General features: G+C 66.3%; 58 protein-coding genes and 1 tRNA gene (1 of these 59 running past the window's edge). 20 read left to right on the plus strand and 39 right to left on the minus strand.

The genetic code is table 11. The features are described from left to right. Positions 1 to 96: 96 nt before the first annotated feature. Positions 97 to 1,215 carry a CaiB/BaiF CoA transferase family protein gene (locus tag B5X82_RS09500; protein WP_079647927.1) on the plus strand — a complete coding sequence of 373 codons (1,119 nt, stop codon included), beginning with the start codon at positions 97 to 99 and terminating at the stop codon, positions 1,213 to 1,215. Positions 1,216 to 1,281: 66 nt separating this feature from the next. Here the strand turns inward: B5X82_RS09500 and B5X82_RS09505 are convergent, their stop codons facing one another. From B5X82_RS09505 to B5X82_RS09515, 3 genes are all read right to left on the minus strand, one after another. Then, positions 1,282 to 2,250: a ferredoxin reductase domain-containing protein gene (locus B5X82_RS09505; RefSeq protein ID WP_079647928.1), complete on the minus strand. Its 969-nt coding sequence runs from the start codon at positions 2,248 to 2,250 to the stop codon at positions 1,282 to 1,284. Between the two features lie 294 nt (positions 2,251 to 2,544). Beyond that, positions 2,545 to 7,206 carry an NAD-glutamate dehydrogenase gene (locus B5X82_RS09510; protein WP_079647929.1) on the minus strand — a complete coding sequence of 1,554 codons (4,662 nt, stop codon included), beginning with the start codon at positions 7,204 to 7,206 and terminating at the stop codon, positions 2,545 to 2,547. A gap of 221 nt (positions 7,207 to 7,427) precedes the next feature. After that, positions 7,428 to 8,651: a PAS domain-containing protein gene (locus B5X82_RS09515; RefSeq protein ID WP_079647930.1), complete on the minus strand. Its 1,224-nt coding sequence runs from the start codon at positions 8,649 to 8,651 to the stop codon at positions 7,428 to 7,430. Positions 8,652 to 8,819: 168 nt separating this feature from the next. Between B5X82_RS09515 and B5X82_RS09520 the strand changes: the two genes are divergently transcribed. After that, a tRNA-Thr gene (locus B5X82_RS09520) sits at positions 8,820 to 8,895 on the plus strand. Between the two features lie 28 nt (positions 8,896 to 8,923). Here the strand turns inward: B5X82_RS09520 and B5X82_RS09525 are convergent. Beyond that, on the minus strand, positions 8,924 to 9,778 hold the full coding sequence (locus tag B5X82_RS09525) for a hypothetical protein (protein WP_079647931.1): 855 nt from the start codon (positions 9,776 to 9,778) through the stop codon (positions 8,924 to 8,926). 102 nt (positions 9,779 to 9,880) lie between these two features. Between B5X82_RS09525 and B5X82_RS09530 the strand changes: the two genes are divergently transcribed. After that, positions 9,881 to 11,191 carry an SLC13 family permease gene (locus tag B5X82_RS09530; protein ID WP_079647932.1) on the plus strand — a complete coding sequence of 437 codons (1,311 nt, stop codon included), beginning with the start codon at positions 9,881 to 9,883 and terminating at the stop codon, positions 11,189 to 11,191. Between the two features lie 27 nt (positions 11,192 to 11,218). Here B5X82_RS09530 and B5X82_RS09535 read toward each other — a convergent pair whose 3' ends face one another. From B5X82_RS09535 to B5X82_RS09550, 4 genes are all read right to left on the minus strand, one after another. Continuing rightward, the gene (locus tag B5X82_RS09535) at positions 11,219 to 11,455 is read right to left on the minus strand and encodes a ribbon-helix-helix domain-containing protein (protein WP_079647933.1); all 237 of its coding nucleotides are present in this window, start codon (positions 11,453 to 11,455) and stop codon (positions 11,219 to 11,221) included. 29 nt (positions 11,456 to 11,484) lie between these two features. Beyond that, the gene (gene phbB, locus B5X82_RS09540; protein WP_079647934.1) at positions 11,485 to 12,207 is read right to left on the minus strand and encodes an acetoacetyl-CoA reductase; all 723 of its coding nucleotides are present in this window, start codon (positions 12,205 to 12,207) and stop codon (positions 11,485 to 11,487) included. 106 nt (positions 12,208 to 12,313) lie between these two features. Then, positions 12,314 to 13,324, minus strand: coding sequence for a ferrochelatase (hemH, locus tag B5X82_RS09545; protein ID WP_079647935.1), 1,011 nt, complete (start codon positions 13,322 to 13,324; stop codon positions 12,314 to 12,316). Beyond that, positions 13,321 to 15,627, minus strand: coding sequence for a xanthine dehydrogenase family protein molybdopterin-binding subunit (locus tag B5X82_RS09550; RefSeq protein ID WP_079647936.1), 2,307 nt, complete (start codon positions 15,625 to 15,627; stop codon positions 13,321 to 13,323). Before B5X82_RS09550 ends, hemH begins: the two co-directional genes overlap by 4 nt. 81 nt (positions 15,628 to 15,708) lie before the next feature. Here B5X82_RS09550 and B5X82_RS09555 point away from each other — a divergent pair, with 81 nt between their 5' ends. From B5X82_RS09555 to B5X82_RS09570, 4 genes are all read left to right on the plus strand, one after another. Continuing rightward, complete coding sequence (locus B5X82_RS09555; protein WP_079647937.1) at positions 15,709 to 16,839, plus strand: COX15/CtaA family protein; 1,131 nt, start codon at positions 15,709 to 15,711, stop codon at positions 16,837 to 16,839. Positions 16,840 to 16,968: 129 nt separating this feature from the next. Continuing rightward, entirely contained in the window at positions 16,969 to 17,448 is a 480-nt protein-coding gene (rplM, locus tag B5X82_RS09560; RefSeq protein WP_037520767.1) for a 50S ribosomal protein L13, read from the plus strand. After that, entirely contained in the window at positions 17,448 to 18,002 is a 555-nt protein-coding gene (rpsI, locus tag B5X82_RS09565) for a 30S ribosomal protein S9 (protein ID WP_079647938.1), read from the plus strand. Before rplM ends, rpsI begins: the two co-directional genes overlap by 1 nt. Before the next feature lie 176 nt (positions 18,003 to 18,178). After that, positions 18,179 to 18,439: a hypothetical protein gene (locus tag B5X82_RS09570; RefSeq protein ID WP_079647939.1), complete on the plus strand. Its 261-nt coding sequence runs from the start codon at positions 18,179 to 18,181 to the stop codon at positions 18,437 to 18,439. 40 nt (positions 18,440 to 18,479) lie between these two features. Here B5X82_RS09570 and B5X82_RS09575 read toward each other — a convergent pair whose 3' ends face one another. After that, positions 18,480 to 18,872, minus strand: a complete 393-nt coding sequence (locus tag B5X82_RS09575; protein ID WP_079647940.1) for a hypothetical protein — start codon at positions 18,870 to 18,872, stop codon at positions 18,480 to 18,482. A 167-nt stretch (positions 18,873 to 19,039) separates the two neighbouring features. Here B5X82_RS09575 and B5X82_RS09580 point away from each other — a divergent pair, with 167 nt between their 5' ends. Genes B5X82_RS09580 through B5X82_RS09595 form a run of 4 tightly spaced genes read left to right on the plus strand, consistent with a single transcriptional unit; the run spans position 19,040 to position 21,911 of the window. Then, positions 19,040 to 19,372 (plus strand): hypothetical protein, encoded by a 333-nt coding sequence (locus B5X82_RS09580; RefSeq protein WP_079647941.1) that lies wholly within the window; start codon positions 19,040 to 19,042, stop codon positions 19,370 to 19,372. A 13-nt stretch (positions 19,373 to 19,385) separates the two neighbouring features. Next, positions 19,386 to 20,351: a hypothetical protein gene (locus B5X82_RS09585; protein WP_139385074.1), complete on the plus strand. Its 966-nt coding sequence runs from the start codon at positions 19,386 to 19,388 to the stop codon at positions 20,349 to 20,351. Further along, positions 20,351 to 21,280 carry a S41 family peptidase gene (locus B5X82_RS09590; RefSeq protein WP_079647943.1) on the plus strand — a complete coding sequence of 310 codons (930 nt, stop codon included), beginning with the start codon at positions 20,351 to 20,353 and terminating at the stop codon, positions 21,278 to 21,280. The genes B5X82_RS09585 and B5X82_RS09590 overlap by 1 nt, the downstream gene beginning before the upstream one ends. 31 nt (positions 21,281 to 21,311) lie before the next feature. Beyond that, positions 21,312 to 21,911 carry a TIGR02466 family protein gene (locus B5X82_RS09595; RefSeq protein ID WP_079647944.1) on the plus strand — a complete coding sequence of 200 codons (600 nt, stop codon included), beginning with the start codon at positions 21,312 to 21,314 and terminating at the stop codon, positions 21,909 to 21,911. Positions 21,912 to 22,024: 113 nt separating this feature from the next. Here the strand turns inward: B5X82_RS09595 and B5X82_RS09600 are convergent, their stop codons facing one another. From B5X82_RS09600 to B5X82_RS09615, 4 genes are all read right to left on the minus strand, one after another. Then, positions 22,025 to 22,810: a VOC family protein gene (locus tag B5X82_RS09600; protein ID WP_079647945.1), complete on the minus strand. Its 786-nt coding sequence runs from the start codon at positions 22,808 to 22,810 to the stop codon at positions 22,025 to 22,027. 14 nt (positions 22,811 to 22,824) lie between these two features. Then, complete coding sequence (locus tag B5X82_RS09605; protein WP_079647946.1) at positions 22,825 to 23,295, minus strand: VOC family protein; 471 nt, start codon at positions 23,293 to 23,295, stop codon at positions 22,825 to 22,827. A 128-nt stretch (positions 23,296 to 23,423) separates the two neighbouring features. Further along, the gene (locus tag B5X82_RS09610) at positions 23,424 to 23,960 is read right to left on the minus strand and encodes a GNAT family N-acetyltransferase (RefSeq protein ID WP_079647947.1); all 537 of its coding nucleotides are present in this window, start codon (positions 23,958 to 23,960) and stop codon (positions 23,424 to 23,426) included. Further along, the gene (locus B5X82_RS09615; protein ID WP_079647948.1) at positions 23,957 to 24,439 is read right to left on the minus strand and encodes an SH3 domain-containing protein; all 483 of its coding nucleotides are present in this window, start codon (positions 24,437 to 24,439) and stop codon (positions 23,957 to 23,959) included. The genes B5X82_RS09610 and B5X82_RS09615 overlap by 4 nt, the downstream gene beginning before the upstream one ends. A gap of 117 nt (positions 24,440 to 24,556) precedes the next feature. On the opposite strand from B5X82_RS09615, the gene B5X82_RS09620 reads away from it, so the two are divergent. Beyond that, a complete protein-coding gene (locus tag B5X82_RS09620) occupies positions 24,557 to 25,555 on the plus strand; it encodes a 2-hydroxyacid dehydrogenase (RefSeq protein WP_079647949.1) in 999 nt (332 codons plus the stop codon). Positions 25,556 to 25,689: 134 nt separating this feature from the next. Beyond that, entirely contained in the window at positions 25,690 to 25,980 is a 291-nt protein-coding gene (locus B5X82_RS09625) for a hypothetical protein (RefSeq protein WP_012050756.1), read from the plus strand. Between the two features lie 95 nt (positions 25,981 to 26,075). On the opposite strand, the gene B5X82_RS09630 is transcribed toward B5X82_RS09625, so the two are convergent. Continuing rightward, the gene (locus tag B5X82_RS09630; RefSeq protein WP_377266609.1) at positions 26,076 to 26,903 is read right to left on the minus strand and encodes an ABC transporter permease; all 828 of its coding nucleotides are present in this window, start codon (positions 26,901 to 26,903) and stop codon (positions 26,076 to 26,078) included. A gap of 79 nt (positions 26,904 to 26,982) precedes the next feature. On the opposite strand from B5X82_RS09630, the gene B5X82_RS09635 reads away from it, so the two are divergent. The 3 genes from B5X82_RS09635 to parE all read left to right on the plus strand — a co-directional run bounded on the left by B5X82_RS09635 (position 26,983) and on the right by parE (position 30,033). Next, positions 26,983 to 27,642 carry a GcrA family cell cycle regulator gene (locus B5X82_RS09635; protein WP_079647951.1) on the plus strand — a complete coding sequence of 220 codons (660 nt, stop codon included), beginning with the start codon at positions 26,983 to 26,985 and terminating at the stop codon, positions 27,640 to 27,642. Positions 27,643 to 27,673: 31 nt separating this feature from the next. Continuing rightward, positions 27,674 to 27,979 carry an I78 family peptidase inhibitor gene (locus B5X82_RS09640; protein WP_079647952.1) on the plus strand — a complete coding sequence of 102 codons (306 nt, stop codon included), beginning with the start codon at positions 27,674 to 27,676 and terminating at the stop codon, positions 27,977 to 27,979. A gap of 71 nt (positions 27,980 to 28,050) precedes the next feature. Then, on the plus strand, positions 28,051 to 30,033 hold the full coding sequence (gene parE, locus B5X82_RS09645) for a DNA topoisomerase IV subunit B (protein ID WP_079647953.1): 1,983 nt from the start codon (positions 28,051 to 28,053) through the stop codon (positions 30,031 to 30,033). 167 nt (positions 30,034 to 30,200) lie between these two features. Here parE and folP read toward each other — a convergent pair whose 3' ends face one another. Continuing rightward, positions 30,201 to 31,316: a dihydropteroate synthase gene (gene folP, locus B5X82_RS09650; RefSeq protein ID WP_079647954.1), complete on the minus strand. Its 1,116-nt coding sequence runs from the start codon at positions 31,314 to 31,316 to the stop codon at positions 30,201 to 30,203. A 40-nt stretch (positions 31,317 to 31,356) separates the two neighbouring features. Continuing rightward, on the minus strand, positions 31,357 to 32,505 hold the full coding sequence (locus B5X82_RS09655; RefSeq protein ID WP_079647955.1) for a site-specific DNA-methyltransferase: 1,149 nt from the start codon (positions 32,503 to 32,505) through the stop codon (positions 31,357 to 31,359). A 273-nt stretch (positions 32,506 to 32,778) separates the two neighbouring features. Between B5X82_RS09655 and B5X82_RS09660 the strand changes: the two genes are divergently transcribed. Beyond that, positions 32,779 to 33,099 carry a hypothetical protein gene (locus tag B5X82_RS09660; protein WP_079648376.1) on the plus strand — a complete coding sequence of 107 codons (321 nt, stop codon included), beginning with the start codon at positions 32,779 to 32,781 and terminating at the stop codon, positions 33,097 to 33,099. Between the two features lie 3 nt (positions 33,100 to 33,102). Here the strand turns inward: B5X82_RS09660 and B5X82_RS09665 are convergent, their stop codons facing one another. Together B5X82_RS09665 and B5X82_RS09670 are read right to left on the minus strand one after the other, a co-directional pair. After that, positions 33,103 to 33,711: a ribonuclease HII gene (locus B5X82_RS09665; RefSeq protein WP_079647956.1), complete on the minus strand. Its 609-nt coding sequence runs from the start codon at positions 33,709 to 33,711 to the stop codon at positions 33,103 to 33,105. A gap of 44 nt (positions 33,712 to 33,755) precedes the next feature. Then, positions 33,756 to 34,751, minus strand: coding sequence for an L-histidine N(alpha)-methyltransferase (locus B5X82_RS09670; protein WP_079647957.1), 996 nt, complete (start codon positions 34,749 to 34,751; stop codon positions 33,756 to 33,758). Between the two features lie 479 nt (positions 34,752 to 35,230). Between B5X82_RS09670 and B5X82_RS09675 the strand changes: the two genes are divergently transcribed. Then, entirely contained in the window at positions 35,231 to 36,730 is a 1,500-nt protein-coding gene (locus tag B5X82_RS09675; RefSeq protein ID WP_079647958.1) for a recombinase family protein, read from the plus strand. Between the two features lie 24 nt (positions 36,731 to 36,754). On the opposite strand, the gene B5X82_RS09680 is transcribed toward B5X82_RS09675, so the two are convergent. Continuing rightward, on the minus strand, positions 36,755 to 37,225 hold the full coding sequence (locus tag B5X82_RS09680) for a thermonuclease family protein (protein WP_217699574.1): 471 nt from the start codon (positions 37,223 to 37,225) through the stop codon (positions 36,755 to 36,757). Positions 37,226 to 37,552: 327 nt separating this feature from the next. Beyond that, on the minus strand, positions 37,553 to 38,209 hold the full coding sequence (locus B5X82_RS09690; protein ID WP_079647960.1) for a hypothetical protein: 657 nt from the start codon (positions 38,207 to 38,209) through the stop codon (positions 37,553 to 37,555). Between the two features lie 183 nt (positions 38,210 to 38,392). On the opposite strand from B5X82_RS09690, the gene B5X82_RS09695 reads away from it, so the two are divergent. Further along, positions 38,393 to 38,761: a DUF2513 domain-containing protein gene (locus B5X82_RS09695; protein ID WP_079647961.1), complete on the plus strand. Its 369-nt coding sequence runs from the start codon at positions 38,393 to 38,395 to the stop codon at positions 38,759 to 38,761. Positions 38,762 to 39,000: 239 nt separating this feature from the next. Continuing rightward, a complete protein-coding gene (locus B5X82_RS09700) occupies positions 39,001 to 39,300 on the plus strand; it encodes a type II toxin-antitoxin system HicB family antitoxin (RefSeq protein ID WP_079647962.1) in 300 nt (99 codons plus the stop codon). Between the two features lie 127 nt (positions 39,301 to 39,427). Here B5X82_RS09700 and B5X82_RS09705 read toward each other — a convergent pair whose 3' ends face one another. The 19 genes from B5X82_RS09705 to B5X82_RS09795 all read right to left on the minus strand — a co-directional run. Next, entirely contained in the window at positions 39,428 to 39,613 is a 186-nt protein-coding gene (locus B5X82_RS09705; protein WP_079647963.1) for a hypothetical protein, read from the minus strand. Further along, a complete protein-coding gene (locus B5X82_RS09710) occupies positions 39,610 to 39,870 on the minus strand; it encodes a hypothetical protein (protein ID WP_079647964.1) in 261 nt (86 codons plus the stop codon). The genes B5X82_RS09705 and B5X82_RS09710 overlap by 4 nt, the downstream gene beginning before the upstream one ends. Next, on the minus strand, positions 39,867 to 40,103 hold the full coding sequence (locus B5X82_RS09715; protein WP_079647965.1) for a hypothetical protein: 237 nt from the start codon (positions 40,101 to 40,103) through the stop codon (positions 39,867 to 39,869). The genes B5X82_RS09710 and B5X82_RS09715 overlap by 4 nt, the downstream gene beginning before the upstream one ends. Beyond that, positions 40,100 to 40,528: an N-acetylmuramoyl-L-alanine amidase gene (locus B5X82_RS09720; protein WP_079647966.1), complete on the minus strand. Its 429-nt coding sequence runs from the start codon at positions 40,526 to 40,528 to the stop codon at positions 40,100 to 40,102. Before B5X82_RS09720 ends, B5X82_RS09715 begins: the two co-directional genes overlap by 4 nt. Beyond that, entirely contained in the window at positions 40,525 to 40,860 is a 336-nt protein-coding gene (locus B5X82_RS09725) for a hypothetical protein (RefSeq protein WP_139385075.1), read from the minus strand. The genes B5X82_RS09720 and B5X82_RS09725 overlap by 4 nt, the downstream gene beginning before the upstream one ends. Positions 40,861 to 40,868: 8 nt before the next feature. After that, positions 40,869 to 42,812: a hypothetical protein gene (locus B5X82_RS09730; protein WP_079647968.1), complete on the minus strand. Its 1,944-nt coding sequence runs from the start codon at positions 42,810 to 42,812 to the stop codon at positions 40,869 to 40,871. A gap of 222 nt (positions 42,813 to 43,034) precedes the next feature. Then, complete coding sequence (locus B5X82_RS09735; RefSeq protein WP_079647969.1) at positions 43,035 to 44,684, minus strand: hypothetical protein; 1,650 nt, start codon at positions 44,682 to 44,684, stop codon at positions 43,035 to 43,037. Next, positions 44,684 to 46,267 (minus strand): D-Ala-D-Ala carboxypeptidase family metallohydrolase, encoded by a 1,584-nt coding sequence (locus B5X82_RS09740; RefSeq protein ID WP_079647970.1) that lies wholly within the window; start codon positions 46,265 to 46,267, stop codon positions 44,684 to 44,686. The genes B5X82_RS09735 and B5X82_RS09740 overlap by 1 nt, the downstream gene beginning before the upstream one ends. Further along, positions 46,267 to 47,025 carry a hypothetical protein gene (locus tag B5X82_RS09745; RefSeq protein WP_079647971.1) on the minus strand — a complete coding sequence of 253 codons (759 nt, stop codon included), beginning with the start codon at positions 47,023 to 47,025 and terminating at the stop codon, positions 46,267 to 46,269. The genes B5X82_RS09740 and B5X82_RS09745 overlap by 1 nt, the downstream gene beginning before the upstream one ends. A 1-nt stretch (position 47,026) precedes the next feature. Next, positions 47,027 to 47,422, minus strand: a complete 396-nt coding sequence (locus B5X82_RS09750) for a hypothetical protein (RefSeq protein ID WP_139385076.1) — start codon at positions 47,420 to 47,422, stop codon at positions 47,027 to 47,029. Between the two features lie 57 nt (positions 47,423 to 47,479). After that, positions 47,480 to 47,956 carry a hypothetical protein gene (locus tag B5X82_RS09755; protein WP_079647973.1) on the minus strand — a complete coding sequence of 159 codons (477 nt, stop codon included), beginning with the start codon at positions 47,954 to 47,956 and terminating at the stop codon, positions 47,480 to 47,482. Beyond that, the gene (locus B5X82_RS09760; RefSeq protein ID WP_079647974.1) at positions 47,956 to 49,290 is read right to left on the minus strand and encodes a hypothetical protein; all 1,335 of its coding nucleotides are present in this window, start codon (positions 49,288 to 49,290) and stop codon (positions 47,956 to 47,958) included. Before B5X82_RS09760 ends, B5X82_RS09755 begins: the two co-directional genes overlap by 1 nt. Then, entirely contained in the window at positions 49,290 to 49,538 is a 249-nt protein-coding gene (locus tag B5X82_RS09765; RefSeq protein WP_079647975.1) for a hypothetical protein, read from the minus strand. Before B5X82_RS09765 ends, B5X82_RS09760 begins: the two co-directional genes overlap by 1 nt. A 100-nt stretch (positions 49,539 to 49,638) precedes the next feature. Further along, a complete protein-coding gene (locus B5X82_RS09770; protein WP_079647976.1) occupies positions 49,639 to 49,926 on the minus strand; it encodes a hypothetical protein in 288 nt (95 codons plus the stop codon). Next, positions 49,926 to 50,246 (minus strand): hypothetical protein, encoded by a 321-nt coding sequence (locus B5X82_RS09775; RefSeq protein ID WP_079647977.1) that lies wholly within the window; start codon positions 50,244 to 50,246, stop codon positions 49,926 to 49,928. The genes B5X82_RS09770 and B5X82_RS09775 overlap by 1 nt, the downstream gene beginning before the upstream one ends. Beyond that, entirely contained in the window at positions 50,246 to 50,704 is a 459-nt protein-coding gene (locus B5X82_RS09780) for a hypothetical protein (RefSeq protein ID WP_079647978.1), read from the minus strand. The genes B5X82_RS09775 and B5X82_RS09780 overlap by 1 nt, the downstream gene beginning before the upstream one ends. A 12-nt stretch (positions 50,705 to 50,716) precedes the next feature. Beyond that, a complete protein-coding gene (locus tag B5X82_RS09785; protein ID WP_079647979.1) occupies positions 50,717 to 51,841 on the minus strand; it encodes a phage capsid family protein in 1,125 nt (374 codons plus the stop codon). A 6-nt stretch (positions 51,842 to 51,847) separates the two neighbouring features. Then, positions 51,848 to 52,588, minus strand: a complete 741-nt coding sequence (locus B5X82_RS09790; protein WP_079647980.1) for a hypothetical protein — start codon at positions 52,586 to 52,588, stop codon at positions 51,848 to 51,850. A gap of 162 nt (positions 52,589 to 52,750) precedes the next feature. Next, on the minus strand, positions 52,751 to 53,849 hold the 3' portion of the coding sequence (locus B5X82_RS09795; RefSeq protein ID WP_079647981.1) for a portal protein. The gene runs 860 nt beyond the window's last position; 1,099 of the gene's 1,959 nt are visible here — the last part of the coding sequence; the start codon falls outside the window, past its right edge; it ends in the stop codon at positions 52,751 to 52,753.

The following is a 53,849-nucleotide window of genomic DNA, read 5'->3' on the forward strand; positions in this document are numbered from 1 at the left end:
CATGATGAACCTGGAGACCGTCAACACCTATGAGGGCGCGCATGACGTCCACGCGCTGATCCTCGGCCGCGCCATCACCGGCATCGCCGCCTTCTGATGACTGCGCCGCCGCTGGCCGGCCTCAAGGTCGTGGAGCTCGCGCGCATCCTGGCCGGTCCCTGGGCCGGCCAGGTGCTGGCGGACCTCGGCGCCGAAGTGATCAAGGTCGAGAGCCCCGCCGGGGACGATACGCGCGGATGGGGCCCACCGTTCATCGACCGCGCCGACGGCAGCCGCGACGCCGCCTATTTCCACGCCGCCAACCGGGGCAAGCGCAGCGAGGCGGTCGACTTCGCGACCGAGCAGGGCCAAAGGCGCGTGCGCGAGCTCGTCGCCGACGCCGATGTGGTCATCGAGAATTTCAAGGTCGGCGGCCTCGCCAAATATGGGCTGGACCATGCCAGCCTCGCGGCGATCAATCCGCGTCTCGTCTATTGCTCGATCACGGGCTTCGGCCAGGACGGGCCCTATGCCGCCCGCGCGGGATACGACTTCATCATCCAGGGCATGGGCGGGATCATGGACTTGACCGGCGAGCCCGACGGCGCGCCGCAGAAGATCGGCGTGGCCTATGCCGACATATTGACCGGCCTCTACGCGGTGATCGGCATCCAGGCGGCGCTGGCCGAGCGCGAGCGCAGCGGCCTGGGGCAGCATGTCGACATGGCGCTGCTCGACGTCATGGTCGGGACGCTGGCCAACCAGGCGATGAACTATCTCGCCTCCGGCGTCGCGCCGACGCGGCTCGGCAACGCCCATCCCAACATTGTGCCCTATCAGGCCTATCCGACGCAGGACGACTGGTTCATCCTGGCGACCGGCAACGACCGGCAATATGAGCGCTTCTGCGACGTCGTCGGCATCGCGCCGGGGGACGACTTCAAGACCAATCCGCAGCGCCTTGCCCGGCGCGACGCGTTGAGCGCGATCATCGCCGACGCCACGCGCCGATGGCCGCGCGCCGACCTGCTCGCCGCGCTGGAGCGGGTCGGCGTGCCGGCCGGCCCGATCAACGACGTCGCCCAGGCGCTCGCCGATCCACAGGTCGTCCATCGCGGCATGGTCGTCGACATGGTCGACGAGGACGGCGGCCATGTGCCCGGCATGCGGCTACCGATCCGTTTCTCGCGCTCCCCCCTCGCCGCCCCCCGGCCCGCGCCGAAGCGGCCCGACTGACGGCGCCCATCCCGGCCGCTCGCCGCGAAGGTCCGTCGGTCGGACCTGTTTTCCGGCTTGCCGAAATCAGTAGACCGAGCGCCGATAGAGCCCGGCCTCGGCCATCGCCTCGAGCACGCCGGTGCCGAGCAGGTCGCCGAGCGTCGCGTGGACGTCGTCGTCCATTCGCTTGCTGCCGCAGACATAGATGGCGCCGCCGGCCAGCACCCAATCGAGGATCGGCGCCTTGGCGTCGCGGATCTGGTTGGTGACGAGGCGCTGCTCGCCGGTCTCGCCGGGAAAGACGAGGTCGCAGCGTTCGAGATGCCCGGTCGACACCCACTCGGCGATCTCGGCCGCGAGCACCTCGTCGTCGGCGCTGTTGCGATCGCCGAAGATCAGCCAGTTGCGGGTGCCCGCGGGCCGCGCCTTGATATGGGCGTGCAGCCCGGCCAGCCCGGTCGCATTGCCGACCAGGATCAGCGGCACATGATCGGGCGGCGGCACGAAGGCCGGATCGTCGCGGACCAGCAGCGCGATGCGCTGTCCGGTCTCGACCTCCTCGCACAGCCAGCGCGAGCGGCGCCCCTCCGCCGGGGCGCTGGCAGGCACCCGCCGGACGACGAGGTGGATCGCGCCTTCGGCTGGCAGTGATCCGATCATATAGTCGCCGGCCGTCGCCGTCGGCCGGCCGCCGGGATCCAGCACATCCTGTGCAGGGCCGCAATAGACATGGGCGACGGCGCCGGCCCGCCATTCGGGCAGGTCGTCTTCCGGTTCGAGCCGCAGCCGGTAAAGCGGGCCGCCGGCCGAATCGGGATTGGCGACCGCCCGCGATATCAGACGCCAAGCCGCATAAGGCAGCCGTTCGACCTCGACCGGATCGGCGACCGGTGGCGCGGGCGTCCGCGCCCGCCGGGAGACGGGGGCCGGCCGGAGATCGGGCGCCTCCAGTTCCTCGCCACGGGTACGCCGCGCCAGGATGAACACGAGCAGCACGAACATCAGCGCGGCGAAGGCCGCGAGGATCAGCATCAGATGATTGAAGCCGCTCACCGGCGCGATCGTCCGAATGGAGGCAGAACCGCCACGAAGGGCCGGCAAGCGATAGCGGAACGGACGGCCCGGTTCCGCGGGATGGTCGGTCGCATCGGCCGCTGCTTCCCCTCAGCCGTTGGCGAAGGAAAGCAACGGATAGAGATCAACCGGTTCGGCTGCCGCACACTGTCATTCCCCTACGGCCCGATGATAGGCCGGGTCATCCCCCGCTGACAAGGTCATAGCGCGGCTTTCGCCGATTTCTCCATTCCTTTCTGTGGCGTAGCGATCCCCTCAGGGACCGCCGCCCGCTCACCGCATCAGCAGCGAGCGGGCCTGTGCGGCGATCTGCGCCAGCATCGCCGCGGTCGGCGCCGCCGCCGATCGGGCGCGGCCGACCGTCTGACGGAACTGCTCGGCGCGGTCGCGGTGGGTCTCCAGCCAGGCGGTGACCGCCTCGCCGGGGCCCTTGCCGCCATGTCGTGCCAGGAAGTCGAGGCGAACCTGGCCGAATTCGCGGGTGAGCCCCGCGATCAGCAGCCGCTCCCATGCGTCCGCGCTGCGGAAGCGCGCCGCGGCCGCCTTGGCCCAGTCAAGGCCGAGCGCTTCGCCCAGCACCACATAGGCACGGGTGACATCGACCTCGTCAGCGGATAGCTCGCTGGCGAGCGCGGCGGTGCCGATCGCGCCGTCGATCTCGGCGATCTCGACGACCGCGTCGATCAATGCCGGATCGGCGCCCTCGGCGGTGATCCGCTGGCGAAGCTGGTCCGACTGCTGGCGCGCCTCGCTGCGGATCAGGTCGGCCCGGGCGGCGTCGAGCCGGGCGAGGCCGGGCTTGAGCATCGTCACCATCGTGCCGATGTCGGTCTCCGCCGCGATGCAGCGCAGCAGATCGGCCACATGGCCGCGCGCGATCTCGGCCAGCGCGGCGAGCAGCGTCAGGCGCGCCTGCTCGCCGATCGCGGTCTGTTCGATGCGCGTGAACAACGCTTCGAGCCCGAACAGCGCGTCGACCGTGAAATAGGCGGTCGCCACCTGTGCCAGCGAGCAGCCTTCCTCCTCGGCCATCTCGAACGGCGCAACCAGGCCCAGCCGGTTGATCACCCGGTTCGACATCTTGGTCGCCAATATCTGCGGACGCAGGCGGTGCGCCTCGATCGCGTCGGCGAAGCCCTTCTGCATCGCCGGCGGGAAGGCCGCGAGCAGCAGCGGGGTGAGCATCGGATCGCCGGTGCGGTCGCTGTTCTCGATCGCGTCCTGAAGCGCCAGCTTGCCATGCGACAGCACCACCGCCAACTCGGGCCGGGTGAGGCCGAGATGCTCCTGGGCGCGGCGCAGCAGCATGTCGTTGCTGTCGAAGCCGTCGACCGCACGGTTGATACGGCCATTCTCCTCCAGGATCTCGATGACGCGGAGTTGCGCGGGCAGCGCCTCGGACCCGCCGCGCTCGGCCAGCGACAGCGCCAGCGTCTGCAGGCGGTTGTCCTCCAGCACGATATGGGCGACATCGTCGGTCATCTTGACGAGCAGCGCGTTGCGCTTGTCGAACTCCAGCCGGCCTTCGAGCATCTCGCGGTTGAGCGCGATCTTGATGTTGACCTCGTTGTCCGAGCAGTCGACACCGGCCGAATTGTCGATGAAGTCGGCGTTGATCCGCCCGCCCTTCATCGCGAAGGCGATGCGGCCCGCCTGGGTCACGCCCAGATTGGCGCCTTCACCGATCACCCGGGCGCGAACCTCCTCGCCGTCGACGCGGTGCGCCTCGTTCGAGCGGTCGCCGACCTCGGCGTTGGTCTCCGACTTCGCCTTCACATAGGTGCCGATCCCGCCGAACCACAGCAGATCGACCGGGCTCTTGAGGATCGCCGCGATCAGCGCAGACGGATCGAGCACCTCATCGGCGATGCCGAGCGCCTCGCGCACCTGCGGAGAGATCGGAATCTCCTTCTGGTCGCGCGGAAAGACGCCGCCGCCCTTCGAGATCAGCTTTGCGTCATAGTCGGCCCAGCTCGACCGGGGTAGGACGAACAGGCGGTTGCGTTCCTCCCAGCTCTTCGCCGCGTCGGGGTCGGGATCGAGGAAGATGTGGCGATGGTCGAATGCCGCGATGAGGCGGATCGACTTCGACAGCAGCATGCCGTTGCCGAACACGTCGCCCGACATGTCGCCGCAGCCGACGACGCGGACCGGATCGGTCTGCACGTCGACGCCCATCTCGGCGAAATGGCGCTGGACCGAAACCCAGGCACCGCGCGCGGTGATGCCCATCGCCTTGTGGTCATAGCCATGGCTGCCGCCGCTCGCGAAGGCGTCGCCCAGCCAGAAGCCGCGCTCCACCGCGATCGCGTTGGCGACGTCGGAGAAGGTCGCCGTGCCCTTGTCGGCGGCGACGACGAAATAGGGATCGTCGCCGTCGCGGATCGCCACCTTCGGCGGATGGACGACCTTGCCCTCGACGATGTTGTCGGTGACCGACAGCAGCGAGCGGATGAACACGCGATAGCTTTCGGTGCCCTCCGCCAGCCAGGCGTCGCGATCGGACGGCGAAGGCAACTGCTTCGGATAGAAGCCGCCCTTGGCGCCGGTCGGCACGATCACCGCATTCTTGACGACCTGCGCCTTCATCAGGCCGAGGATCTCGGTACGGAAGTCGTCGCGCCGGTCGGACCAGCGCAGGCCGCCGCGCGCGATCGGCCCGCCGCGCAGGTGGATGCCCTCGACGCGCGGGCTGTAGACCCAGATCTCCCGCCACGGCACCGGCGCGGGAAGGCCGGGCACGCCGCTCGAATCGATCTTGAAGGCGAGCGCCTCCTTCGCGGCCGGCGAGAAGGCGTTGGTGCGCAGGGTCGCGCGGACGACCGCGCGGAAGCGGCGCAGCATGCGATCGTCATCGATCGCCGTCACCTTCTTCAGGCCGGTCTCGATCTCGGCATGAAGGCGCTCGGCCTCGGCCGCGTCGCCGCGGGTCGGGTGATGGAGCGCGCGGAAATAGGCGATGATGCCGCGCGCGACATCGGGCGCCTTCTTCAGCGCCTCGACCGCGGTGGCCAGGCCATAGGCGAAGCCGGTCTGGCGCAGGTAGCGGAACCAGGCGCGGAACAGCAGCGCCTCGTCCGGCGACAGGCCGACCGTGACGATCAGCTCGTTGAACAGGTCGTTCTCGGCGCGCCCTTCGAGCGTCGCCGCGATCGATTCCTCGGCAACGGCGCTGTGCTCGATCAACCGGTTGGCGGTATCGGCGTCGGGCAGGTCGAGCTTGAACTCGTGGATATAGCCGATCGCGCCGCCGTCGAGCGGGGTCGGAATCTCCTCGATCACCCGGAAGCCGAAATTCTCGAGCACCGGTACCGCTTCGGACAGCGGGATCAGCGCGCCGCGCCGATAGATCTTCAGCCGCAGGCGATGATCGGGATCATGCTCCTCGCGATAGAGGCGGCAGCCACGCGCCGCACTGCCGCCCAACGCGTTGAGCCGCAATATGTCGGTCGCAGCTTCGGCCGGGGTGGAATGGGTGCGATAGGCGATCGGGAACGCGGCGGCATAGTCGAGCGTCAGCCGCACCGCACGGTTGCCGGCGTCCATCTCGGCAAGCTGCGCCTCGACGGCCGGCTCCCAGCCGCGCAGCATCTCGCTCAGCCGTCGGTCGAGCGGCTCGCTGTCGGGCACGGCGCCGCCGGCCGGCAGATCGAGCATGTAGCGGATCTGGGCGATGTCGCCCTCGCCGAGCTGGAGCGACCAGTTGGAGAGGGTGGCGCCCGACGCCTGGGCCAGCATGTCGCCGATCGCGACGCGGCGGCCGGTGGTCAGCAGCTCGCGCGGCAGCCAGACGATCGCGACCAGATGCTCGCCCAGCGTGGTCCGGACCAGCTCAAGCCGTGGACGCGGGCGATCGACCAGCGACATCGCCGTCAGCACCACCTTCTCGAGCGAGTCGATCGGCAGCGCCAGGACGAGGTCGGGCGGCAGCTCCGACAGCGCATGATGCAATGCCTTCCCGGCATGGCCCTTCGGATCGAAACCGAGCCGTTCCTCGATCGCGGCGAGGCGGCTGCGCAGCACGGGAATGTCCTCGGCCGGGGTGCGCAGCGCGGCGCTGGTCCACAGGCCGGCATGGATCGACAGGCCGGTGACGTCCTTGCCCTGCCGCACCGGGGTGACGATCAGGTCGAGCGGCGCGCGGCGATGAACGGTCGAGCGGCAGTCGGACTTGAGCAGCAACGGCGCGGCGCCGCCCTTCTCGAACCAGGCGATCGCCGCCTTCGCGGTGGAATCACGCCACAGCTTGCGGCTGCCGACGCGCAGGATGCCGAGCCGGTCGCGCGGCTCGCCCTTCACCATGGCGACGTGATGGCCGAGCAAAGTGAGGTTCTGGTCGAGCAGCCAGCGCAGCAGCGCCGCGCCTTCGCCGTCGGGCAGCCCCTCGGCATCGTCGCGCATCGCGATCTGCATCGCCTGCCAGTCGCGTACGGCGGCGCGGACGTCCTCGAGCACGGCGTCGATCGCCTGGGCGAGCGCCTGCCTCTCGCGCGCGTCGACCCGCTCGGCTTCGAGATAGATGAAGGATTCGCGCCGTTCGCCGGTCGATCCCTGCGGCAGCACGGCGGTGAGGGTGCCGTCCTCGTCGCGGCGGACCGCGATGACGGGGTGGAGCAGGCGACGGACCTCGACCCCCTGCGCGGCGAGCGCGGCGGAGACCGAGTCGACCAGGAAGGGCATGTCGTCATTGACGACGGCGATCCGCATCAACCGACTGCCGCCGACATTGCCGGCGATCGTCTGCACGGCGATCGCGGCGCGGCCGGGCTGCCGCCGGCGCGCGGTGTGAGCCAGGAAGGCCGCCGCCTTTTCGAGGGGTTCGCCATCGAGGCCCGCGAGTTCACCCGGAAGGGCGCCGCTGGTCAGGGCCTTGGCGAAGATGTCGGTGAATTCGTGCTTGTCCGAAGCCGTGCGCTTGGCCGTCTCGGTATCCATGAAAATCCGCTCCTCCTCCCCCGCTTCCGGGCTGTCCGGATCGCGGCTGGGACATTGCCGAGACGATATGGACCCGTCCGCCGAGCGTCACAAGGGTCGTGCCGCCGGCCGAGAACTTTGCAACGAACGTGCGGGAACATATCCGTCACGACCATATTGTCGCGTGGCGATGCGCGGCGATGGGAAAATCTCCCGCCGGGAATCGACCTGGGCTCCGCCAGTCAGGCAGTGAAGCGTTGCAATGCCTGGTCGACCAGCGCGCGCTCGCCAATCGGCCGCGAAACGATTGCCAGCCGGCCGTCATCCTGCCGCCGCGCGATCAGCAGGACGATGTCGTCCTCGACCGCGCCGAGGTCGACCGTCGCGCGCGACGGAGCGCTGCCCAGCATCATTCGGGCCGAGCGAACCTTGTCGACCTTCAGCGCGGGACGACGCTCGCCGCGCTCGGTGGCGACCACGGCCTTGATCCCGCCGGCGAGGCCCGACAGCCAGGCCTCGACCATGCCGGCCGCGAGGCAGAGACGGCGGGCATGGGTGAGGACGGCGGCGAACTCGGTGATCCGCTTGCGATCATAGTCGCGGCCGAACACCAGCTTGACGATCGGCGTCATCGGTGCGCGCGCCTGCGGTACGATGCCAGCTTCGGCGAGCAGCGCGGCGAAACCGGCCGGATTGGCCTCGGCGGCGAGCGCGACGTCATAGGCGAGCGAGATGGCGCGGTAGAGCGCGGCGCGGGTGCGGCCCTCGCAATCCCGGGCCTCGATCGCGAGCTCGCGGGCGTCCTCGACCAGCTCGACGAGATCGGGCTGTTCCTGGTCGAGCGCCGCGACCGGCGCCTCCTCCACGGCCGCCGGCTGTGCCGGACCGGCGAAGGCGGTGGTCACGGCTTCGACGATGTCGGGGGCCAGCGCCTGCTCGGCGGTTTCCTTCCAGTTGATGACGCCATGGACCAGGTCGATCGCGCGGCCGTCCGACGAGTAGGGCATCAGGATGCCGCGATAGAGCATCGGCTGGCCGCGATGGCTGACGAACTCGGCCTCGAAGCCGACGGGCGCGCGGTTGTCGAGGATTTCGGCATAGTGGGCGGTGAGACGCGACAGCAGCGCCCGTGCGGGAACGTCGGCGACAGTCGCGACATCGGCGCCGAGCTCGCCCTCTTCGCGCAGCGCACGGCCCAGATAGGCGATCGACGGGTTGGCGCGGTCGACGGCGAAGTCGAGCAGCACCGAATAGGGTCCGAACTCCCCCAGCGCATCCGAATCGAGATCGGCGATCGACGGATAGTCGCGGCCGTCGAGCAGCGACAGCCAGGTCTCATAGGCGCGCACATGCATGCGCCGCTCGTCCGCACCGATCAGGGGCGGCAGGTCCATGCAGGGTTCGTCGGCGACCGGGAAATCCCAGTCGGCGAGATCCTCGGCGATGAACGAGCGATAATCTTCCATGGTCGGTCCCCGATAGGGCGGCCGATTCCGGAATCGCCGCCTCTTGTGCGATCATGCGCGCGGGCGGGTTGAGGATTGGTAAAGGCGCACGGGGCCAGGCAGCGTGAAAGATAGCCGCGAGGGCGCTTGAAACTGCCGGTCACCACTGTTAGAGGCGCGCTTCGGTTCGCCGCTTTAGCTCAGTTGGTAGAGCATCGCATTCGTAATGCGGGGGTCACAGGTTCGAGTCCTGTAAGCGGCACCATTTCCCTCAACAGCGCGAGAATGCGGCTTCAGCGGCCGCTTGCAAGTGGCCAGCGGCCGAGGATGTCGTCGTTCGCGGCATTTTCGATGGCGATCTCGTCCATGCGGACCTTGAGCACGCAGATCGGCCGCTGATCGGTGCCGCCCGGCTGCACGCAGCGGACCGGCTCCGCATCGCGATCGACGCGGCCGGCGATCCGCACGCGGAAGCCCCGGTCGGGATCGACCTCGCCCCGGGCAATGCGGCGGACGACGTCCAGCGAGCGTCCATTGCGCGTGAGCCGGCTTTCGGCGTCGGCAGGAAGGAACTGGGCGACCGCGAGCGACTGGCCGGACAGCGTGATCGGCTCGGTCCCGCTCGGGGTCGAAGGGGTGCGGCGGGCGGGGCAACGCTCGCCCGACGACCAGGGACGCGCGACCCAGAAGCCTTCGGCACGGCTGCCGTCGGTCGAATCATGGCCCCAGTCCGCGGCCTGCCATTGCACCGGGATCACCGAGACGCGCAGCGTCTGCCGCTCGTCGTCATAGCTCCATTGCATCGGCAGCCGCGCATCGGGGTCCGCCGGACCGTTGCACCCGAATGGCAGCACCAGCTCGAAGCGCTGCCCCGCCGCCCGCCGAACGCCGTCCGGCAGTCGGTCGCCGGTCGACCATGCGTCGGACGCCTCCCGAACGAGAGCCAGCAGCTCGGCCCGGTGGAGGAGCCTCTCCACGGGCGGCTGCGGCGCCGGGGCGGGCAGCGCGGGAACGACCGGCCGCGCCACCGGGGTTTCCCGGGGTGCGGTCTCCCGCCCAAGGAAGAAGCCTGCGCCTCCAACCATGATCACTGCCGCCAGCCCGGCGGCGATCACAAGCCGGCTGGTCCTGATGCTGGGCTCGCGCATGCGGTGGTGATAACAAATCCCGGCCCATCCTCCAGATAAAAATCAGCGATTCCAGCAGCAAGACGTTGACAGGCCGACGGCGCGGGCCGACGCAGGGCCCGCATGACGGCCGACCAGATCATCACCTTGGTTGTTCTTGCCGCGGTCGTCGCCGCGCTGATTCTCGACAGGGTCCGCGCCGATGTCGTCGCCCTGTCGGGCGCGGCCGTGTTGCTGATGACCGGTGTCGTCCGGCCGATCGACGTGCAGGGCGCCTTCGCCAGCCCGGCTATCATCGCGCTCGCGTCGCTGTTCGTCATCGCCTATGCGCTCGAGCTGTCAGGCCTGCTCGACCGTGCGATCGCCGCCGCGGTGGCGTTATGCCGCCGCTTCGGCGCGACCGGCATCTGGCTGCTGCTGGCGATGATCGGTTCGGTCTCCTGCTTCCTCAATTCGACGCCGATCGTCGTGCTGGGCGCCCCGGTGGTACGCGACGTCGCCAATGCGCTGAAGCTTTCGCCGAAGCGCTTCCTCATCCCCTTGTCCTACATCACCATCCTGACCGGCTGCTGCACGCTGATCGGCACGTCGACCAACCTGCTCGTCGACGACATGGCGAGCGTCGCCGGGCAACCCCGCTTCGGGATATTCGAGATCACGCCCGTCGGCATACCGATGGCGCTGGCAGGCGGGCTCTACCTCTTCTTCCTGAGCGGAAGGCTGCTGGGCGGCCGTCATGAGACGGAACGGCGCGAAGGATCGGCCGCGCCGATCGATCCGCTCCACATTCCCAACGCCCAGATCGGCGATTCCCAGCTTTTCGCCCAGAAACGCCCGCTGAACCTGCGCAAGGCGGCACTCGCCCTGGCGACCTTCGTGGGCGCGGTCCTGCTCGCCGCTGCGGGTGTCGCGCCGATCGCATCCACCGCCTTCGCCGGCGCGGTCGCGCTCATCCTGCTGCGCGTGGTCAGCGCCGACGAGGCCTATCGCGGGCTCAAGCCCGAGATCCTGATCCTGATCGCCGGCATGGTCGTGATCGGCATCGCGATGGAGGAGAGCGGGCTCGCCGACGCCGCCTCGCGCCTGCTGATCGCCAGCGTCCACGGTCTCAGCCCCGTGGCCGCGCTGGCGGTGCTGTACCTGCTGACGATGGTGCTGACCGAACTTCTCTCGAACGCGACGGTGGCCGTCCTGGTAACGCCCGTGGCAGTAGCGCTGGCCGAGAGCCTGGGGGTCAGCCCGCGGCCGTTCCTGGTCGGGGTGATGATGGCAGCGAGCGCCGCCTTCGCGACCCCCTTCGGCTATCAGACCAACGTCATCGTCTACCAGATGGCCGGCTATCGCTACATGGATTTCGTCCGGATCGGGCTGCCGCTGAACCTGATAACCTTCGGTGTCGCCATGCTGGCGATCTTGTATTTCTTTCCGTTCTGATCGCCGGCGCGAGCGAACCGGCCGGCGTCAGCCCTGCCCCGCCGCCGCCAGCGCGCGGCGGAACAGCCAGACCCGGATCGCGCTGGCGAGGTTGGGCAGGTCGTCGTCGGCGATCCGCTCGACATCGATCCGCGCGACGAGGGCGTTGAGGGGGATGCCCTCCTCCCCCGCCGCGCGGACCAGCGCGTCCCAGAAGGGCTGTTCCAGGGTGATCGACGTGGCGTGGCCGGCAATATTCACCGACCGCTTGACCGGCCCCGCCATCCGACCGCGCGCCTGCCGCTCCCGGGGTCTCAGTACATGTGCTGGCCGCCGTTGATCGACAGCGTCGATCCGGTGACGAAGCCCGCTTCCTCGCCGCACAGGAACACCACGCCGCGCGCGATCTCCTCGGCATGGCCGAGGCGCCCCACGGGGATCTTGGCGACGATCTTGGCAAGCACGTCCTGCGGCACGGCGGCCACCATGTCGGTGTCGATATAGCCCGGCGCGATCGCATTGACCGTCACGCCCGCCTTCGCGCCTTCCTGCGCCAGCGCCTTGGTGAAGCCGTGGATGCCCGACTTGGCGGCGGCGTAGTTGACCTGGCCGTACTGGCCGGCCTGTCCATTGATCGAGCCGATGTTGACGATCCGGCCCCAGCCCCGCGCGCGCATGCCGGGGAAGGTCGCCTTCGCCATGTTGAAGCAGCCGCCGAGATTCGTGTCCATGACGTCCTTCCAATCCTGGTAGGTCATCTTGAGCAACGTTCCATCGCGGGTGATGCCGGCATTGTTGACGACGATGTCGACCGGGCCCAGCTCGGCCTCGACCTGCTCGACGCCCTTGTGACAGGCGTCATAGTCGGCGACGTCCCATTTGTAGCTGCGGATGCCGGTCTTATCGGTGAACGCCCGCGCGCGTTCCTCGTTGCCCGCATAGTTGGCCGCGACGGCGACGCCCGCGTCCCTGAGCGCCAGGCTGATCGCCTCGCCGATACCCCTGGTTCCACCGGTAACGATCGCAACCCGCGCCATAAGTGATCTCCCATAGACTCGGCTCGATGCTAGAGCCTCTGCGTGCGTGACGAAAGCTCCCCGAACAGAAATTCATGACAGTTGAAAGAGCGCCGCCATGCGATGATCAGGAGCGATCGATCCAGCCCGCCAGTTCGTCGCCGATCAGCGTTTCGAGCATCGCCATGCCGGGTGCGCCATCGTTGAGGCAGGGCAGATAGGCGAAGCTCTCGCCCCCCGCCGCGAGGAAGCGGTCGCGCCCGCGGATAGCGAGTTCCTCAAGCGTCTCCAGGCAGTCGGCCGAGAAGCCCGGCGCGATCACCGCCAGCCGCCGGACGCCGTCGCCGGCGAGCCGGTCGAGCGTCGCCTCGGTCGAGGGTTCGAGCCAGCGGGCGCGGCCGAAGCGCGACTGGAAGGAGACGTGCAACTCGCGGCCCAGCGCATCGCCCAGCAGCCGCGCCGTCTTGCGGCAGTGGCAATGATAGGGATCGCCGAGGTCGAGCGTCCGCGCCGGCATGCCGTGGAAGCTGGCCAGGATCGCGTCGGGCTCGCCATGCAGCGCCGCCAGCCCGGTGCGCACCGAGGCGGCGAGCGCCTCGATATAGGCGGGATGATCGAAATAGGGCGGCAGCGTGCGGATCGCCGGCTGCCAGCGCATCTTCGCCAGCACCGCGAAGGCCGCGTCGTTGGCGGTCGCGGTCGTCGCCGCGCAATATTGCGGATAGAGCGGCGCGATCAGGATGCGGTCGCAGCCCGCCGCCTGCAACGCCGCGATCCGATCGCCGATCGCCGGCTTGCCATAGCGCATCGCATGATCGACGATCGCCCGGTCGCCGAAGCGGGCCTGCAGGTCCTCCGCCTGGCGGGCCGTGATCGCGGCGAGCGGTGACCCTTCCTCGCTCCACACCTGCGCATAGGCATGCGCCGACTTGCGCGGCCGGACGTTGAGGATGATCCCGCGCAGGATCGGCTGCCAGGCGATCGGCGGAATCTCGACCACGCGCCGATCCGACAGGAACTCGCGCAGATAGCGCTTCACCGCACCCGGTGTCGGCGCATCCGGGGTGCCGAGGTTGACGATCAGCACGCCGACCTTCGGCGCGGCGACGGGCGTATGCCCTTCCGGTAAAGGTCTCATGCGTCGGACAGCCTCAGCGGCAGGTGGCGGAGGCGCTTGCCGGTCGCCGCGAAGATCGCATTGGCGACGGCCGGGGCGACCGGCGGCACCGCGATTTCGCCCGCACCGCCCGGCGGCAGCTCGGACGGGATGATCTCGACACGAATCTCCGGCGTCGACGTCAGGTCGGGCAGGCCGAGCCCATCGAAATTCTGCGCGGCGACGATTCCGCCGCGGATCGAGATGCCGTCGCCGAAGGCGTTGGCCAGTCCCCAGAGGATGCCCCCCTCGACCTGCTGGCGGACGATGTCGGGGTGGATCGTCCGGCCGACGTCGACGACGGCGGTGACGTTGGGCACCTTGACCTGATCGCCTTCGATCCGCGCCTCGACCAGCATCGCGACATGGCTGCCGAAGCAGCTATGGACCGCCAGCCCCTGCCCGGTGCCGGGCTCCCCGCCCTGCCATGCCCCGATCGAGGCGGCCATCTGCAGGCAGCGGGCGAGGCGCGGCTGACCGCTCAGCGCCTGCATGCGGAAGGACAGCGGATCGAGCCCGGCGACCAGCGCCAGCTCGTCGATGAAGCTCTCGGTGAAGAAGGCGGTATAGCTGTTGGCGACCGACCGCCAGGCGCCGGTCGGCACGCCGGTCGCCGCCTCGATATGCTCGACCGCCAGCGCCGCGATCGCATAGGGCGGGGCGGCGCCCTCGACGGCGCCGCGATCGGCGCCGTAGCTCGCCTTGCGTTCGCCGCCGGTCAGCCGCACCATCATCTCGGCGTTGGTCGAGGGCGCGGCGATCCGCGCCGACCAGCCGGCGATCGCCCCGGCGGGGCCGAGCTTCGCCTTCAGCCGCGCGCTCGCGGGCGGGCGGAAGCGGCCATGCTGAATATCCTCGCGGCGCGGCCAGACGAGCTGGACCGGCTTCCGAACCTTGGACGCGATGATCGCCGCCTCGACCGCCGCCTGCACCTCGGTCTTGCGGCCGAAGCCGCCGCCGACCAGCGTCGGGTAGATCGTCACCCGTCCTTCGTCGAGGCCGACCGCCCTCGCCACGGCGGCGCGGGCCATCGGCGCGGCCTGGGTCGGCACCCAGACTTCGACCCCGCCGTCGCCGAAGCGTGCGGTCGCAGTGAGCGTCTCCATCGGGGCATGGGCGAGCATCGGCACCGAATAAGCGGCGGTGACGACGCCCTGCCCCGTCAGCGTCGCATCGGGATCACCATGCTCGACGAAGCGCTCGCCCTCGCCCTTGTCGAGCGCCGCGGCCAGCGCGCGGCGCACGCTGCCGTCGTCGGGGCGCGGAGCACGCGTCTCGAACTCGACCGCGAGCGCCTCCAGCCCGCGATCGGCAGCCCACCAGTTGGTGCCGACCACGGCGACCCAGCCGGGATTGGTGAGCACCGCCATGACGCCGGGCGTCTCGTCGGCCGCTGCGGTCGTCATCTTCACAGGATGCGCATCACCATAGGGGCCATGCGCGATCGACGCGTAGACCATACCGGGCAGCCGGATATCGGCACCCATCTGCGCGCTGCCGTCGACCTTCGCCGGCAGGTCGAGGCGCGGCACCGGCCGACCGAGCAGCGTCCGCTCGTCCCGGTCGCGCAGCCGCAGCTCGTCGGGCGGGGTCATCCGCGCGGCAGCCTCGGCCAGCTCGCCGAACCGCATCCGATCGCTGCCGCGCACGACAAAGCCGGCTTCGGTGTCGCACGCCTTCCAGTCGATTCCCCAGCGGTCCGCCGCCGCCATGCACAACAGGCTGCGCGCCGCCGCCCCCGCCTCGCGCAGCCGCGTCTCGAACGAGCGGATCGAGGAGGAGCCGCCGGTGATGGTCAGGTTCATGCGGATCGCGACTTCGCGCGCGGCCCATTCGCCAGGGGCATGCAGCCAGGCGGGAAGCCGCTCGCGCGCCTGTTCCTCGACCAAGAGGCTGTTGGCATAGACGGGGTTGATCGGCGCCGGCTCGACGCCGACCGTGCGCCAGTCGGCGCCCAGCTCGTCGGCCAGTATCTGCGGCATCGAGGTGTAGACCCCCTGCCCCATTTCCGCCTGCGGCACCGCCACGATCACCCGGCCGTCGGTCGCGATCTTGAGAAAGGCGTTGAACAGCTGCTCGCCCGGCCCGAGCGCGAGGTTGGGCGCATAGCGGCGCGGCCAGACCGCCCAGCCCAGCACCAGCCCAGCCGCCGCCCCGCCGCCGACCAGCAGACTGCGCCTGGTGACGCCGCGCCGGGGCTTGCCCACCCCATCCTCCCGCTCGATCCGTGCATGCATGCGGTCATGATAGGCGGGCCGATTGTGCGAGACCACCGCAATCGTCATCTATCACTCCCCCGTCATGCCAGCGGAGGCTGGCATCCATGTCTGCCGTCTTCTCAGACGCCATCTCAGGTGAAGAGAGACATGGACCCCAGCCTTCGCTGGGGTGACGGAGAAAGGGATATCCCGCCATACTTGATCCCCGCAGTCCGGTGGCGCATGAGCGCGGCCATGTCGATGCTCGCCCGCCCCGCCGCCCCTTCGCCCCATCCGAACGCCCTGGCCAACTGGCTGCAGCTGGTGGCGGTGCTGGTGTTCGCGATCGTCGTTGTCGGCGGCATCACCCGGCTGACCGAGTCGGGCCTGTCGATCACCGAGTGGAAGCCGGTGCGCGGCATCATCCCGCCGCTGAACCAGGCCGAATGGGTGGCCGAATTCGAGAATTACAAGCGCATCCCGCAATATACGGCCTTCAACCTCCACATGACGCTGGAGGGATTCAAGGCGATCTACTTCTGGGAATATCTGCACCGGCTGCTGGCGCGCGGGATCGGCGTGGTGCTGGCGGGCGTCATGATCGTCGCCTGGTGGAAGCGCGCGATTCCCGCCGGCTACGGCTGGCGGATGATCGGCATCTTCGCGCTCGGCGGCCTGCAGGGAGCGATCGGCTGGTGGATGGTCTATTCGGGCCTGTCAGTGCGGACCGAGGTGAGCCATATCCGCCTCGCGACCCACCTGATCGCGGCGCTGCTGATCTTCTCGGCGCTGGTCTGGACGGTGCTCGACCTGCGCCGGCTGGCGCGCGATCCTAACGCTCGTCCGGCGCGGCCGACCGCCCTCGCCGTCGCCGCGGTGCTGATCCTGGCGGTGCAGATCATGCTCGGTGCCTTCGTCGCGGGCCTGCGCGCGGGCTATGCCTTCGCGACCTGGCCGAAGATGGGCGACGAATGGTTCCCCTCGGGTGGATGGAACCTGGCGCAAGGCCTCGCCAATCTGCACGACAATCCGATCGTCGTGCAGTTCGCCCACCGCTGGTGGGCCTGGGTCGCGGCAATCGCCGCGATCGCCGTCGCCCGCGCGGCGCGCAAGCGGGGCGCGGTCGGCCCGGTCCATGCGGTCGCCACCCTGATCGTCGTCCAGATCGGCCTTGGCATCGCGACGCTGCTCACCGGCGTCGACATCGTCGTCGCGGTCGCCCACCAGGCGGTGGCGGTGCTGCTGCTGGCCGCGCTGCTCTGGGCCGGGCACGGCCTGGACAAGCCGAAGGTATCATAATACCTCATTAAAATAGGCCCATTTTCCTTGACTCTTTCGAGGCCCGCGCGCATTAGCGCTCCGTCAACGCCGCTCCTCACCGGGCGGCGTCGTTCATTTGGAACGATCGAAACAAGAAGGTCCAGGCCCATGAAGGCGCTCATGAAGACCACCAAGGTGGCGACCCCCGCCACGGTGGAAAAGAAGTGGCACATCGTCGACGCGGAAGGGCTGATCGTCGGCCGCGCCGCCACGATCATCGCCAACATCCTGCGCGGCAAGCACAAGCCGAGCTACACCCCGTTCATCGATTGCGGCGACAACGTCATCGTCATCAATGCGGAGAAGGTGCGCTTCACCGGCAAGAAGCTGACCCAGAAGGTCTATTATCGCCACACCGGCTATGCCGGCGGCATCAAGGAAGCCCGCGCGGACAAGGTCCTCGACGGCCGCTTCCCCGAGCGCGTGCTGGAAAAGGCGATCGAGCGCATGATCCCGCGCGGTCCGCTGGGCCGTCAGCAGATGCGCAACCTGCGCATCTTCAAGGGCGCGGAGCATCCGCACGCCGCCCAGAACCCCGAAGTCCTCGACATCGCGTCGATGAACCGCAAGAACAAGGTGGGCGCATAATGTCCGACAACCGCCAGTCCCTTTCCGATCTCGCCGCGCTGACCGGCGCGACGCCCGCCCCGGCCGCTCCCGCCGCCGCTGCCGCCTCGACCGACGAGGCCGCGGCTCCGGTCGCAGCCGCTCCCGTCCTGCCGACCACTCCGCTCCGCGAGCAGGAGATCGACGCGCAGGGCCGTGCCTATGCGACCGGCCGCCGCAAGGACGCCGTCGCCCGCGTGTGGCTGAAGCCCGGCACCGGCAAGATCACGGTCAATGGCCGTGACCAGGAAGTCTATTTCGCGCGCCCGACGCTGCGCCTCGTCATCAACCAGCCGTTCGGCGTCGCCGAGCGCGAGGGCCAGTATGACGTCGTCGCCACCGTCAAGGGCGGCGGCCTTTCGGGCCAGGCCGGCGCGGTCAAGCACGGCATCAGCCAGGCGCTGACCAAATATGAGCCGATCCTGCGCGCGCCGGTGAAGGCCGCCGGCTTCCTGACCCGCGACAGCCGCGCGGTCGAGCGTAAGAAGTACGGCAAGGCGAAGGCCCGCCGCAGCTTCCAGTTCTCGAAGCGCTGATCCCAGTCCTTCGATATCGCGAAGAACGAGAAACGCCGGGGGTCATCCTCCGGCGTTTTTCTTTGTGCGCCCAGCGGCGCCGATCGCCCCGATGCGGATAGTTTACTTTTTTCGGAGGTCGCGCGGGTGTAATCAGCGTGCAGATGTTGGTTGCGTATAAGCTTGAGGATCGAGCGATGTTCAGGACGTTGGCCGTCACCCTGGCGATCATCAGCGGCAGCGCGGCCGTCGCGCAGCCGTCGATCGAGCTCCGTCCGCGGATGCCGGCCGCGCCGCAGCAGGCCGGCATCCCGGCCGCTCCCTATGCGATATCGGGTCCGGTCCACGTCCGCGTCCGCGCGCCGCGCGACGCCGCTCTGATCGCTGCCAGCCTGGACGATCCGGCGACCCGGCGCGAGCTTGCCTATCACGGCGCCGGCGAGCTTCCGGTCGAATGAGCACCGGCCGCGGCGGGACCAGCCCGCCGCAGCCAATATCTCAGCCCTTCTTCTTCGTATAAGGCACGAACTTGCCGAGACCGAGCGAGCCGCTCGGGAAGCGGGTCGACTGATCAATCAGCCGGACGATATCGATGCTGCACAGGTTGGAGCTGTGCGTGTCGGTGAGCAGGATATCGTTGCGATCGAGAAAGTTCGCGCCCGACGCCGGCCGGTTGAGATACCAGGTGCTGCCGACCTTGTAGAGGATCGCCGTCCGATCAAAGATCTCGGTCGACTGGATCTGGCGCAGCGGGATGCAATCGACCGGCTTCCCGGCCACCCGCCCTTCCAGGGCCTTGGCGATCCGCGCCTCGGGATCGGGACGGGCCGCCTGGGCCGGCAGGGCCGTGGTCATCAACACAGCGCCGATTAAGCACAGAATAGCGCGCATGGCATGGTCTCCATTTCCGCCAGCAATATGCGGTTCAGCTACTGAACCTTCAATGAGCAGGACGGAGCCGGATACTGATTTCCTTTATTTCCTTGCTCCGAAATGAACGCCGGAACCGGGTCGTTTCCTGCCCGTTACCGGCAGCGGACTTCAAAGGAGTACCTGCCATGAAGAAATTGTTCGTCCTTGGCAGCGCGGCCCTGCTCTCTATGGGCGCCCTCACGGCGCCCGCCTCGGCGCAGAGCGCCTCGCACATCCTGCGCGGCGCAGGCATTGGCGCTGCCGGCGGCGTGATCGCAGGCGCGGTCATTCCCGGCCTCTCGATCGGCGAAGGTGCGCTGGTCGGCGGCGCAGGCGGCGTGCTGTACAACACGCTGATCAACAAGGAACACCGCACCTATCGCGGTCGCAGCTATCGCGGCACCACCCGCTACAGCAGCAGTCGCAGCGCCCGTACGGTCGCCGCGACCCCGCAATATCGCAGCTACCGGGCCAACTGACGGCAGCCCGCAGATGAGCGGCGGACCGGCGCGAGCGCTATGGCTGCTGGCGCCGGTCCTGCTCGCGCCGGTTTTTCCAGCAACGACGGTCCCGGCCGCCCCGCCCAGGCAACCGCCGCCTTTCACCGGTGAGCTTCGGCTCGACATGGACGATCCGGTGATCGAGGTCCGGGTCGGCGACGTACCGCTGCGGTTGCGCGTCGCGCTCGACCAGAAACGGCTGATCGAGCTCAACCCCGATGCGGCCGACCGGCTTGCCGCCGACCCGCCCGATCGGCGCTTCCGCTTCGAGTCGGGCTTCGATGCGCTGGTGGGACGCGAGAGGCTCAAGGGCATCCAGGCCGCGGCGCCGATCACCCTCAACGACCGGCGGATGCTGGTGACGATCGCGTCGCATGGCCGCGACTGTTGCGCGGGCGTCGACGGGGAGATCGGGATCGGGCTGCTCCCTTATGCCACGATTCGCTTCGAACGGCCGGGCGCCCGCCCGCCCGAGCGGACCGCCGACTTCCTGATCGACGATAATGACGAACACGGGCCCCAGGCCGGCGTCACGGTGGGACGCGACACGATCTTTGTCCAATTCTCGCTGCAGCGCCCCGAAAGCGTCGCCACCGCCTCGGCCGGGGCGATCCTCGCCCGCGCGCAGGGCGGGCGGCTGACGGACGGCGGATCGGTGGTCGCGGCGTTCGGCATCGAGCGCCCGATCTCGATCCTCGACTTCGACCGGCCCGCCGCGATCGCCGGCTTCCGCTATCCGCGGATCGCGGTCCGCACCGCCGATTTCGGCGGGCGACATGTCTTCCCGGTCGATCCGTCCGAGCCGCAGGACATCGTCGTCGCGAAGAAGGTCCCACTGCAGGAAGCATGGCCGGTCGTGCTGGTCGCGCGCGACCGGCTCGATCGCTGCGGCGAAGCCGCCTATGACGGAAATCGCCACATATTGACGCTGCGCTGCGCCGTCGAAGGAGAGGATTGATGCGCGCCCTGCCCCGCCTCGCCCTGCTGGCGAGCCTGTTCGTCGCGGCGAACGGCCCCGTCCTGGCGCGGGAGACTCCGCTCAACGAGCGGGTGTTTGACCGCGCCTGGGAACTGGTCGCCGACCGCTATTGGGATCCGAAGATGGGCGGCAACGACTGGGGCCAGATCCGCGACCGCTTCTACCCGCAAGCGATCGCCGCCGGCAGCGAGAAGCAGCTCTACGCCGTGATCAACCGGATGCTCGACCAGCTCGACGACAGCCATGTCTATGCGACCAGCCCGAGCGAGCTCGCTCGGTTGAAGGAGCCGCCCGAGGACGGCGACGAACCGGCCGCGCGCCGCATGGTGCGCCTGGACGGCGGGCTGCTGCTGCTCGCCTTCGACCAGTTCGATCCGGGCGACGACCGCTGGATCCGGCGGGCGATCGCGGAGACCCCAGACCTGCGCGGCGTGATCCTCGACCTGCGCAACAACAGCGGCGGACGCGACGACGTGCTCGACAGGATCGCCGGCACCTTCACCCGCGAACGACGGGTGCTGGTCCGGCTCAGCGGGAAGCGCGACATCGAGGAGAAGACGCGCGGATCGGGCGCCAACGCCTATCTCGGCCCGCTCGCGGTGATCGTCGGCCCCGATACGGCGAGCGCGGCGGAGATCCTGGCCTATTTCCTCGACGAGAACGGCGCCTTCACCATCGGCCAGCGCAGCGCGGGCGCGGTGACCGGCGGCGTCGACCACGGGCTGCCCGGCGGCGGGCGGATCACGATCGCCGAATATGACGTCCGCACCGCCAGCGGCAAGCGGCTCGAAGGCGACGGCTTCACCCCGCGCTACCGCGTGTCGGTGGCGAAGAAGCCCAACGACCTGGCGCTGGCCAAGGCGATAGCGCTGCTGAAGGGCGCCGGCTCGCGCGAAGCTCGCCCTTGAACTACGCCCGCGCCCATGCTTGGGGCGGGACATGGCCATCCGCACCCTCTTCGTCACCCGCCTCTACGAGGCGATGATCGACAATCCCGCCCTGATCGAGGAACTGGAGGACTCGGTCCGCATGCTCGCGGCGGAGGACCGGGCGGGCCAGGGCTGGTCGAAGGCGCACGGCTATCGCGGCTACACCTCCTATGCCTCGCTCAACGACCTGCCCGCGCGCGATCCGGTGATCGCCGAGCTGGCGAAGCTGCTCAACGGCCATGTCCGCCGCTTCGCGGAGCAATCGCATCTCGACCTCGGCCGCCGGCTCCGGCTCGACAGCCTGTGGGTCAATCTGATGAAGCCGGGCGCGACCCATTCGGGCCATATCCACCCGCACAGCGTGATCTCCGGCACCTTCTACGTGTGCGTGCCGCCGGGATCGGGCGGGCTGAAGCTGGAGGACCCGCGCCTGCCGCTGATGATGGCCGCGCCGCCGCGCACCCCCGACGCGCCCGAGGACAGCCGCAGCTTCGTCTATGCCGAGCCGAAGCCCGGCATGGTGCTGCTGTGGGAAAGCTGGCTGCGCCACGAAGTGCCGCCCAGCACCGCCAAGGGCGACCGGATCAGCATCAGCTTCAATTATAGCTGAGCGCGCTCGCTCTATCCCGTCACCCCGGCGGAGGCCGGGGTCTCGGGAGAGGAGCGCTGCCCTTCACCTCCTGAGATCCCGGCCTCCGCCGGCATGACGGACAAAGGAGAGGTTCAGCCCTTGCGCGGGCCGGCGATCGAGAACATCGCGCCCTGCGGGTCGAGCGCGTTGATGATCCAGGCGCCGCCCGGAACCTCCTGCGGGCCGAACAGCACGCTGCCACCGTTCGCCGTGATCCGGCCTTGCGCCGCGTCGATGTCGTCGACGTGGAAGTAGAAGGTCCAATAGGGGTTCGGCGCCTGCGCGTCGGTCATCATCCCGCCGACGGTGACGCCGCATTCGGTCGGGCCCGACACCGGCTCCATCGCAAACATCTGATAGGTGCCCATCGGCCCCATATCGAGCGCGTCGGTGGCCGACCAGCCGAACTGGCCGGCGTAGAAATCGAAGCCGGCCTTGCCGTCGCTGCTGTGCAGTTCGTGCCAGTCGATCGCGCCGACCGTGCCCATCGGCACCGGCGGCATATCCATGCCTTCCGGCTGCATCAGGTTGAACATCGCGCCCTGCGGATCGGCGCAGACCGCGAAGCGGCCGATGGTCGGGATCATCTCCGGCTCGCGATAGACCTTGCCGCCGCCGGCGCGGACCTTCTCCACCGCCGCGTCGATGTCGCTGGCATGGATATAGCCGACCCAGCAGGGCTTCATGCCCTGGTCGCGGGCCTCCTTCGGAATCGACATGATCCCCCCGACCCCGCGGCCGCCCGCCTCGACGATCATATAGGGATCCTCGGGCGGGCCGAAGGGCGACAGCGTCCAGCCGACCACGTCCCTGTAGAAGGCCTCGGCCGCGGCGCGGTCGTTGGTCATCAATTCGTACCAGAAGAATTTGCTGGCCATGATGTCTCTCCCGTTCAGGCGTTGGCGACGGCTTTCTCGATCGTCGCGATATCGATCTTCACCATCTTGAACACTTCGGCCATGGCGGCGCGGGACTTGGCCGGGTCCGCCAGGATCTTCCCCATATTCTCGGGCACGATCTGCCAGTTCAGGCCGTAGCGATCGGCCAGCCAGCCGCATTGCTGCGCGGCGCCGCCGGCGAGCAGCCCGTCCCACACCCGATCGAGCTCCGCCTGGTCGTGCGCGCCGAACGACATCGACACCGCCAGTCCATATTCGGCGTCCATGCCGCCGTTGAGCGCCTGCATCTTCTGGCCGGCCAGGGTGAACTCGACCAGCAGCACGTCGCCGACCTTGGGCCCCGGCGAATCGACGGTGGCGCGATGGACGGCGTCGACATGGGAATCGGGCAGGATCGAGCAGTAGAAGCGCGCGGCCTCCTCGGCCTGGTCCTTGAACCACAGGCAGGGGGTAATCCGGGACATGGCATCCTCCTTCGTCACGATGCGATCGATGGGGTTTCATACCCCAACATCGCTACGACGAACCCATCGCCCCCTATCCGACAGCCGTGCGAATTTTTTGCGACGGCCCGAGGCCGCCGCCCATCAGGTCATCCGTGCGGAGAGGCGAAGCGCCGCAACTTGACGACCGGCTTGCCCTTATATTCGGCGTTGCCGATCGGATGATAGCCCAGCTTCTCCGCCACGCGAAGCGACGGTCCGTTGGCGGGATCGACGATGCACACCGTGCGATCGGGGGAGAAGGCGACCTCCATCCAGCGCAGCACCGCCTGCGCCGCCTCGGTCGCGTAGCCGCGGCCATGGACCTCGGTCGACATCATCCAGGCCATCTCGGGGAAGGGATCGAAGTCGTCGCCGAGACCGCGATGGAAATCGGCGAGGCCGACCTCCCCGATCACCCGGCCACCCTGCTTCTCCTCGACGATCAGCATGCCGTAGCCGAGCAGCGACCAGTGGCCCGCGAAGCGCAGCAGCCGGTGCCACGTATCCTCGCGGCTCATCGGATTCTGGTAGATCATCCGCACCGCCTCGGGATCGCTGGTCAGCGCGCAGCAATCCTCATAGTCGCTGATCCGGTGCGGCCGCAGGACGAGCCGCGCCGTCTCGATCGTCGGGCCGAGGCTCATTCGATCACCTCTCCCGGATCGACGCCGTAGATGTGCTCGATCTGGATGTAGCCGCGTTTGCCGCCGACATCGAACAGGCACCAGTCGCTTTCGCACTTGCTGATCCGGCCGACGACGCCCGGCTCGGCGCGCCAATTGAGTTCCGAACCGGTGCTCGGATCGGCGTACATGCCGGCCGGCGCGTCGCCAGTGACGACCGCCGTGCGGGTCGCGCTCAGCAGCGTCGCGAGCATCCAGCCCTCGGTCCCGTCCTGCTCGCGGATACGGCGCCAGTTGCCGTAGACCTGAACCACCTGCACCGGCAGATCGCGGCGGCGATAGCGCCAGGTGGCGGGATAAGTGCGCTCGGGCCCGGTACGCAGCATCGCGTCGCCGGTCGCGATCGAGGCCCAATAGGGTACGCGGCGCTCCTGCGCCTCCCCCGCCCCTGCGATCAGCAACGCGCCCAGCAGCGTCCAGCCCAGTTTCTTCACCATCATTCCCCAATCGGCACCTCCCCCCATAGTAGAGGGCGGCCATCGCGGTTCAAGGGCCTCAGGCCCGAGAGTCGAGACGCCCCGCTTGCGCTCGGCGCCGGCCGGGATTAGCGACAGCCCATGACCGAGCAAGAGCGCCCCCGCCATCCCAAGCTGGTCGTCACCCGCCGCCTTCCTCCACAGATCGAGGCGCGGATGAGCGAACTGTTCGACGTCGAGCTGAGCGAGGACGATCTTGCGTTGAATCCGCAGGCGCTCGCCGCCGCCGCGGCACGTTGCGACGTGCTCGTCCCGACCATCACCGACCATGTCGACGCCGACATCATCGCGGCGGGCCGTGGCAGGCTGCGGCTGATCGCCAATTTCGGCAATGGCGTCGACCATATCGACCTGAAGGCCGCGCGCGCCGCGGGCATCATCGTCACCAACACCCCCGGCGTCCTGACCGAGGACACCGCCGACATGACGATGGCGCTGATCCTGTCGGTGCCGCGGCGGCTGGCCGAGGGCGAGAAGCTGGTACGCTCGGGAAACTGGACCGGCTGGAGCCCTGCTTCGATGCTCGGCCATCGCGTGTCGGGCAAGCGGCTCGGCATCGTCGGCATGGGCCGGATCGGCCGCGCCGTCGCCCGCCGCGCCGCCGCCTTCAACCTGACGGTGAGCTATCACAACCGCCACCGCCTGCCCGAGACGGTCGAGCAGGAGCTCGCCGCGCGTTACGAGCCCGATCTCGACCGGTTGCTGGTGGACAGCGACATCGTCACGATCCACTGCCCGCACACGCCCGAGACCGAGAATCTGATCGACGCCCGGCGGCTCGCGCTGCTGTCCGAGCATCTCTATCTGATCAACACGGCGCGCGGCCCGATCATCGACGAGGAAGCGCTGCTCGACCGGCTGGAACGCGGCGCGATCGCGGGCGCTGGTCTCGACGTCTTCGCGCATGAGCCGGCGATCGATCCCCGGCTGCTCGCGCTCGACAATGTCGTGCTGCTGCCGCACATGGGCTCGGCCACCTTCGAAGGCCGCGCCGAGACCGGCGAGCGGGTGATCGCCAATATCCGCCAATGGGCCGACGGCCATCGCCCGCGCGACCAGGTGTTCGAAGGCTGGGTTTGAAGCCCTGAGATGAACGAGGCTTTCAGCGCGCGTTCAGTTGACCTTTCCTATACGAAACAACGTCGGATGAACGGCGGAACCCATGTCGGGCGGCCACGTTTGTCAGGCACGCGTTTGCAGGAAGGGAAGTAGTCATGAAGACGATCAAGATCATTGCGGCGGTCTCCGCCCTGTCGGTCGCCGGTGCGGGCGCTCCCGCCTTTGCGCAGAGCGCCGAACATATTCTTCGCGGCGCCGGCATCGGCGCTGCCGGCGGCGTGGTCGCCGGTGCGGTGATCCCGGGCCTGTCGGTGGGCGAAGGCGCCCTGATCGGCGGCGCCGGTGGCGCGCTGGTCAACACCCTCAACAAGGAACGCCGCTATTATCGCGATAGCCACGGCCGGAAATACTACATCGATAAGCACGGCCGTCGCCGTTATAAGTAAGAGACCGAACGGATCGGCTCAGGACCGCCCCCGCATGTCGGGGGCGGTTTTTCTTCTACCGCCATCCCGGCGGAGGCCGGGATGGCGCCCGGTTCCTAACTTTTGATCTTCCAGCCGCGGTCGAGGGCCACATAATTGGCCCAGACGAGCAGCAGGTTGATCACCAGCAGGCTGATCGCTCCGATCAGGACCGGCGAGTCGGCGGTGCCGATGAAGCCGTAGCGGAAGCCCGAGATCACGTAGAAGAACGGGTTGGCGTGGCTCAGCGCCTGGAACACGCCGTGCAGGTTCTCGATCGAATAGAAGGTGCCCGACAGCAGCGACAGCGGCCCGACCACGAAATTCTGGATCGCGGCGCTATGGTCGAACTTGTCCGCCCAGATCGAGGTGAGCACCCCGATCAGACTGAGCAGCGTCGATCCCATCACCCCGAACCATAGCACGGCGACGGGATGGACCGGGATCACGTCGACCCCTGGCCAGAACAACATCGCCACCCACAGCGCCAGTCCGACCAGGATCGCGCGGGTCACCGCCGCGCCGACCAGCGCGGCCAGCATCTCGCCGGTCGACAAAGGCGGCATGAGATAATCGATGATCGTCCCCTGCATCTTGCCGACCAGCAGCGAGAAGCTGGAATTGGCGAAGGCGGCGTTCATCATGCCCATCACGATCAGGCCCGGCGCGACGAAGGTGGCGAAGGGATGTCCCATCACCTCCCGCCCGCCGCGGCCGAGCGCGACGCTGAAAATGATCAGGTACAGCAGGGTGGTGAACGCCGGGGCCCAGATTGTCTGAAGCTGGACCTTGAAGAAACGCTTCACCTCCTTCACATAGAGGGCGCGCATTCCCCCCCAGTTGAAGAACGGGATCACCGGCTCGCCTGGCGTGGGAATCACGAATTTTTTGGGCTGGTCGCTCATGGGCATTTCGCCTATCGGCTCCCCGCCCCGCCTGCAAGAGCCTGGGGACGCCGGGCGCGGGCGCAGACGAGGTGAAAGCATGTCCTGGACGGAAGAACGGATAGACCAGCTCAAGCGCCTGTGGGGACAGGGGATGACGGCGAGCCAGATCGCCGACGAGCTTGGCGGCGTCAGCCGTAACGCGGTTATCGGCAAGGCCCATCGCCTGGGGCTCGAGGCACGTCCCTCTCCGGTGAAGGGCGGCGATGCCGCCGCATCGGGCGGTTCCAGCCCCGCCGCAGCGACGCCCGCTCCCGAAAAAGCCGCCGCGCCGCCGCCGCGCCCGGCCCCGACACCTGCCCCGGCCCCCGTGTCGCCGCCGCCCGCTGCCGCGGCGCCCGCCCCCGCGCCGACGACGCCGCAGCCGATCGTCCGCTCGATCGGCCCGGGCGGCTTCCAGCGCCAGGCCCCCGGTGAGCAGAGCAGCCCGATCCCGCCGGCACCGCCCCGCCGGCTGGTCCCTGCCAAGCCGTCGGCGGAGATGGCGGACAAGACCAGCCTGCTCGACCTCAACGACAAGGTCTGCAAATGGCCGCTCGGCCATCCGGGCGAGCCGGACTTCCATTTCTGCGGCGAGCCGATCAATCCCGGCTTCCCCTATTGCCTCGAGCATTGCTCGGTCGCCTATCAGGCGCAGCTGCCGCGCCGCGACCGCCGGCCGCCGCCGCCCTTGCCCTTTGGCGGTCCGCGCGTCAGATAATTCCCTTCGCAACATCGCGAGAGGAAGATCGATGCGGACATGGGTGATCGGGCTGTCGGCGCTGGCGCTGGGCGGATGCACGGCGACAGTATCGGAACCGGGCCAGGCGGTGCCTGAATCGAACGCCGTGCCGCCGGTCGCCTGCGCGGCTGGCCGCGCCGAAGCCTTCGTCGGCCAGAACGGCCAGGCCGTCGCCGAGCAGGCCCGCACCGCGGCCGGCGCCAAGACGGTGCGCGTGATCGCGCCCGGCCAGGCCGTGACGATGGACTATCGCACCGACCGGCTGAACGTCGAGACCGACGCGGCAGGCAATGTCGTGAAGGTCTATTGCGGCTGACCGCGCGGAGCGGCGCCGGCATGTCGGCGCCACTTTCCTTTTGGCGTCGAGCGGCTTTATAGTCGCCGGCAATGTCCGACGATCTCTTCGCCTCCGCGCCGTCCACCAGTTCCGGAAATTATGATGCCTCGGCCATCGAGGTGCTGGAGGGGCTCGAACCCGTCCGGCGACGGCCCGGCATGTATATCGGCGGCACCGACGAGCGCGCCTATCACCACCTCGCCGCGGAGGTGCTCGACAATGCGATGGACGAGGCAGTCGCGGGCCACGCCAACCGGATCGAGGTGTCGCTGCAGGTCGGCAACCGGCTTACCATTGTCGACAATGGCCGCGGTATCCCGGTCGACCCGCACCCGAAATTCCCCGGCAAGTCCGCGCTCGAGGTGATCCTGAGCACGCTCCACTCGGGCGGCAAGTTCAGCGACAAGGCCTATGCCACCTCTGGCGGCCTGCACGGCGTCGGCGTGTCCGTGGTCAATGCGCTGTCGACCGAGACGGTGATCGAGGTCGCCCGCAACAAGGAGTTGTTCCGCCAGCGCTTCTCGCGCGGGACCACGCTGGGCCCGATCGAGAAGCTCGGTGCGGCGCCCAACCGGCGCGGCACCAGCGTCTCCTTCACCCCCGATCCCGAGATATTCGGCCCGAGCGCGCATTTCCGCCCCGGCCGGCTGATGCGGCTCGCCCGGTCGAAGGCCTATCTGTTCGCGGGCGTCGAGATCCGCTGGAAATGTGATCCCTCGCTGATCGGCGACGACACCCCGGCCGAAGCGGTGTTCCAGTTCCCCGGCGGCCTGTCCGACCATCTGCGCGAGCAGATCGGCACCCGCGAATGCGCGACGAGCCAGTTCTTCTCGGGCCGGCAGGAGTTCGCCGACGGCCAGGGATCGGTCGAATGGGCGGTCGCCTGGCCACTCTGGTCCGAAGGCTCGTACAGCTATTATTGCAACACCATCCCGACCCCCGACGGCGGCACCCACGAAACGGGCCTGCGCGCCGCGCTGGTCAAGGGCATCCGCAGCTTCGCCGAGCTGGTCGGCAACAAACGCGCCAAGGACGTCACCGCCGACGACATCGTCACCGGCTCGGAGCAGATGCTGTCGGTGTTCATCCGCGATCCGCAGTTCCAGAGCCAGACCAAGGACCGGCTGACCTCGCCCGACGCCGCGCGGCTCGTAGAGAATGCGGTGCGCGACCATTTCGACCATTTCCTCGCCGACAATATGGAGCGGGGCAAGGCGCTGCTCGCCTTCGTCCTCGACCGGATGGACGATCGCCTGCGCCGCAAGGCGGAGCGCGACATCAAGCGCAAGACCGCGACCTCGTCGCGCAAGCTGCGCCTGCCCGGCAAGCTCACCGACTGCGCGAACGACTCGCCCGAAGGGACCGAGATGTTCATCGTCGAGGGCGACTCGGCCGGCGGATCCGCCAAGCAGGCGCGCGACCGCAAGACCCAGGCGATCCTCCCGATCCGCGGCAAGATCCTGAACGTCGCTTCGGCGAACAGCGCGAAGATCGGCGCGAACCAGGAAATCGCCGACATGATCCAGGCGCTCGGCTGCGGCACCCGCGACAAATGCAACGTCGACCTGCTGCGCTACGAGCGGGTCGTGATCATGACCGACGCCGATGTCGACGGCGCCCATATCGCGACGCTGCTGATGACCTTCTTCTTCCAGGAGATGCCCGACCTCGTCCGCGAGGGGCATCTCTACCTGGCGCAGCCGCCGCTCTATCGCCTGACCGCCGGCACCAAGAGCGTCTACGCCCGCGACGACGAGCATCGCGCCGAGATCGAGGCGAACGAGTTCAAGGGCAAGAAGGTCGAGGTCGCGCGCTTCAAGGGTCTGGGCGAGATGAACCCGCAGCAGCTCCGCGAGACGACGATGGACCCCGCGACCCGCACCCTGCTGCGCGTCACCCTGCCCCAGGAATATGAGGAACGCGCCAGCGTCCGCGATCTCGTCGACCGGCTGATGGGCAAGAACCCCGAGCATCGCTTCGCCTTCATCCAGGCGAACGCGGCCAGCGTCGATGACGAGGTGATCGATGTGTAGGTGGTTGGGGCGCGTCCCGACGCAGAGCTAATCGTCGGAGCCCGACAGGGCTCCGCAAGCGCGAACCCGCGCCGGAGCTCCGTGCTCGCCAGCGCCCCGCGCTGGCTGCGCTGTCGCTTATGCGAGGATAGCCAAGCGGGCGGATGCCCGCGTCGGCGCTTGAGGCATCACGAAATCGGCGTCAGCGCCTCGTCGCGCATTCCCCGCCACACGCGGATCGCCTGCAAAGTCTCGGGCACGTCGTGGACGCGCACTATCTGCACCCCCATCTGCACGCCGTGAAGGGCGAGCGCGACCGAGCCGCCGAGCCGCCGATCGACCGGGGCCTCGTTCGACAGGGCGCCAATGATCCGCTTGCGGCTGGCGCCCAGCAGGAGCGGACAGCCGAGGCCGTGGAACAGCGCCAGCCCGTTCAATATCTGGAGATTGTGACGGAGGTTCTTGCCGAAGCCGATGCCGGGATCGACGATGATCCGGCTGCGCGCGATGCCCGCCGCCTCGGCGAAGACGATCCGCTCCGCCAGCCAGTCATAGACCTCGATCAGCGTGTCGCCATAGCGCGGCTCGCGCTGCATCGTCTCGGGGTCGCCCTGATGATGCATCAGCACGACCGGGCAATCGTGGCGCGCCAGCAGCGCCGCCGCCGCGGGATCATAGCCCAGCGCGGAGACGTCGTTGACGATCGCCGCCCCGGCGGCCAGCGCCGCCGCCATCACCGCCGCCTTGCGCGTATCGATCGAGACGATCGCCCCGCCCGCCGCCAGCCGGCGCACCACCGGCTCGATCCGGGCGATCTCGTCGCCCTCCCAGACGGGCTTGGCGCCCGGCCGGGTGGATTCTCCGCCGACGTCGACGATCGCCGCCCCTGCCTCGACCGCCGCGAAGGCACCGTCGGTCGCGGCGGCGGGATCGTCGAGATGGTTGCCGCCGTCCGAGAAGCTGTCGGGCGTGATGTTGAGGATCAGCATGACCTGCGGCTGATCGAAGCGCAGGATGCGCGCGCCGAGTTCGACCGGCGGGCGCGGCGCCGCGATCCGCGCGATCGTTCGCCGCGCGTCCTCCGCCTGGTCGCCGGACAGGGTGGCGACGAACGCCTCGGTCGCGGCGACGGGGACGTGGCGGGTCTCGATCCGCTGCCCCCCATCGACGGCGATCACCTCATAGGCGGAGAACCAGACCAGCCCCCCCGCGAGCCGCGCCACGGCGCCCTCGGCATGGCCGAAGGGCGAGGCGATGAAAGCGGTCGGCCGGAAATAGAGCCGTGCATAGCGGGAGATACTCATGGCGCCCGCCTATTCGGTCGGAGGGCTCGAGAAAAGCCCGTCAGCTGCCGAGTTCGGCAAGATGGCGCTGGCGCACCGCATCGATCGGCTCGAGCCCCTGGGCGGTCTCGATGTGCCAGAAGCTCCAGCCATTGCACGACGGCGCCTTCTGGAGCTGCGCGCCAAGCCGATGGATCGAACCGATCGCGCCGCAGCCGCTCGACAGCATCCCGTCGGCGCGGACCGTGGCCGACCAGCGGCGCTTGGCGTCGGTGACGATCGATCCCGGCGGGATCAGCCCGCCTTCGACGAGCAGGCCGAAGGCGATGCGCGGCATGGCCTTCTTCTCGGGGATCGACATCATCGCGCTCTCGTCGAGCGGCAGGGTCGCGGCGATGCGCTGAGTCGCGACCTTGATATATTTGTCCTCGCGCTCGATCCCGATCCAGCGGCGGCCGAGCCGGCGAGCGACGGCGCCGGTGGTGCCGGTGCCGAAGAAGGGATCGAGGACGAGGTCGCCCGGCTCGGTGCAGGCCAGCATCACGCGGTAGAGCAGGCTTTCCGGCTTCTGGGTCGGGTGCGCCTTGTGGCCGTCGTCGTCCTTCAGCCGCTCCCCGCCCGAGCAGATCGGCAGGGTCCAGTCGGACCGCATCTGCACGTCGTCGTTGAGCGCCTTCATCGTGCGGTAGTTGAAGGTGTATTTCGCCTTCTCCGCCTTCGAGCACCAGATCAGCGTCTCATGCGCATTGGTGAAGCGGGTGCCCTTGAAATTGGGCATCGGGTTCGCCTTGCGCCAGACGATATCGTTGAGGATCCAGAAACCCTGGTCCTGCAACGCGGTGCCGACGCGGAAGATGTTGTGATAGCTGCCGATCACCCAGATCGTGCCGTCGTCCTTGAGGATGCGGTGCGCCTCGCGCAACCAGTCGCGGGTGAAGCGATCATAGGCTGCGAAGGTGTCGAACTTGTCCCAGTCGTCGTCGACCGCATCGACCTGGCTGCCATCGGGGCGATGCAGGTCACCGCCGAGCTGGAGATTGTAGGGCGGGTCGGCGAAGATCATGTCGACGCAGCGATCGGGCAGAGCGCGCATCGCCTCGATGCAGTCGCCACGAAGGATCTCGTTGAGCGGCAGGCGCGCCGGCGGCGCAGCCTCGACATTCGCCCGCCGTGCCCGGCGGGTCGCCGGAATCTTTTCGAGAACACCCATGGAAAAACCATCCCCCTTCGAATTGTCTTAAGGGTGAGTCATCGGGACTCTTCGGTCAAGATCAATGTTTTGGCACTCGAATCTGAGATTCCGATGAAGCCGGATGAACGAAAGGAGTCCGTTACCTCATATTGAGTCTCAACAGTTGGGGGAGACTCAATCCCTTGTGGTGTGGCGCCGAGGACTCACCCCTGTTGCTTTCGCGAAAAAAAGTTGGAACGGGTCGATCGGCCCGCCGTTCTTGCCGCCATGAGGCCGCTTTCGCCCCGCCGGATGTCGCCACTGCTGCTCTGCATGTTCGCCGCCATGACGGGCGGGATCACGGCCGGGGCAGTCGCCGTCCATGGCCTCCGCCCCAACAGCTACGGCCCGATGGAACCGCCCTCGCTGTTCGCACCGGCCGAGGCCGGCGAGCCGTCCGAAACCGACGATACGCCGGACGATCTGCTGTCGGCGGCGCGCTGCGACCAGTGCAGCGAGCGCGACCTGGGCTATCGCTGGGCGGTCCTCGCAGCGGTCCACGAGCCCGGGCAATGCCCGAACGACAGCTGGGCCTTCCGGCGCGGCTGTCTCGATTATGTCGGCGGAATCTGACCTTCAGGCTGCGGAGAACAGCGAATATTGGGCGATTGGCGCGAAGCTGCGCCGGTGGAGCGGCGACGGGCCCAGCCGAGCGAGCGCGTCGAGATGCGCAGGCGTGCCATAGCCCTTGTTCTTGGCCCAGCCATAGCCCGGGTGATGCGCGTCATAGTCGGCCATCATCCGGTCGCGCTCCTCCTTGGCGACGATCGAGGCGGCCGCGATCGACAGGCACAGCGCGTCGCCGCCGATCACCCATTGCGAGGGGCGGGTCCAGCGCGGGCAGCGATTGCCGTCGACCAGCACCATAGCGGGCTCGACGCTGAGCGCCGCGACCGCGCGCTCCATCGCCAGCATCGACGCCCAGAGGATGTTGATCTCGTCGATCTCCTCGACGGTGGCGATGCCGACGCCGACATGCGCCACCTCGCGGATCTTGCCGCACAGATCGGCGCGCGCCTCGGCCCCGAGCTTCTTCGAATCGTCGATTCCCGTCGGCGCGCGCCCGCGATCGAGGATCACCGCCGCCGCAACCACCGGCCCGGCGAGCGGCCCCCTGCCCGCCTCGTCGACCCCGGCGAGCGGCATCGGATGGGCGATTTCGAGATCGAAGCTGGGACCGGCCATGCGAGCCGATCTATCGGGTCGCGAAGCCGCTGGCTAGGGTCAGGTCAGGTTGCGGCTTCAAGCAGGTGCAGGCTGAACAGCCGCTTCGCATCGAACCAGGCCTGGAGCGGCCGAAAACCCGCGCCGCGCGCGAGCGCCTGGAAATCCTCGACCGAATATTTCCAGCTTTCCTCGACGTGGATCGCTTCCCCCGGATCGAAGGCGATCCGTCGCCCGCCGACATGGACCTCCTGCGAGCCGAGGCTGACGAGGTCGTTGCGCACACGCCCGCTGTCCTTGTCGAAGCGGACGCGATATTCGAACATCCTCTCGTCGAAATCGGCGCCGAGCTCGCGGTTCGCGCGTCGCAACATGTCGAGGATCAGCGAGCGGTTCAACCCGTGCGGGTCGTCATAGGCCGCCTCGAGGATCAGAACGCTCTTGCGCAGGTCGACACCGACCAGCAGCAGCCCGCGGCGGCCAAGCTCGCGCGCCCAGAGCGACAGCATCGCGAGCGCCTCGGGTGGGGCGAAGGTGCCGATCGCGTTGCCGGGCAGGTAGCCGAGCCGCCGCCCGCCGCCCGCATTCGGCGGCAGATCGAAACCGATGCGCGGATCGGCACGGACCGCCTCGACCCACAGGCGCGGATAGCGTTGCTGCATGAGCCGGGCGTCGTCGAGCAGCCTGTCGCGATCGCGATCGACCGCGACATAGCCCCAGGGCCGATCGAGGACCGACAAGAGCAGCGAGGTCTGCGCACTCGACCCGCGGCCGAAATCGACCAGTTGCGCCGCCGGTCCGACCAGCCGGGCGATCGCCACTGCCTGGTCGCGCAATATCTCCAGCTCGGCGCGCTGGAGATAATATTCGGGCAAGGCGCACAGCCGATGGAAGGCCGGCGAACGACGATCGAGCAGCATCGACCCGACCAGGCTCTTCGGCCGCCGCTCCATCCCGGATATGAACAGCGCCGCGAAGTCCGCCGGCGGCGGACCATGTTCGTGCAGCGCGACAATGTCGCCCGGCCTCGACGAGGTGTCATCGGGGAAATGGTCGGTCAACACAGCCTCCGGAGCCGACACGACGCGCGTCCGGCGCGGCTTTAGTCGCTTCGAAGCATAAAAGGTTCCTGATCCGTAATGGTTCCCATCACTTTAACGCTACGGCAGCCGTCGACCGTAGCTGCGCGGTTCGCCATAGATGCCATCGGGAAATCGAGCCCGCCGAGGCCTGCCCGGCAGCATGGACGCTGGTGGGCCCGGCACCTACCGAATCGTAGCAATAATACCCATATAATCCGGTCTCTCCTTATGCCTTACCCCTATTAGAATACCCCCAGAGATACCCCCGGAGAAAATCGAGCCCGTTTGTATCGTTGGGCGGACGTGCGCAGGCTTCATGGTCTGGCGCGTATCCCCCGCGCTACAGGGGATGGACGCGGAGCGCCGGGTGGCGGCCGACGTCGAGAAGCGAATGGGGATGATCCGAAGCTCTGATTAACCAGCCGGGCCTATCTCTCCCCGAATATGGGGAGAGATATATGCAAGCACGAATCCGCGCCGCCCAATATGTGCGGATGTCAACCGATCGACAGGCATATTCGATCGCCAACCAACAAGCCGCAATCGCGAGCTATGCCCAACGGCATGGCTTCGAAATCGTTCGCACTTACGCCGACGAAGGTCGAAGCGGGCTGCATCTCAAAGGGCGATCGGCGCTGCAACAGTTGCTCGCCGACGTTCTGGTCGACGAGCCCGAGTTCAGCGCGATCCTCGTCTATGACGTGAGCCGATGGGGCCGCTTCCAGGATATCGATCAGGGCGCTCACTATGAGTTTCTTTGCCGCAGCGCCGGGGTGCGAATCCATTATTGCGCCGAGCCCTTCAGCAATGACGACAGCCTGCCAGCCGCCATCATGAAAAGCCTGAAGCGCATCATGGCCGGCGAGTTCAGCCGAGAGCTGTCAACGAAGGTATTCGAAGCACAGGCGCGCCTCGCTCGCCAAGGCTTCAAGATGGGAGGCGGGCGGCGGTATGGCTTCCACCGGATGCTGGTGGATGAGTTCGGGCAGCCCAAGGGAATATTGCAGCCCGGACAGTACAAACACTTGCGGTCTGACAAGGTCATCATCGTGCCGGGGCCGGCTGATGAAATCGCCACAGTGCAGAAGATTTTCCGAATGTGCGCCTGGCGCGGAATGTCCCCACGACAGATCGCGCTTCGCTTGAACAACGCCGGAAATGTGACAATGACCGGTCGCCCCTGGAGCGGGATTCTGGTCGCCCACGTCATAAGATCGGACATGTACAGAGGCGTCCTGACCTATAACCGGCACTCACGAAAACTTGGCGGACGTGACGTGCTGAACGATAAGTCTGAATGGATAAGGTGCGAGGGTGCAATCGAGCCCTTGATCGATGAGCGGACGTTCCGAACGGCTAACCGGCGGCTATCGGAGCGCCGATGGAGCAAGTCCGACCATCAGCTCATCAAACTGCTTGCGACACTCCAGGCCCGCACCGGTCGGCTTTCGGTTCGAGATACTCTGGACCAACCCGGTTTTCCTGTTCCGACGACCTTCGCGCGCCGGTTCGGCAGCTTTCGTGAGGCCTGTGCTCTTGCCGGCTATATCCGGCCGCAAATTCTCTATGCCTCCGTCCACCCGACCTTGCTGTTTCGCGCCTGCGATCTTCTCGAAGACGCTGCAACGGCGATCCGGTCCTCAGGGGGCCGCGTTGAGGTAAGCGAGGTGGATCGAACACTGATGATAGACGGCAAGTACCGCCTTGGCGCCACAATGGTTCGCACCATGTCGACCGCCCCGCACACCACGTGGCGAGCCCGCCTTCGTGAAGGCTTTGACATCGACTGGCTGCTAGTCGGACTACTGAACCGCACTGATAACCTTGTCGGCTACGCGGTATTGCCGGAATCGCGCTTCGGCAAGACACGCGACGTTTACATCTCGGCATCCCGGATCCGTGCGGCAAACAACCGCATAGAGTCGCTATCAGAACTCTATTCGATCCTTCGGCAGTGAAAAGAGACCAGGAACCGCATCAGCTCAGCATTCTAGCCGCCCATAGCGCTCGACTGCGAAGCCGTCCCGCACCATCTGGCAGGAAAGGTCCACGCCATCCGCCGAGCAGCGCACGATGGCGCGACCATAGCGGTCGGTGTCGACCTTCTCGCACTGGACCGACCGCCCTGCGGTAAGGCCGCTCAGATGGTCACGGGATTCGTAAGGATCGCCTGGCGTGCATTGCCGGCCCGGCCGACATGCCCCGGGCATCTCGGGCGCATCAATGCCATAGAGCCGCATTGACCGTCCCGAGCCGTCGCAACGGATGGCGTCGCCATCATGATGATAGGGCATCGGACAAGCGAACGTATCAGCATTCCTCGGCTGCTCGACCTTGCCCTCCGATGCGCTCCACCAGAAGGCAAAGCTCCCAAGCGCGGCAACGATCGATGCGGCCGGCAAAAAGCGGCTCCATGGCTTCCTGGTGCGGCGGAAACGAATGATCTGACCCATCGCCGGGGCACTACACGCGATCAGCTCTGAAAGGATAGCGGGATGCTACACGCCGTACCGCTTGTTCCCGCTGCGTGTGATGCAGTAGCGGCCCCCTCGGGGACCAACGCACACGTCACCGCCGTTGCAGGGACATTTGCCGTCGTCCGCAACGCCCCGATGGCCTGTATAGCCAGAGAACCCTGTGCGCCGCCGCCTTACCCTACGACGCTTTCGCTTCTTCGCCTCGGCCTCGGCGTCCAGGCCGAATATCAGCGCTGCGGTGAGACCTGTGATGAATGACCGCCGTTCCATACACGCTCCATCAAAGGCAAGGTGTTCTGGCCCTTAATGCCCTCCGGCAGGTGATGCTTCCGATGTGGCTGCATCCTGAGACGATGCGGGCGCCGTGGCCGAAACCGCTGTGGACGTGACAGCCGCAGACGATCCGATCGTCATGGGAGCAGGAGCCGACAACCCGGCAAACACGATCGGCACATCTTCGCCGATCATGCCGTTGATCCGGGTGCCGGGAGGAATGACCGCACTGGTTCCGGTCCAGAAGAAGCCGGTGGGCAGGAATACAATGGCGGAGACCGCTACGGCGCCCGCGCCGGCCTTCTTGCCTTTGTCCGCGCCTCCGTTGCCTTCGAGCCGGATCTGGCGGCCATTGGCCGTCACATAGAGCAGGCGGGACTCAATGTTTCCGGATTTGCCCCACATGCCCTTGTTCCGGATCGAGGTGATCTCTCCGACTGCCGGGCTGCCGATGGGAACGACGACCTGGCCATTGAGCAGCACCGCTTCCGCGACTTCGAGCGGGAACCGATCTCCCACCTTGAGGTGCTTCCCCTTGGTCGTCAGTTCATGAAGTGTCTTGAGCACGATCGGCGTGCCGATGCGTAGCACGTTCTCTTGAGATTGGCCTATGACCATCGCCGGTTCGGCGAACGCCCCAACAGAACAAAGCGCCAAGGCAGCCCCGGCGGCGAAAATCTTGATCATCGAAAGCCCCCAATCGAGTCGCGGCGCTAACCGCGAGGCCGCACAGCGCGCGCCCGAAGGGCGGTCGTCAAGCGACATTCGCGAATAGGTCCGAAATGGATGATGTGCGTCTTTCAGCGCCCAATTCCGCATGCACGATAAAATCCTCTGTAAATGTAGGATTTCATGTGAAATCTAGGTTGGATGCGACGCGACTCGGACCTAATCCGCGCGATCCTTCTGGCCATCGAAGCTGACGATCGCTGCGAGATTCTTCGCCTCCCTCACATCGAGGGCTTTCATCCCGAAGCTGTACATTTTCACGCGCGGCTTCTCGTCGAGAAAGGCCTGCTTCAGACCGCCCTACCTAACCATTCGATCCGGCAACCATGGATGTGCCTTCGGCTGACCTGGGAAGGTTATGACTTCCTCGATCACATCCGAGATCCCGCTATCTGGAGATTGGTCAAGCGCTCCGCCACCAAGGTAGGAAGCTGGTCGATCGAAACGCTTGCGACTATCGCTAAGGGCGTGATCCTGGCCAAGGTGGAAGCGCTCGGGTTAGCAGCGTAGCCAGACGATTGGTACTGGCCGCGGAGCGGGGCGATGATCTGTAACAACACCCGGTAAGGCCACTGAAACAGCCCTGACGAGGCGTGCGGCCTGATTATTAGGAGGCTCCACTTTAGCAAGGAGCCGATATGACCGACGTTTCTCGCCAATTGCCCCAACCGCTAGGGGATCCGAAATGGAAGCCTCTGGGGAATGCGGGCTCGGTAAGGAGCCCTGCCACACAAGTCGAAGGAGCGAAAATGGTGACTGCCTATTACCCCGCGATCGTTGAACGGGCCGGCGCGGGATACAGTGTATTCTTCCCCGATCTCCCGGGCTGCACCTCCGCAGGCGCCACCCTGCAGGAAGCGGCGCGGGCGGCTGAGGCTGCGCTTAACGGCCATCTGATCTCGATCGTCGAAGCGGGCGAGGCACTGCCCGATCCGTCCGAGATGGACGATCTTGAGCGTGATCCCGAGATCGACGAAGTGGCGCGTATCCTGGTGCGCGGCGAGTACCCCGGCCGGTCGGTAGACATCAACGTCACAACGGAAGAGTAACTCGTCGCGGCGATCAATCACGTCTCGTACAACCGTTCGAGTTCCACCATCGCAGCGGCGCGCGGCGGCTACTCGGTTGTCAGTGCCATCAGGAGCAGAGGGAATCGAAATATTCGAGCGATGGCGGCTATAGCGCTTGCGCCTCACGGTGCTGCTGATCCGCCACCGCGGTAGCCTTGGTAAGCGCTTCATCGACCACAGCCTGATCGTCGGAGGATAGCCCCTCCTTCACGAGATCGATCAGCTTGAGAAATTCTGGGAAGCCGGTCCCGACCGCGTTGATCGCGGCAATGATGACGGCGATTGGCATCATTTGGTCTCCAGCGGCTTCAGGGCTTCGCGGAACTGCTCGATCGTGATGCGCCCCTCGCGGAAGGCGACGAGTGCGGCATAGGCTTTGTTATCGAGATCCTTGAATTTGCTCTTGTCGAGCGTACCGGCTTTGACGGCTGTCTCCCCAGCCTCACTGGCGGCCGTGTAGAGAGCATTGGCGCCTAGCAGGATCTGTCCGGTCTGCGTTGTGGTGCAGGCGACCAGAAGCAGCAGCGCTGGCAGGAATAGGCGTTTCATGGTTTGGGCTCCTGAGGGGGGTTCTGTGGGCCTTTGGGACGGAACGTGCCGATCACGCCGATAAGGCCGGTCGTGGCTGCTCCGATGAACGCCAGCGCGGCGATGACCTTGGCGAGTTGCTCGGAGGTTCCGTCGAAGCTCATGCAGATGATGACGGCGGCAATGGTCAGCAGCACGATCGCCAACAGAGTCGCGATATAGGCCAGCAGGGCTTCGCGGGCGTCCGTGGTCACTCCCCCACTCCCTTCAGCCACGCCGCCACATCGAAGCTGGGGCACGCCTTGTTGACCTTGGGCCAATCGCGATGGCCGCGAATGACGATGCCGGGATAGCGGCCCTTGTAGGTTCGGATCAGCGTCAGCAGCGACTTCTTCTGAGCGTCAGTGCGCGTGTCCTTCGGCGCCTTCATCGCCTTGTCCATGCCGCCGACGTAGCAGATGCCGATGTTGCCGCTGTTGTGGCTGCCGACATGCGCGCCGAGTTGGTCATCGCGCAGCGTGCGATGCATCGAGCCGTCCAGTTCGATCACCCAATGATAGCTGGTCATGCCGAACTTCGCCTTGTCCCATGCCGTGATCTGCTCAGCAGAGACATGGCGGCCTTCCGGCGTCGCGGCGCAGTGAATAGTGAGATATTTGACGGGGCCTAGCGCGGTCATGCGCCGCCCCCTTCCTGCCGGATGCGCTCGATCCGCTCCTCGGACAGCGCCGTCTGCATGGCCTGTCGCAGGTTGCCGGGGCCGTGGTAGAACAGCAGCGTTTCAAGCTGGAGCGTGCGCGCCTCGCAGCGATCGTTCTGCTCCTCCAGAGCCGCAATCCGCTTTTCGTAGGACTTGTTGATCGGTCCGGTGACGAACGCCTTGATGAAAGCCCAGCACGCAGCACATCCGGCCGCGAATGCCAGCGCCAGGCTGCCACCCTGCGCGCCCAGATAGTCGATTTCGGGCAACGCGGCCTCCGCTAGGTTTCCGGGGATGCTGGTGTTCATCATGGGAGGCGTCAGGGCGCGAAGGGGCAGGACGTGACGGTCCATGCCAACCCGTCGCCGGATCGGACGTGAAACAGCGTTGGATACGTCATTCCAGAGACATTCAGCGGGGTATTAACGGCTCCACCGTTGATCGTGCCGCCGGTCGGAGGATTGAAGGTGTATGTCCCGGTAGGGTTCAGGTTTGGTCCCGTTCCCTCCGCCATGATGAACATCGATCCATAGCCGAAGAGGCGGTTCAGGTTCTTATCCATGGAAAGGCTCAACGTCTGCGAATTGCGCGAGATGTTGTAGAAGGACATCGGCGCTGGCGTGGGAGTGGCCGTGATGCCCGAAGCTCCCAACCCGAAGGGAAAGTCATGCGAGGGTGAGAACCCGGCCAGTCTCACACCGTTCAACACTGTGGCGTTGACCGCGAAGTTGTTCGACCCGTCACGGGGCGCGAACTGCAAGCATTTCGAATATTCGATCACCCGAGCCGATCCAAAGTTGAAACCGCACTCGTCGGTGGTCAGCTTGACGATATCGAAGCTGTTGCCTTCATAATAGGACAGCGCGCACTGGCCGCCCCTCGATCCCGACGTGATCGAATTGCCAAGGACGAAGCCAACGCCGTTGCTCTGTAGGACCGCATTGTCGACGGAGGTCATGTACAGCGAGCGGTTGTAGATGCCGATGGCGCACTGAATAGCATCCAGAGTGCCAACGTAGATGCAACTCCCGTCACCTCCTTGCGCGTAGAAACCTCCCCCTACGAGGAGTTCCAGGTTGGCGGGGAAGGTTACGGTGCTGTCGATCCACGGATATACCGTGATGATGCTATTGACCGGGTCGGTGGCCGTGATGAAGTAGAGACCGCCGCCGATAATGCACATGCTGATACCGGGCTCAATATAGCTGGGAACGGTATCGACCGTGAGTGCGGTACGCTGGCCAATGCTGCTCTGACTTCCGGTGTTCGATGCGGAGCTGATCGAAAGGTTGACGCCGGTAGTGCTCCGGGTGCCACACCAGCGCGTGCTCACAAAGCCGAACTTGTTGAGGGAGGTGGTCCCCGTATTTTTAACACCATAGTACTTCGTGTACTGGACGTAGATCATCTCAGCATTGAGACGGGAGCAGTTATTGATCAGTACCCCGACGCCGTTCGTACGCGTCGACCAGGTCGAACCGCCTCCGCCCCAGACCGCCAGCGACCCCGTGATGTTGCCGAAATTCCAGTTGCTGAAGAGGATGATCTCGTCCTCTGCCGTGAAGGCGGCATTGATCCGGGCCTGACAGTTGATCACGGGGGAGGCATTGGCGGTCCCGATGAAGGAGATTTTCGACGTGACCTTGAAGACGCCCTCCATGACAGGGATCTTCGTATTGTTGCTCATGACGTAATCGGCAAACCGCTGAAGGGCCACCGTATCATCAACTACGCCATCACCGACCGCGCCGAAGTCATAGGGCGTCACGCGCTCGCGCATCTTGTCCTGGGACGTGCGCGCCACAGCGCCGGTGCCCGACTGGATGAAGCCGACGATAGCCGAACCGACCGACGACATGAGGTAGGAGATAAACCCGGCAACGGTCGTCCATTTCGAACCGCTGGAGCCGTCGTCGGAGCCCACAAGGGACGCGCCAGTAGGCTCGCTGAACGCAGCTACATCTTCTGCCACCTCTTTGAGCTGCGCCGAACCGATGAGTATCCATCGCCCTGCCGCTCCGGGCGCGGTGTCGTTCGGCTTGATGATCGTGGCACCATCATCGGCCGCGACCAAGCCGTCATTCCATGCGAATACGCCACCCCCGCCATCGCCTGCCGCGGAACCGCCGTCGACGACGTAGTTGTCGCCATCGGCAAGGTCGATCGAGGCCAAGGCGCGCAGATCGGCAATCGTCTCGATCGAAGGGAAGTTCTGAAACGGATAGCCGGGCAGATTGATCGTGATCGCAGGTACAAGTGCCATGCCGAAATCCCCTGATAGATCGGGGCAGATTTATCATGGGGCCCGGATCGACTTGCTTTAGAGCCGGGCGAACGTCATGCTGCGCGCATGGTCTTTGAACAGGGATCGCCGCTGTGGATCGCGGCATCATCGGCCTGCGGGGCGGCCGGGCGAATGATGTTCCTCGCATGGTATAAGCGCGGAGAGCCCAAGCGCCGGATACGTCGCGCACGGCGACGTGAGCTAGTTTCGAATATTGCTTATCGTTGTGGGCGCGCTTGCGGTCGCTACTGGCGCGCCAAGCTGCAATAGATCCGACACGTAATTCGCAGTCGGCCCTTGCCGGCCGGTCAATCCCCAACGGATCGCACGCTGGCTGAGCGGCACATAGGCCAAGGACCCCGCCCCCAGCGCTCCGAGCGTGCCAAGTGCGGCCGGCGCGCCGCCTACAGCCCCCGTGCCAAGCGCCCCGAGAAAAGCGAGGCTGTTGACGGCCGTGCTTCCGCCACCTCCAACCGTCGAGGGCATGACCTGCGCCGCTGCTGCGGACAAATCCTGGTCAAGAGCCTGGCCCCGCGCCGACTGACGCTTGCGGACGGATCTATCCGATTGACGTGTGGCCGTCTTATATTGGCCGGGCGTGAAAACGCCCTCATCGGTGCCCGCCGCTGCCCTTTCAACGCGAACGAGACTGGCATAGCCGCGATCGATGTCCCGAAGGCGTGTCGCATAGGCGGGGTTCTCACGCCGGGCCAGCGCATGGAGCTGGGCGCGATACTGATCAGCGACATCGCCGAGGCGTCGCAGATAGGGATCGTCGGATATCCTATAGCCGGCTGCGAGATCGCCAAGGCGCTCGCTGGTGTCCCGCAGCGTGCGACCTGAGAACTGATTGCCCTGCTGGCTGAATGCTTGTGTCAGCTCGTTGTTTATGGCGTCCAGGCGCCCTTGGTATTCAGGCGGAAGCCCTTGGACAGCGCGCTGCTCGATCGACTGGATGCGACCGGAAAATCCTCGATCGATTGTGCCGCTTAGGCGGGGGAGCACATCATTATAGGCGGCGCGGAGCCGATCGCCAGCGTAAGCCACGGCGTCGTGACCGACATCCACGGTGCGGGGTAATTCTTCTCCGATCGGGCCGAGCGCCCTGTTGGTGGCAGCACGGTTCAGCCCCTCATTCGCACGCGCTCGCGCACCTCGGATCGCGTTGCCGACGACCGGGAGATTGGCAACGCTGTCCTCGATCGTCTTTGCCGATCGACCGACGATACCGCCCTGCCCTACAATCTGCCCTGGGGTGAGAGGAACGCCTGCATCGATCAGGGTTTGCACTTGTGGGGAAAGCCGAGGGCTGACCGCCCCTGAAATCCCTCGTACAAGGCGGTCGCCAACGTAGCTGCCGGCCGCGCCAAGCGCCATGTCCGTGGCAACGCCGGCCACATCATGCCGATCGGACAGGAGCGCCCCACCGGCTGCCCCCTGCACCAATGCGCCACCAGGGATCGCAAAGGTCGGGATCGTGTTTCCGACGAACTCTCCGAGTCCGTTGCTCGGCAACCCCGCGGTCATTTCCTGAAACGCCGGCGGCGCATCCTGACCGAAAGCGCCGGCCAGATAGTCGGCTGCCCGATCCAAAGGCTTCGCGGTGCCACGCACGACACCGCCGAGCGTGTCGACGCTCTGCTGTCCGATCTGCTTGCGGGTGCCATCTGCGTTGAACTCCCATGTCTCACCAGCCGGCAGCGATTGGGCCTGAGGAGAGGTAGAAGCGGGAAGCTCGACGGTCTCGATCGGCGTGGCGTATCGCTCCCAGGGCTGCCCGCCACCTACCGTCCGCGGTGGCGCGGGCGCCGGGTCAGATTGGGCGCCGTATTTCTCCCAAGGCCCAGCCATTACCGGACCTTTTCCCAACGATTGGGATCGGCCGGATTTCCACCCTTGAAGCGATAGCCTCCTTCGACATCGCCGGCTTTCGGCTGACGGGGTGCAGCGGGTGCGCTGGGAGCGCTGCCACCCAGCATCTCCGCATAACCGAGCCGCGTTTCCCGGATGAGGTCGCGCATCTGAGCCAAGGCCTCGCGCCGGCCCTCGGGTGTTTGCGTTCTGTTCGGCAAAGTGGCCTCGGACAGGCGGGATTCGTAGTCCGACATCGCGCCCTCACCGGGAACGCGGGTGAGCTGGCGGATCAATGGTGCAAGGCCAGCCACAGCGGTATCGAACTTGTCGCTTGCGGCATTGATGGCGCCGGGAAGCCGCCCGGCAAACCACCCCGTGTTTCCGTCCTTCTCCGCTGCCGCCATCGCGGCTTCGACGCGACGCAACTGATTGTCAATCGCCTGGAGGCTTGTCAGCTTCGTGCGCGCGAGACCTGCCTGCTGCTTGGTAAGCTGGCCTTGCGACCTATCCTGGCCCCCGATCGCGGTCACCTGACCATCAGGGCTACGCTGGTACTTGATGTTCGGATCCAGCCCCAGCTCCGCATTTTCTTGCGGTGTCAGAACCGTGTACCGCGGCTTTGGATCACCCCGCGCGATGATGCGCGATCCGCCGGCCGCCTGACGCGACGGCTCGACATGCACGTGATTTCCTTCGTTGATCACGTCGAAGCCGGGGCCGAACTGCTGCTTCAACTCCGCATGGAACCGCGCCATTGGCACACCGGGCGGTGGTTGGAGATCACGCGCCTGATCGGTCAGGTGATAGCTTCCCGGCACGCCACCAACTTCGCGATTGCGTTCGGGTGTGCGCCCACGCCCACTGACGATCGTGCCTGGAACGAAATCCAGTGCCGCCATCTCGATATCTTGCCCCGTAGGCAGGCCGCCGGGAGCCGAAGCCCCCGGAGCCGCAGATGCTGGATCACCTCCTCCCGGTTGATATTCGATGACGGTTTGGCCATCGCCCACCGTTACCGGGCGAGGCGCAAAGGGCGTGCTGTGAAGGACCTGGCCGGTGCGGGGGTCGAGAACATCGGTTCCCGGGCCCGCGATGATCGGCTTGTTCGCCTGCGTCTGCGCGGTCAGAAGGCCAATCTGTTCCTTGACCGAAGAAGCGGCTCCGACATAGCCGTCCAGGGCATTGTCACTGAGGTCTCTGGCGGCGGCCTCCAACTCCTCCATGGAGAAGCCTCGCGCACGAAGTGCAGGAACCGCAGCCCGAAATGCGGCGAGCCGCTGATCGGCCGGCTTCTGGCGCAGGCTGTATGCCGTTGCGCCCATGACATCCGCCTGGTCGAGCGCCTGCTTGCGCTGATCATCGGAAAGCTGCCCGATCGAGGTCGCCATGTCGTAGTTGCCGGTCTCGATCGCCGTGGTGCGTGCGCCAGTCGTATCGCCCGCGCCGAGCTGCTCGGACGCCCTTTGCCGTCCCGCCTGCTTCTGCTGCTGCATGCGGCTTTCGCGCCCCAGGGCGAACGCCTGGAGCGTGTCGAGGTAGCCGTTGCCCTGAGGCTGCGCGAGACCGAAGTTGATGGCCATTACGCCGTATTCCCGTAGCCGTTCCAAACAACCCCGGCCCCGTTGGGCGTGATCCAGCCTCCGCCATAACCTGGGGACGCTCCAGGAGGTGGCAATGCCGGCAGGCCACTGGGAGAGGTGCCCCCATAGCTCGACCCGAGTGCATAGGCGCCAGCGTTCAAGAGCCCCTGAAGTCCTTGGCCCAATGCATTGCCGCCGATGATCGCCGCGTTGCCCGAGGCGTCCGCGCCTGCCTGGATCGCCTGATTGATGCTGTTTGTGGAGTTGGTACCGACGCCGGCCACCAATCCGCGAGCCTGTCCGCCCCGGTTGGCCACGTCCGTCAACTGGCCGAGATAGCCGGTGAGACTCCGGTTCGCGAGTGAGGCCCCGCGATCCTGGAGCGCCTTGTAGGCCGCACCGCTGTCGCCCATGCCGCCCGCGTAGGCGTTGGCACGAACGGCTTTCAGGCCCTCATTGACGATATCCTGATAGCCGGACGAGTCTCGGAACTGCGCGAGCGCTGCGGCCGACTTCGCCGGATCGCCGCCAATGTTGAGCAGCCCCGCAATAGTATTATCGGCGTCCGTCCCGAGCTCGATCGTCGGAGCGTTGAGGTTGTATTGATAGTCGCGATTGCGCTCGGTGGCTGCGATTTGATCCTGCACGGCCTGACGCTGGATCTTCGCGGCCTTCTTGGCGCCTTTGCCGCCCATCAAGCCGCCGAAGACGCTGCCTACAGCGGAAAGGGCGCCGGCTGCCACTATAGGCGCAACCATCTCAGCGCTCCACCTTGAAGAGTTCGCAGGGACCCGAAATATGATGCTCGCGGATGCCGTAGGACGTGCCGCCGAGCTGACGGTTCAGCCACCGCGCGGCCTTATTGGCAATCGGCGTCTGCCCCCAAATGGTTCGCGCCCCTTCCTGTTCGAACATCCAGTCGATCATGCGGCGAAACTCCGCGATACACCGGCGCCCGCGGCAAGATGGAAGCGACAGATAGTGCATCTGCCAGATGCCCGGCCCACTCCATTCGAAGATGGCGCCGGCATCTTCACCATTGCAAAGCAGGGCGTAGTCGTTTGGCAGCGCGGCCAGCTCATCGAAATAAACCTCCACGCCGCCCGGTCCGAAGTACGGCTTCACTTCGGGATGGTTCGCGATCCTGTTGAGCACGGATGGATCGTATGTCCGCATCGCGCGGACTTATCATGAAGGGAGGTCGAGCTTGCTTTAGACCGGGAAAGCCCCGTTCAGGATCAGATCGTCTATCACGGCCTTCAGGGCACGCGAGTTTGCCTGGAGCGCATCGGCCAGTGCCTGGACCTCGGCCTGCGTCGGAGGATTGCTGATCGTGGGCGCGGTATAGGTCGTAAACCCGCCACGATCAGCAGTCCCCGTAGGAGCATCCCAGTTAGGTCCCACACCCTTGGCCACGGCGTTGTTGGCGGTGGCCTGCGCCGCTGCCGCTGCGGCGAGGCCCGCAATGGCATCTGCCTGTGCGGCAATTGCGGAATCCTGTGCGGCATCGGCGGCGGCTTGGGCCGCTGCTGTCGCCTCGATATTCTCATTGATGGCCGTGACCGCCGCTTTGATGTTCTTATTGTTCTGATTGGTCAGCGTGACGAAGAATCCGACCGGACGGCCGCTCATGTCGACGATCGGGACCGCCTGTTGGATATCGGCAAGGTTTAACGGCGCGAGGTCCATTATTGCCACGCCTCATTGGCAAGCGCGCCTGAGATGCGGACAATAGAGCTATCCTCGATCTCGATCTGGAACGTGCGCAAAGGCTGGTCGGGGATGCCCAGGCGATAGAGGTTCACGATGTCATACGGCGCGCGAACCTCCATCTCCTCCCAATAATCAGGAAACCCCTCTTGCCCGTCTTTCCACCGGATTTTGACGGAACAGTCGGCATTCGCCCCAATAGCCACTGAAAAACTGTTCTGTCGGCCGGGCTTCCCTATCACGGCTATCGTTCCGGAAACACGTCGCCGGATCAGGGTGCCGGCATCGTCATCGGCGGCGGGATCGAGCGTCCAGATTGCGCCAGTCGCGAAGTCGCCAACATAAGTCCCATCGGGCGTGTCGATGCCCACATGTCCGCGAAACTCGGTTGAGCCTTCCGAGGCCCATTCCGACCAACCTGAGGTCGCGGCGTCGAAGGCAAAGGTCCCCTGACTGGGAATCTTGAGCAGATAGAACAGGTGCCCATCGCCTAGTCCATAGACCCAAGCCGAAGGCGGTCCCGAGCGCTTCCGAAGTCGCTCCTCGATGCCATGGTTGCTGATCCGCTGCGGCACGCCGGCTGCGCGATAAACGACGCAATTCTCGCCGACCCAGATCAGGCTATTGTCGAAACGTTGAACGGTGTCGCGTGCCAGGCACCCGCGATCGAATTGCCGCCCTGGCGCGCGGGTGAACGGGGCATCGGGATTGCCGGTGGCCTGCCATGGCTCAGTGGATCTGGCGCTGAAGAACCATATCTCATCACCGAGGCGTCGAACTGCCACCAGCCCATCGCGTGAGCTTTCCGCATTGGCGAAATCCAACGCGCCAACGACCGTCGATCCGGGCTCAAGCCAGTAGAAGCGGCCATCAGGCGTGCCGATGAGAGTGTAGTTGTTCAGCGCATCGATATCGACGACGAGCCGATCATCGGGCATCGCAATCGACGTGATGCCTGCGCCCGTATAGGCATACAGCACCTCGTCGGCCGCCATAGCAAGTATATCGATGCTGGCGGCATAGGCTACGCGGGAGACCGCCGATAGCTCTCCGATCGGCGCACCTGCACGATAGAGCGTCGAGGTGCTGTTGGCGAACAGGTCACCGGAGAAAACGCCGTCTTGCTGATAGAGGCCACGAACCGGCCCATTCAGCGTGGCGGCTGCGGTCAGACCCGGCCTTTGGATACGCATCCACTGATCCGGTGACGCTCCGCTTTCGTCCTTTTCGAGGAACAGATTTACCAGCTCGACTTCGGGGAAGAAGCCGGCCTGGCGCTCATAGGCCGAAAGACCCAGCGGCACTGCCGGCATCAGACATACTCGCCGAAGACGGGGCGATCATGAAAGGAATAGCGTGTCGTCAGGGCGGACTGGAACATGCCGGCCAACCTGGTCGTCGCGGCGCCCACTTCTCCGCCGAACTCATCAACGATGGAAAGGGCTAGAAGCGCCTTCAATCCTTCTGGATCACGATAGGACAGCGGCGCCTGATCAGTCAGGGCAAGGCCGTACAAGCCCACCCATAGCCGCTGCTGGCCGTCATAGATATATTCGACCACCTCGCCCGAGAAGGCATCGACGATGATGACAACGGCGCAGTCGCGCGGCGGTCGAACATTCCTGTCGGTGGGATTTGTCGTGTAGCTCGCGCACTCTTCGTCATAGGGACGCGGGCCGCAGGGGAAGCAATTGGGTACGACCTAGGTCGATCTGGAGTGTGGCGTCGCTATTGCGGAAAATGCGCTGGTTCTCGCCTGCCGTATAGGTTTCGCCGGTCGGGATGATATCGGCCAGACGGCCGAATGCGCCGGAGGTGATGAGCGAGCGGTAGAGCCCCCTCAACGCCTCCAGCGCATCCTGGCTATCGGCAAGCCGGGGTTCGCGTCCGGCTCCAAGCTTGCCGAGCTTACGGAGCGCGCCGTTGACGATATCCCGGCACGAAGCCATCAGGCTTCCGCAGCGGCGAGCTTCGCGCGCAAGGTGTCGAGGCCCGAGCGGCCATCATATTTGATGCCCTTCTCGTCGAGCTTGGCGCGGATCGCAGCCAGTTCGGTGCCCGCGTCCGGATCAGCCTTCTCGGGCTCTGCGCTTGCGACCGGTTCGGCGTTTGCGTCGACCGCGAACACCGCCTTCATGTGGCGAAACTTGGCAAGGTGGGGGTCTTTCTCCCCCATCTCGACCGCTTCGCCCTTCACGAAGGTGTGACCATATTGCTCGATCACCTGCGCGCCGGGATCCTCGTCTCCGAGCCACGTCACCTTGGGCATCACTTCGGCTCCTCGACGAAGTAATGGAGGACACCAACGATCGTGCCCGTGGTGGCACCGGTCGCGGGACCGGTCGTCACCTTTGCCTTTACGCGGGTCTTGGCGGTGGTGACGTAATCGACACCCGAGGCCGCGAGAACCGTGGTCACACCACCCGCCTGGCCGATGGTCGCTCCGGTGAAGAAGCGATCGTCATCGACGGCATCGCCCAAGGCCAGGACAATGGCCGGCGAACCGCCAGTGTCCAGATCGTCTGACTTCAGGAAGCCGCCGACGACGCGAGCGTTCGGCGGAAGGTCGAACATATCGATGATGTCGTTGACGACGAGCGCGGCGGAGATGGTGTATTCGCCGCGCGCACTATGGATGGTGCGCCCACCCATACCGACGCCCGACACCGGATAGCGGCGCCCGCTGGACGAGCCACCAAGCTCGACGCTGTAATAAGTGCTTGCCATGTCGATTTCTCCTCAGGCGTCCGCAACAGCGGCGTTGATCAGGGTCACGACGCCGTACTGCTGACCGCCGTACGAGACCTTCTTGATGCCGCGCAGCTCCTCGATCGCGACGCCCGGGCGGAACTCGTAATCCTCCTTGAGGTCGATGCGCAGCGTCGGATCCTGGCCGTAGGCCACGCCGACCGCGGATTGGCCGCAGAGGAAGTTCATGCCCACGTCGATCGTGCCGTTCGAGAAGGTCGGGATTTCCGGAATCTCGCGGAAGATGATCCCGTTGTAGAGCAGGTCGCCGTCCTGGAAGAGCGGGTTGCGCTCGATCCCATCACCTTCGCGGGCACGTGCCTGCGTGTTCGCCTGGATGATCGTGCTGTCTTCCGAGATATCGCGGAACGCCATGCTGTTGCAGAACATGACGAACCATTCGCGGCCGGCCGTCGCATCCGACTTGAACGGACGGATATGCGTGCCTGTCGTGTTGCCGGCGGTCTTCGCCATCCGCTTCGCGAGCTTGGCGGTTGCAGCCGTCAGCTTGTCGTCGGTGTTGTCGATGGTCGCCAGGGCGGTCGCCCACACGCCCGAGGACGCGTTCGACTTCGACTTGCCGAACAGGATGCGATCCGCGTTGTTGACGAGAAAGGCATTGCGCTGCGAGGCGTTGGCCAAGAAATAATCGACCGCGCTATCGTTGCCGGCGATGCCGTTCACGTCGGGAGCGCCGGCGATGATCACCGACATCAACGCGCCGATGATATCGTCGCGCAGGACTTCGGCGTCCCACGAACGAAGCTGGTCCTTGGCCGCATCGAACAGGTCGATATCGGTCTTGTAGCTGGTCGACTTGGGGACCTTCACCGCATTACGAAGCCAATCGATGCGGATCTGGTCGTTCAGGTTGCCGAGATCGTCTTCGTTGCCCTTGAGCACCTCGGAGCCGCGAACCCCGCGCCCCTTCAGGCGGGTGATCAGCGGCACATTGATATACGCGCCGCCGGCATCCTTCAGCTCATTGCGGATGCGGATGATGCTACCGACGCCGGTCCCCATATACGGCATGAAGCCGGATTCACGGACATATTCGGTGAGAAACTTGGTGATCCAGGTCTGCTTGACGCTGGCTTCTGCGAGAACGACTTCCATTTTCCGTTACCCTTGGAAAACGGCGCCCAGCGAAGCCATCGGACCGGTCGGGACATCCTTGATCGTGCCACCCTTCGATGGAGCGGAGGCCAAGGAGCGCGGCGGCGTCGGCTGAACTGGTGCCGGTTGCTGCTGCGCCACCGGCAAAGCCGGGGCAATCGGAGCGGCGGGGGCGTATCCTCGCTTGGCAGCTTCGCGGGTGAACCAGTCATCCACATTGTCGCCAATCTCGTTCAACAGCCCGTCGCGCTTGTGCTGCTGGACGATCCAGTCGATCGGGTGCGGCTGCTGCATGTAGGACTGAGCAAAACCGGGATCGCGTTGCGCCCGCTCCGTCGCCCACGCCGCTGCGGCTTCCACCGTCTCGGCTCCATGCTGCTGCCGCGCGATCAGGTCGGAGGTTTGGAAGCGCTGGTTGATCAGTGCTTGCTGGACCTGCGCATTCTGATGCGCGGCGAACCCATGAGGATCGTCATAGGGGTCAGGGCTATCGATAGGAGCGGCCTGGCGCTGTTGCTCCATTTCCTGGAGGCGGCGCTTGGTCTCCTTCAGCTCGTCGCGGACCTCATGAAGCACGTTCAGCGGCACCATGTGCGGCTGCGGCTCGGGTTCAGCGACTACCGGGGGCTGTTCAATCGCGGCGTCAACAGGCGCCTCGATTACCGGCTCCGGCTCGACGGTGGGCGCAGGCTCGGCGGGGATTTCCGCGTTGTCCTGATTACCGCCGAAAAGCTCCTCGATTCCCATGTTCACCCTATCCCGCCCGTATCGTGGGCGACCAACGACACGCCCGAACAGCGGCGGCCCGGCCCTGATTTACGTGGGTGACGCCACGAAGCGCCCGATGTCCGGCGGCGACGTGGGGAAGATTATGAGAGATGCTCGCGGGGTGATGCTTTAGAGCTTGCGTCAGTCCGCAGGCGAAGCGCCAGGAGGCACATCACCCGCGCTGTCCTGCCCCATCTTGAAGGCGATTTCGGCCGTCTGCGCCTGCGTCTTTTCCGTGTTGGCAACGGTCTGCCCGATCTTCGCCTGCTGGTCGGCCTGTGCGAGCGCAAGGGCCTGCGCCTGCATCTCCGCCTGCTGCTGGGCCTGCGCCGCATTAGCCTCGTCGATTTCCTTCTTCTTCGCTCTCAGGCGCTCCAGCACGGCCGCCTTGTCGGCGAGCGGGCTCATTTCCAGCAGCAGCTCGAATTGCGGTGTGAACGGGTCGAGGCCACCGCGCACAAGCTCCACGAACTCGGCGAACACCTCCTGCTGAAGGTTCGCAGTGTCAGGCACCGTATCAAGGATGATGTCCATGTCGATTTCGGCGATGCGCTTGGTGTAGCCGGTCACACCTACAGCCGGGACCATCTGCGTCGCTGGCTCGCCTGTCATCGGATCGACGACTGGCTGACCGGTAGCCGGGTCGACGACAGGCTGCGGCTGCATGACCATGCCCATCACCGGTTCGTTGATCTGGAGGAACTCCGGCGCGCGAACGTCATCCGTGACGCGGATCCACATCGGCCCCGTCCAGAACTGCTGGGCCCGCATCCACATCTGCCGGTAGCAGCGGGTTTCCCAATCCTCCAGGCGCCCCAGCGGCCGGGCCAGTTCGGTCATGCCGGCCTGCTGGAGGACAAGCCGCGCACGGCCCGACTGGCCCGCCTCTCCCTGACGCCCAAGGACAGCGGGAGTTGGTCCCATGCGCTCGATCTCTGCCTTGCTTTCGGCAAGGAGAAGCTGCTGACCCGCCGCTAGGTCGGTCGTCGGAACCAATTGCCAGCCGGGCGGAATGACGCCGTCGGCGCGTGCCGCTTCCTGTCGTGCGGTCGTCGCATCGACCGGTGCTGCCATCGGATCGGACTGCTGCACCTGGCGGCTGTTCGCCAGATGGAGGAGCCGTGAGCGCCGCGCGTTGATCTCGTCCTGGATCGGGATCATGTCCCTGATCCGCCCATAGCGATTATTCTCGCGGTCGACGTAGCAGCTCACCGCCTCGATCGGACAGACGGTCTCGTTC

Origin of the sequence: Rhizorhabdus histidinilytica (assembly GCF_900167915.1) — a bacterium.
GTDB lineage: Bacteria > Pseudomonadota > Alphaproteobacteria > Sphingomonadales > Sphingomonadaceae > Rhizorhabdus > Rhizorhabdus histidinilytica.

What these genes read in the sequence shown, in the direction of transcription:
- B5X82_RS09500 (WP_079647927.1), top strand. Translation starts at nt 97, where the DNA reads ATGACTGCGCCGCCGCTGGCCGGCCTCAAGGTCGTGGAGCTCGCGCGC.
- B5X82_RS09510 (WP_079647929.1), bottom strand. Translation starts at nt 7,206, where the DNA reads ATGGATACCGAGACGGCCAAGCGCACGGCTTCGGACAAGCACGAATTC.
- B5X82_RS09515 (WP_079647930.1), bottom strand. Translation starts at nt 8,651, where the DNA reads ATGGAAGATTATCGCTCGTTCATCGCCGAGGATCTCGCCGACTGGGAT.
- B5X82_RS09525 (WP_079647931.1), bottom strand. Translation starts at nt 9,778, where the DNA reads ATGCGCGAGCCCAGCATCAGGACCAGCCGGCTTGTGATCGCCGCCGGG.
- B5X82_RS09530 (WP_079647932.1), top strand. Translation starts at nt 9,881, where the DNA reads ATGACGGCCGACCAGATCATCACCTTGGTTGTTCTTGCCGCGGTCGTC.
- B5X82_RS09535 (WP_079647933.1), bottom strand. Translation starts at nt 11,455, where the DNA reads ATGGCGGGGCCGGTCAAGCGGTCGGTGAATATTGCCGGCCACGCCACG.
- phbB (WP_079647934.1), bottom strand. Translation starts at nt 12,207, where the DNA reads ATGGCGCGGGTTGCGATCGTTACCGGTGGAACCAGGGGTATCGGCGAG.
- hemH (WP_079647935.1), bottom strand. Translation starts at nt 13,324, where the DNA reads ATGAGACCTTTACCGGAAGGGCATACGCCCGTCGCCGCGCCGAAGGTC.
- B5X82_RS09550 (WP_079647936.1), bottom strand. Translation starts at nt 15,627, where the DNA reads ATGACGATTGCGGTGGTCTCGCACAATCGGCCCGCCTATCATGACCGC.
- B5X82_RS09555 (WP_079647937.1), top strand. Translation starts at nt 15,709, where the DNA reads ATGGACCCCAGCCTTCGCTGGGGTGACGGAGAAAGGGATATCCCGCCA.
- rplM (WP_037520767.1), top strand. Translation starts at nt 16,969, where the DNA reads ATGAAGGCGCTCATGAAGACCACCAAGGTGGCGACCCCCGCCACGGTG.
- rpsI (WP_079647938.1), top strand. Translation starts at nt 17,448, where the DNA reads ATGTCCGACAACCGCCAGTCCCTTTCCGATCTCGCCGCGCTGACCGGC.
- B5X82_RS09570 (WP_079647939.1), top strand. Translation starts at nt 18,179, where the DNA reads ATGTTCAGGACGTTGGCCGTCACCCTGGCGATCATCAGCGGCAGCGCG.
- B5X82_RS09575 (WP_079647940.1), bottom strand. Translation starts at nt 18,872, where the DNA reads ATGCGCGCTATTCTGTGCTTAATCGGCGCTGTGTTGATGACCACGGCC.
- B5X82_RS09580 (WP_079647941.1), top strand. Translation starts at nt 19,040, where the DNA reads ATGAAGAAATTGTTCGTCCTTGGCAGCGCGGCCCTGCTCTCTATGGGC.
- B5X82_RS09585 (WP_139385074.1), top strand. Translation starts at nt 19,386, where the DNA reads ATGAGCGGCGGACCGGCGCGAGCGCTATGGCTGCTGGCGCCGGTCCTG.
- B5X82_RS09590 (WP_079647943.1), top strand. Translation starts at nt 20,351, where the DNA reads ATGCGCGCCCTGCCCCGCCTCGCCCTGCTGGCGAGCCTGTTCGTCGCG.
- B5X82_RS09595 (WP_079647944.1), top strand. Translation starts at nt 21,312, where the DNA reads ATGGCCATCCGCACCCTCTTCGTCACCCGCCTCTACGAGGCGATGATC.
- B5X82_RS09600 (WP_079647945.1), bottom strand. Translation starts at nt 22,810, where the DNA reads ATGGCCAGCAAATTCTTCTGGTACGAATTGATGACCAACGACCGCGCC.
- B5X82_RS09605 (WP_079647946.1), bottom strand. Translation starts at nt 23,295, where the DNA reads ATGTCCCGGATTACCCCCTGCCTGTGGTTCAAGGACCAGGCCGAGGAG.
- B5X82_RS09610 (WP_079647947.1), bottom strand. Translation starts at nt 23,960, where the DNA reads ATGAGCCTCGGCCCGACGATCGAGACGGCGCGGCTCGTCCTGCGGCCG.
- B5X82_RS09615 (WP_079647948.1), bottom strand. Translation starts at nt 24,439, where the DNA reads ATGATGGTGAAGAAACTGGGCTGGACGCTGCTGGGCGCGTTGCTGATC.
- B5X82_RS09620 (WP_079647949.1), top strand. Translation starts at nt 24,557, where the DNA reads ATGACCGAGCAAGAGCGCCCCCGCCATCCCAAGCTGGTCGTCACCCGC.
- B5X82_RS09625 (WP_012050756.1), top strand. Translation starts at nt 25,690, where the DNA reads ATGAAGACGATCAAGATCATTGCGGCGGTCTCCGCCCTGTCGGTCGCC.
- B5X82_RS09630 (WP_377266609.1), bottom strand. Translation starts at nt 26,903, where the DNA reads ATGAGCGACCAGCCCAAAAAATTCGTGATTCCCACGCCAGGCGAGCCG.
- B5X82_RS09635 (WP_079647951.1), top strand. Translation starts at nt 26,983, where the DNA reads ATGTCCTGGACGGAAGAACGGATAGACCAGCTCAAGCGCCTGTGGGGA.
- B5X82_RS09640 (WP_079647952.1), top strand. Translation starts at nt 27,674, where the DNA reads ATGCGGACATGGGTGATCGGGCTGTCGGCGCTGGCGCTGGGCGGATGC.
- parE (WP_079647953.1), top strand. Translation starts at nt 28,051, where the DNA reads ATGTCCGACGATCTCTTCGCCTCCGCGCCGTCCACCAGTTCCGGAAAT.
- folP (WP_079647954.1), bottom strand. Translation starts at nt 31,316, where the DNA reads ATGAGTATCTCCCGCTATGCACGGCTCTATTTCCGGCCGACCGCTTTC.
- B5X82_RS09655 (WP_079647955.1), bottom strand. Translation starts at nt 32,505, where the DNA reads ATGGGTGTTCTCGAAAAGATTCCGGCGACCCGCCGGGCACGGCGGGCG.
- B5X82_RS09660 (WP_079648376.1), top strand. Translation starts at nt 32,779, where the DNA reads ATGTCGCCACTGCTGCTCTGCATGTTCGCCGCCATGACGGGCGGGATC.
- B5X82_RS09665 (WP_079647956.1), bottom strand. Translation starts at nt 33,711, where the DNA reads ATGGCCGGTCCCAGCTTCGATCTCGAAATCGCCCATCCGATGCCGCTC.
- B5X82_RS09675 (WP_079647958.1), top strand. Translation starts at nt 35,231, where the DNA reads ATGCAAGCACGAATCCGCGCCGCCCAATATGTGCGGATGTCAACCGAT.
- B5X82_RS09680 (WP_217699574.1), bottom strand. Translation starts at nt 37,225, where the DNA reads ATGGGTCAGATCATTCGTTTCCGCCGCACCAGGAAGCCATGGAGCCGC.
- B5X82_RS09690 (WP_079647960.1), bottom strand. Translation starts at nt 38,209, where the DNA reads ATGATCAAGATTTTCGCCGCCGGGGCTGCCTTGGCGCTTTGTTCTGTT.
- B5X82_RS09695 (WP_079647961.1), top strand. Translation starts at nt 38,393, where the DNA reads ATGCGACGCGACTCGGACCTAATCCGCGCGATCCTTCTGGCCATCGAA.
- B5X82_RS09700 (WP_079647962.1), top strand. Translation starts at nt 39,001, where the DNA reads ATGGTGACTGCCTATTACCCCGCGATCGTTGAACGGGCCGGCGCGGGA.
- B5X82_RS09705 (WP_079647963.1), bottom strand. Translation starts at nt 39,613, where the DNA reads ATGATGCCAATCGCCGTCATCATTGCCGCGATCAACGCGGTCGGGACC.
- B5X82_RS09710 (WP_079647964.1), bottom strand. Translation starts at nt 39,870, where the DNA reads ATGAAACGCCTATTCCTGCCAGCGCTGCTGCTTCTGGTCGCCTGCACC.
- B5X82_RS09720 (WP_079647966.1), bottom strand. Translation starts at nt 40,528, where the DNA reads ATGACCGCGCTAGGCCCCGTCAAATATCTCACTATTCACTGCGCCGCG.
- B5X82_RS09725 (WP_139385075.1), bottom strand. Translation starts at nt 40,860, where the DNA reads ATGATGAACACCAGCATCCCCGGAAACCTAGCGGAGGCCGCGTTGCCC.
- B5X82_RS09730 (WP_079647968.1), bottom strand. Translation starts at nt 42,812, where the DNA reads ATGGCACTTGTACCTGCGATCACGATCAATCTGCCCGGCTATCCGTTT.
- B5X82_RS09735 (WP_079647969.1), bottom strand. Translation starts at nt 44,684, where the DNA reads ATGGCTGGGCCTTGGGAGAAATACGGCGCCCAATCTGACCCGGCGCCC.
- B5X82_RS09740 (WP_079647970.1), bottom strand. Translation starts at nt 46,267, where the DNA reads ATGGCCATCAACTTCGGTCTCGCGCAGCCTCAGGGCAACGGCTACCTC.
- B5X82_RS09745 (WP_079647971.1), bottom strand. Translation starts at nt 47,025, where the DNA reads ATGGTTGCGCCTATAGTGGCAGCCGGCGCCCTTTCCGCTGTAGGCAGC.
- B5X82_RS09755 (WP_079647973.1), bottom strand. Translation starts at nt 47,956, where the DNA reads ATGGACCTCGCGCCGTTAAACCTTGCCGATATCCAACAGGCGGTCCCG.
- B5X82_RS09760 (WP_079647974.1), bottom strand. Translation starts at nt 49,290, where the DNA reads ATGCCGGCAGTGCCGCTGGGTCTTTCGGCCTATGAGCGCCAGGCCGGC.
- B5X82_RS09770 (WP_079647976.1), bottom strand. Translation starts at nt 49,926, where the DNA reads ATGGCTTCGTGCCGGGATATCGTCAACGGCGCGCTCCGTAAGCTCGGC.
- B5X82_RS09775 (WP_079647977.1), bottom strand. Translation starts at nt 50,246, where the DNA reads ATGCCCAAGGTGACGTGGCTCGGAGACGAGGATCCCGGCGCGCAGGTG.
- B5X82_RS09780 (WP_079647978.1), bottom strand. Translation starts at nt 50,704, where the DNA reads ATGGCAAGCACTTATTACAGCGTCGAGCTTGGTGGCTCGTCCAGCGGG.
- B5X82_RS09785 (WP_079647979.1), bottom strand. Translation starts at nt 51,841, where the DNA reads ATGGAAGTCGTTCTCGCAGAAGCCAGCGTCAAGCAGACCTGGATCACC.
- B5X82_RS09790 (WP_079647980.1), bottom strand. Translation starts at nt 52,588, where the DNA reads ATGGGAATCGAGGAGCTTTTCGGCGGTAATCAGGACAACGCGGAAATC.